Raw genomic sequence first — 56237 nt, 5'->3', positions numbered from 1 at the left:
AAGTCTCCATAAACGCAGTAGCGAGTTCATGGTGCATAGTGGATCCATGGACCAAACATCGCCATTGAGAACCTCAGCCCTAACCCTACAACCACCGCAGTATCTTAGGTATGGGCACCTCATACACGGTGAGCCGCCGTAATTTCTCTCCCTAAGCCTAACCACAAGCTCAGTGTTTACCTTGGGCCTAAGCCAAATCTCGGTTAATCTCTCCCTCCTAACATTACCCATTGGTTTATCATTGAAGAATTGGCATGGGTAAACATCGCCATTGGGGTAAATGGACATAACCTTCCTACCGGCACTGCACGCTCCCATCCTACTCACAAGCCTTAACTTATCCATGAACTCGCCCTCATCACTACTCGCCAGCAACGACGCAACAACTCCATCGGCTGGGTTATCCACAGTCAATACCTCGACATCAGGGTACTTCCTAGCAGTATCGATTAATCTCGTTAGGAACCTCAGTAATTGCTCGGGGCTTGGTAATAAATTAATGATGCCCCTACCCCTACCACTTGGTACTAAGTGATAGAAGGCCACCCTCGAAATGCCTAACCTATGCGCCAGCTCAACAACCTCAGGCGCATGGTCAATATTTAACTTGGTAACGGTTGTCCTGATACCGACGGGCATCCCAACCTCCATCACGTTCTTAATACCCCTAATTGCCAGGTCCCAGGCACCAGTGATGCCTCTTATTTTATCATGGATTTCAGGTACTGGCGAGTCAATGCTTATCCCTACGTATTGAACATTCAACTCCTTAAGCTTTAAAGCCCAATCCCTGGTGATTAACGTACCATTAGTGCTGAGGGAAACCTTTATACCATAATCACTAGCCCTCTTCATGACCTCAGTAATGTCCTCCCTAATTAGAGGCTCGCCACCACTGATAATGAGTAAGGGGGTCCTCAATTCATGGGCGTCATCAACGACCCTAAGAACCTCCTCAGTAGTTAATTCATCCCTTGATAGGCCTTGGATTGCATTTATGTAGCAATGAATGCACTTTAGGTTGCACCTGTACGTGATGTTCCAGAATATTAACGGCCTACTAATGTCCGTGAACTCCCTATCACTTCTCACGTAGTCATGACCCTTAATAGAGAGACTCACAGTGCCACTCCCCACCACTAAGTTCGTTATGTTAATCATCTAATCAATTGACAGGTACCTAACCAAGTATAAAATCTTGCTTGCCCATGTATGTAAAATAACACTAAGAAGTAAGTTATTAAATAAGGGGCTTGAACCCAACGCAATGCATAGATGGCCACTTGAGGAGAAACCATTACTGGTATTTTACGAGACAACGAAGGCATGCCCATTGGCATGTCGGCATTGCAGAGCCAACGCACTGCTTAAGCCATTACCCACTGAGTTAAGTACTAAGGAGGCTAAGAAATTCATAGAGGATTTGACAGGGTTCGGCAGACCATACCCTGTACTGATACTCACCGGTGGTGATCCATTAATGAGGGATGACATACTGGAGCTAATAGACCATGCAAGGTCGCTGGGAATCCCAGTGGCGCTGTCTCCCGCCGTGTCAACAAAACTACTTAATGATGAGTTACTCAAGGAGTTAAAGGGTCGTGTGAGCTCCGTATCAATAAGCCTGGACGGGGCCAGGCCTGAGACTCATAATTACATTAGAAGGACAGCGTTGGAGAGGATCGACGTCTTTAAGACAACGCTGGAGGTACTTAATAAGCTGAGGAGTTATGGTATTGAGTTCCAGGTCAATACGGCCGTTATGAAGCTTAACGTTCATGAATTACCCCAGGTATTTAAAATAGTTAAAGATAGCGGGGCCAATGCGTGGGAGGTCTTCTTCCTAATACGCGTGGGTAGGGGTATGGAACTCGAGCCCTTGGATCCCTGGGAGACCGAGGATGTTGTTCAATTCCTATACGACGCATCACTCTACGGGTTGCCAATAAGGACCGTGGAAGCACCCTTCTTCAGGAGGGTCATTATGCAGAGAAGCTCCGGCATTAAGTATGAGGGTGGTAAACTATACTGGGAATTAACAAAACAACTCAGGGAGTTAATGGGCGAGCCATCAGGCATTGCAAAGCCGCCGAGTTTCACGCCGGCTAGGGATGGTTATGGGATAATATTCGTGGCGAGCGACGGCTCGATATACCCAAGCGGCTTCTTACCGCTCACGCTGGGTAACGTGAGGAAGGATAACATAGTCAGAGTGTATAAGGAACACTCAGTATTGAGGACTATAAGGGAGGCTAGGTTCAACGGCAAATGCGGCATGTGCGAGTTCAAGAACGTATGCGGTGGCTCAAGGGCAAGGGCATTTACAGAGTTGGGGGATCCCCTAGCCTCAGACCCGGCCTGTATCTATGAACCTACTGCAAAATAATTTCGTTGAAAATCCTTGTAACGCCGAATCTACTAAGCACTTCATTAATCCACTCCCACCTCAGGCTATTCCTCACATTATTATTCCTCATTAATTCCCGGACTATGTCCACGTACCATGGTGTATCCCCATTAACAACTACGGACACAATTAAATCCTCAATAGATGCGTAGGGAATACCACCTATGAGAATTGCGCGTGAGAAAAGCCCCGGAACCAGAGACCTCTCAAGAACCACCGAGTTACCCAGTACTTGTTTAGCGGTTTCGTAGTTACCGTAAACCATGACATCAACCACATCCGGGATACTAAGAATACCTAGTCTCTCACCAATAACCTTCAATATGCTTGCTAATCCACATGCGTGATCCATATTCAACTCAACAAGCCTCCAATGAACCTCACTGCAGGTAATATTCATAGTAATTAGCCCTACTCACCGCACTCCTTAATTAACTCATTATCGCTAAAGCCAAGGCTTCTCAACACCCTTAATGGGCTTAGGTTTAGGAATAATACGTCATCATTATCCAAGTCAATGGCCGTTATAGACCCCGTACTAATACGCAACTTATAGATATTACTCAGGGGTAATCCCATGATCAGGGCCGCGATTGTAGCAATGGGGTGCCAATGGCTTACGGCAATCACGGACCTCTCATTAATGCCCTCGACGAAGTTTAGGAAGTCCATGACCCTATTAACCACAGACTCTATAGACTCACCACCAGGTGGATGGTACTTAACCGGGTCCCTCCTGTAGTCATCGAAGGGAACCTCACTTATCCTCTTAAGTTCCACTCACCCATGTCAATCTCCCTCAACTATCATCAACCCTGTAATTACGGTTAATACAGTTGGCAGTCTGGCGTGCGCGCAGTAATGGCGAGGTGAATACAGGGCCGCCAGCACCCATTCTATGTAGGAACAACGCGGCTGCGGCTGCTTCGAGCTTACCCCTGTCCGTTAATGGATTATCATCGTAATTCCTCGAATGAAGTATTCCAAGTGCATTCAATTGCGCCTCACCATGCCTAACAAGGTATAATATCACGTTAGTGACTACAGATGTGCTGGGTAATAAAGCATTACTAGACCCTGACAATAACCTCTGGCCAGTACCTATCGAGAACCTCAACCCCACCGTCAAGTTTAATCACAACGTTACTCTCAAGCCTAACACCAAACCTGCTGGGCAGGTATATGCCAGGCTCAATAGTGAATGCGCTACCCCTCGGTAATGCCTTATCATAGGACTGGCTTATGAATGGTTCCTCATGAACCTCAAGCCCAATCCCATGACCAGTCCTATGTATGAAGTACTCCCCATAACCACCCTCGGTTATGACCCTCCTGGCTATCGAATCAACATAAGCACCCGTAACGCCCTCCCTAACCCCGGCTATAGCTCGTCATGGGCTTTCCTAACTAGGTTGTAAATGTGCCAGAAATTGCCTGGCGGGTTGCCGATTACGAATGTCCTCGTTAAATCGCCATAGTAGTCATTGTAGGTTGCGGTAACGTCAATGACAACCACATCACCAACCTCAATCCTCCTACGGGAAGGCATCCAATGAGGTATGGCCGAGTTAGGGCCCGACTGAACAAGCACATCTCTAGGCTCAGCACCTGCATTACTAATGGCATCACTAATCACCTTAGCAACATCAAGCTCGGTCATTCCGGGCCTGATAGATTCACGCGCCGCCTTAATGCCATCCTCAATAGCTCTGACCGCCCGCTCAATATTATTTAGCTCATTATTATCCTTACTTATCCTCATTGATGCTAATAAACCATCAATGGAATAATCACTAAATTCACCAATTGCCCCACGTATAACCCACAAGTAGTTGAGTGCGGCCCTGCCCTCAAAACCAACCCTACCAACAGCGCCGCAGTTATCATTAATGAACGTCTTAATGACGCTTAATGGGCCCTCCTCATCCCCATAAACAATGTACGGCAAGCCAGTGGCCTTGGCCCTTCCCTCATCAAGCCTTGGCAATATTAAAGCGTATGTACCATTGCCTGAACAAACAATCAATGCGCCGAACCTCTCGAAGGTCTCGATATTAGAACCAACCAAATACCTAAAGTTAGGTCCTGGAACAATAACGGCCAACTCTATCTGCGACCTACGTAATTCATCAATTAATCTCCAAATCCTACTGACACTCGGCATGCGGCATTAGTCATAAAGTATCTAATAATAAGCTATTCCCACATCAGCAGAGGCCGCTTACATCATTGCTCAGATCCCGTAGAATCATCATTAGTTACCGATGTTTTTGACATAAAACCCAGGGCTTTGATTCATCATTTCATTGCCTTTGACTGAAATGTCTGTAGTGATGCCATGGCCCTTAGTTTCTCTATAATATTGAGGAGAAGGGGAGTCTTTTCCCTCTCCACCACTATGTATATGTCATTGTCATACCTAAGCACGTGCTTAGTTGTTATTTGATTAGACTTCATGACCTGCACCAGGAAAGTCACTATACCGACTGGCGCCTTCTCAGCAAACATTATCCTCACCATACCGTACTCCTCAATCCTAGTCTGCGTGCAAACACTGGCTATGTACATCAACGGTGCAATCACGTGCATTCTATTACCATCATTGAGTATTATGAACTGAACCTTAGCGGCCGCAAGCAAATCCCTAAGCTTAGCCACCTTCTCCATGTTCTCCTCAATCAACGGTATCTCAACCTCACCCATGCCACTGTATGTTATGATCTCCGCCATACTCAATGCCTTAACAATGTCAGGATACTCATTAACAAGTTTGTAATTCATGGAAATCCTCTCCAAGGCCTTGACTATCGTGAATACCTTAGTGTCCTTACCAATCATTGAGTCAACCAGTGGCTTAATGCTCCTTGCAAGTGCCGATAAATTAACGAGACCGCTCGACAGTAAGGTTACGTAAAGCGGGTTCTCCTCAATAATTATCCTGACGGCTTGTTGAATACTTAAGTTCCGAGACACAATTACTGGTTCTGGAAAAGTATTAATATTTCTTACTTAAAAATACATAATACGTCCAATACTAGACATTGCAGAAATTAGAGTTCAACCATTAAAATGGGTAAGCTCGAGTAAATGAGTAATAATGTTTATTAATTCCATAATTACGCCTCTTACGATGCTGTCCCTGAAACTACTGGAATTACTACTGGCAATAATAGTTCCAATTATAGGTCTAGCCCTGGCTGGATACAACGCATCATCAGTGCTCAGGATAAAGCCTGGGAAGAAGGAGCTTACGGAAATAAACATGCTCATTGCCGAGGGCGCCAAAACATTCCTAATGAGGGAATACAAGACAATATTACCCACAGGCATTGTACTAACTATATTAATATGGATAACGTATTACTTAATATTCCATAGCGGGTTGATGGCTGGGTTAGCCGCATTATCCTTCGCCCTAGGCGCCATAGGCAGTGCCGTAGCTGGTTACTTGGGGATGTACGTAACCACAAGAAGCGCGGCTAAAACTGCCTGGATGGCTAAGAATGGCATGGGGGCCGCCCTAAGCACCTCGTTTAAGGCAGGCACGGTAATGGGGTTATCATTAGCCAGTATTGCCCTATTAATAGTCACGGTACTATACAAGGCATACTCATCAGTGTTACCAAATCCATCATGGGCCGAGGCACTGGCGCCTGTGGCGTTTGGTGCCAGTTTAATATCGCTGTTCATTAGGGTCGCCGGTGGTATATACACGAAGGCCGCTGACTGGGGCGCGACATAGTCGGTAAGGTCGAGGCAGGGATACCGGAAGATGACCCTAGGAACCCAGGGGTCATCGCAGATAACGTGGGTGATAACGTGGGTGATTGCGCGGGCATGGCTAGTGATGTTTATGAGAGTTTCGTAGTCGTCCTTGCAGGAGCACTATTGCTGGCTGCCGTATTTGGGCTTTCAACTAAATTAATAATGCTATCAATAATGCTTGCCGCATTAACGCTTATTGGAACCTTAATCGGCATACAGGTAGTTAGGGGTGAGGTGAGGGGTAAGAACCTGGCGGCCGCCGCCATGGGTAAGCTCAACCTTGCGCTCTACACCACAATAATAGTCACCGCCATACTCGTCGCAATATACTCATTCCTAGCATTCCCATTAATGGAGGCGGTGGCGATCTTCGTGTCTGACTTACTCGGCATGATTACGGCGATCGTGGTTTTATTCGCCACGGAGTACTTCACCCACTACACATTCCCACCGGTCAGGAACATAGCCCGCCAGGCCGTGTTATCGGCATCAAACGTCATAGTTGCTGGTTACTCCTATGGATTATTAAGCGCCATACCGACGATACTCATGGTGGTTGCATCGCTCGGTATATCATTCATGCTAGGCTGGTTCTTCATACCAGTTAATGGTGTGGTGCACACGGTAGAGGGCGGGATCTTCGGCACTGCCGTGGCCTCCGTAGGCCTACTAAGCCTAGCCGGCATAGTCATCTCGCTGGACTCCTACGGACCAGTCAGTGATAATGCGGGTGGTCTTGTGGAGATGACGGGTATGGAAGACGTAAGGGAGATAACGGATTCCCTGGACGCCATTGGCAACACCTTCAAGGCCACCACGAAGGGTTACGCAATAGCGAGCGCAGGTTTAGCCGCCCTCATATTATTCATAGGCTTCATATACGAGGTTGTGGAGAGATTGGGGATTACACTAACGCAGGCCCTGGGTGAGTTGACGGTGATTGACCCAAGGATAATAATTGGAGCCCTAATCGGCGTAGCCCTCGTATACTTCTTCTCAAGCCAGACCCTAGCCTCCGTCGGTAAGGCGGCTGGCGAGCTCGTTGAGGAGATTAGGAGACAGTTCAGGACCAAGAGAATTCTTGAGCTTTGGCCTCAGGAGAAGCCCGATTATAATAGGGCCATCGACATAGTGACCAGGCACGCACTCAAGAACTTCCTGGTGCCTGGCTTATCAGCCGTTATCATACCAATAATTGTTGGATTGGCACTGGGTTGGATTGGCTTGGTCGGTACAATATTCGGCGTAATACTCGCAGGATTCCCAAGGGCGTTGCTAATGGCCAATGCAGGCGGCGCCTGGGACAACGCCAAGAAGTACATTGAGATCGAGGGCATTGAAGTAAATGGTCAGAAATTCGGCAAGAAGAGCGAACCACACAAAAACGCCGTGGTTGGTGATGTGGTTGGCGACCCATTCAAGGACACCACTGGGCCATCGCTAAACCCGCTCATTAAGGTCGTCAATACCGTCTCGATAGTATTCGCGCCAGTTATAGCGGCAGTGAGCCTAACCAACCCAGTGGCGCACATGACCATCACCTTAATAGGCCCATTACTAATGCACCTAATCCTAGCCCTGGCTATATGATCGTGTAGTTATTGGTAGTTCCTTATTGCTAAAAATAAACTATGTCATGATTATTTTTCGAGATTAAATTTACATATAAATCATTATTAATAGAATAATGACTCAGGTAATTGCTCGAGCTTGTTTATTCAGTATTTATAATTATTGTTAATAGTTAATCAATAGAAAAAGTATTAATAATGATCGATATAATAAAATTTATAAAAACTAGAGATCCATAAATACATAATGGGCTCTCTCGGCAAGTACGTGTTAACCTTCGAAGAGGCTGATCCAGACGATGTTAAGTTAATAGGTGGTAAAGCATCCAGTCTCGTCCTAATGACGAGACTTGGTTTGCCAGTTCCTCCAGGTATCATAATAACAACCAAGGCATGTAGGGAATACTACGACAAGGGTGAGAAGTTACCCGAGGGATTGATGGATGAGGTTACCAGGGGCATTAAGTACCTTGAGGAGAAGACAGGGTATAAGCTTGGGGATCCTGATAAGCCATTACTCGTTAGCGTGAGGTCTGGAGCTGCGGTTTCAATGCCTGGCATGATGGATACTGTCCTCAACGTAGGCCTTAATGATAGGACTGTCCATGGACTAGCCAAGAGGATCAATAATGAGCACGGCGCCTACGACGCATATAGGAGATTCCTGGCGATGTTTGGTAGGATAGTCCTTGGGATACCTGAGGAGGAGTTTAATAAGCCCTTGAGGAGATTAAGCGGAAGTACGGCGTTAAGGAGGACCCGGAAATACCGCTCGAGGGGCTTAAGGAACTCGTGGAAATCTACAAGCAGGTATACATTAAGAGGTTTGGTAAGGTGTTTGATGATCCATGGGAGCAGTTAAGGCTCTCAATAGAGGCCGTGTTCAAGTCATGGAACTCACCAAGGGCTAGGTTCTATAGGGAGGCCAATAAGATAACACCCGACATCGCCGACTGCACGGCCACAGCAATAGTGACCATGGTCTTCGGCAACGCGACTGGAGGTCAGCCACTGGCGTCGTCTTCTCAAGGGACCCAGCAACTGGTGAGAATAGCTTTACGGTGAGTACTTGCCATACGCCCAGGGTGAGGACGTGGTTGCGGGCATAAGGACTCCAAAGCCCATTGAGAAGCTTAAGGAGGAGATGCCCGAGGTCTATGAGCAGTTGTATAACGGTGTTAAGCTCATTGAGAAGACTAAGAAGGAGGTTCAAGATGTGGAGTTCACGATAGAGAAGGGCAAGCTTTGGTTCCTGCAGACAAGGAATGCTAAGATGAATCCATTGGCCGTTTTGAAGACGAGGGTCGACATGTATAAGGAGGGCATGATAACGAAGGAGGAGGCAATAATGGGTGTTAAGCCAGAGTACATACTGCAGATGCTTTACCCGAGGATTGACGAGTCCAAGGCAGGTAAGCCGTTGACCAAGGGTATACCCGCATCACCAGGTGCAGTGAGTGGGCAGGCCGTGTTCGACCCAGATAGGGCCGTGGAGTGGTCCAAGGCCGGCAAACAGGTTATACTGGTTAGGGAGGAGACGAAGCCGGACGACGTGCACGGCTTCTACGCATCGGTGGGCGTGTTAACAAGTAGGGGTGGTGCAACTAGCCACGCGGCGGTCGTTGCCAGGGCAATCGGTAGGCCGGCGGTAGTTGGTGCCGAGGCCCTGCAAATCGATTACAGCACTAGGACTGCGAGGGTTGGTGATGTGGTTGTTAAGGAGGGTGATTGGATAACGATTGATGGGTTCACGGGTAACGTATACGTCGGTAAGGTACCAACGATAGAGCCCAAACTACCGCCTGAGTTCTTCGAGTTCCTGGACATGGCTGACTCTGTGTCTGTCTTTGGGGTTAGGGCTAATGCAGATACGCCTGATGATGCCGCAATAGCCAGGAGGTTTGGTGCCAAGGGCATTGGCCTATTGAGGACCGAGAGGATGTTCAGGGCACCCGGTAGGCTGGACCTATTTAGGAAGGTAATACTCTCGGACAACCCAAGCGAGAGGAAGGAGCTGCTTGATCAATTGGCCGAGATGATGAAGAGGGACTTCCTGGAGATATTCGAGATAATGGAGGGCTACCCAATAACGGTTAGGTTATTCGACCCACCACTTCACGAGTTCCTACCAAACTTCGAGGAATTAGTCACTGAGGTAACCAGGGCCAGGACCTTGGGCAAGCCGGATCCTGAGAAGGAGAGGCTGCTCGCCAGGGTGAAGGCGTTGATGGAGGCTAACCCAATGATGGGGCACAGGGGCGTTAGGGTCGGCATTACATACCCAGAGATCTACGCGGCACAGGTTAAGGCAATAGTATCCGCAGCCCTAGAGCTAAAGAGGAAGGGTAAGCACGTTGATGTGCAGATAATGATACCGCAGGTCGCGGAGGTTAGGGAGCTCGAGATAATAATTAACAATGTCGTTAAGCCCACGGTAGAGGAGGTATTCAAGACATATGGTGATAGGATTGACTTTAAGATTGGCACAATGATGGAGACCGTCAGGTCATGCCTGACAGCCGATAAGATCGCCAAGGTGGTGGACTTCATGAGCTTTGGAACAAATGACCTAACACAAGCGGTCTTCAGCTTTAGTAGGGATGATGTGGAGAATAAGTTCATGAGTAAGTACCTGGAGCTCGGCGTACTGCCCTATGACCCATTCGTGACCATCGATGAGGATGGCGTTGCCAAGCTCATGAAGATAGCCATAGACGCGGCCAGGTCCGTGAAGCCAGACATAGAGATTGGCATATGTGGCGAGCATGGCGGTGACCCAGACTCAATAAAGATACTGGCTAAGGTTGTGGGCAGGGGACTCAACTACTTCAGCGCATCGCCTTACAGAGTACCAGTGGCTAGGCTCGTGGCTGCCCAGGAGTCCCTGAAGATATTGGGCAAGGCACCAAAGATACACATATACTAATACGCCGAACCACCATTAAAAGCATTTAAAGGTACCATTTTACAGAAACCTAACGATAGATAAATAAGGACAATAACGCTATATTCATTTATTGATTATCACTAAATGTCACTAAATTTAATGAATATGTCATATTTTTGAACTAAAAAAAACTTAAAAAAAAGGACTAATTTCTTAACGAGGGTGTATGACTGTAATGGTGACACTTATCCAATATGTGCTGTCAATAATATCGGGAATACTGGTTGGTTTCTCACTCGGTCTTATTGGGGGTGGTGGTAGTATCTTGGCTGTCCCATTGTTCCTATACTTCGTTGGCCTTGACACAATACCTGATGCCGCGCACATAGCCATTGGGACTACGGCATTGGCAGTAGGCTTAAACGCGTACATAAACTCCTACATGCACCTTAGGAAGAAGAACGTGGCGCCAAGGGTTGGAGGCATATTCGCCGGCGTAGGCCTCGTTGGTTCCTTAATAGGGGCCTACCTGGGCCACATAACGCCAGGTACTGACCTATTGACCTACTTCGCAATAGCAATGATTGTGCTTGGCATATACATGGCAATTAGGAAGGAATCAACGCAGGCCGGTACTGCCGATGAAGTTAATCATGTTGTAAATGCCTTTAAGAAGTGCCCAGGATTGACAACATCAACGGCAATTAAGGTTGCGATCTTCGGCTTCATAGTTGGCTTGGTCAGTGGTTACTTCGGTATTGGCGGTGGCTTCTTAATCGTGCCCAGCCTAATGTTCTCTGCTGGTCTATGCATAACGAGGGCCATTGGGACTAGCCTGTTAAGTGTTGGTACGTTTGGTGTGGCCAGTGGTGCCGAGTATTGGTTCTATGGCGACGTCCTCATACTCATAGCCCTACTATACGTGGCTGGCGGTGTGGCTGGTGGTTACGCAGGCACTAGCCTGGCTGTTAAGGTCCCAAAGAGGACTCTGAGGATTGCCTATGGAGCAATAATAGTGCTCGTAGGCATATATATGCTAATGAAAATATACCACATAATACCATGAATTACCCAAGTCACCCAATACCTATCTCACAGTCTTGATGGATTTTTACGAGGAACAAAGTATTTAATTACTCATAATTTTATTTACATGCGGTATGAAGGCAATTAACTATTATAAACTCATTAACTTCATTAGGGGTAATCCACTTTACGAGATCAGAGAGAGTGGGGATTCCGTTGAGCTATTATTTCATGCACCAAGTGAGGAGGAGGCTTCTGGAACCGAGGCGGAAATCAGTGATGAGCCTAGACCCATAGTGAGAATTGTATTTGCTAGGGTTGGTGATGAATTAATACCGAGGGAAGCATGGGTTGAGAGAGGTAATGCAATGCGTAGGATGAATATTGATGAAATTGACACGTGGCTTGAATTTGTCGACATGTATTCCTGAAGCATTGCGCAGAGAACTACTTAAATTAAGTTTTTAAGGGATCTCGTTCATTTTATACCTGTGAATTTAATAAGAGTGGGCATTTCGCTAATGATAATTGGAGTAGCAATACTATTAATATCCAATTCATTCTTGCCCAGAGTATATAACGTGATGATTAATACGGTAAACAATACCACGGTAAGTATGGACGTTAATTCGAAGTACCTAATGTCAATCTACATAAAAAGCCCCGCGTATATAGTGGTCATGCTTAATGATTCATACCCATTACCCATTTACGTATTTGACTCATTTGGGCATGTACTAACCCCACTGAACTATAAGCAGGAGGGAGGTATTTATCTAGTAATGTTTCCACTACTTGAACACGGTAATTACTCATTAGTACTACTTAATGATAACTCAACGCCACTTAATGTTTCACTTTTGGTGACCTCAATATCTCAATATATGGTAAGTAATGCGGTGATATTAAGTACAATGATGGATCTAGGCGTCGTATTATTCATCATCGGTGTGTTGTTCGTTACAATTAATATACTATATATAGTTAGGTCAAATCCTAAGAATGAAATAAAAACTTAAAAGATAGTGAATCAATCTCGTGATTAGTGTGAGTACTGATGAGCGTGGCATACCTGGTACTGGACGTCCTCGGTGTGGTGGCTCTGAATGAGAATGGTGATGTGATAGCCAAGGTTCTCTATGAGGGTAGTACGGATGAGATAGCCGACAAGATGAATAAACTAGAGACTGGCGAACCAATTAATGAAGTCATTAGGATAATAAATGAACTTAGGGGTAAGGGCATTACGAAGATCATTATTGAGAATAGGGAGTTGGCTAGGAATCTGGCAAACATGGTTGCTGGGGTTGAAATTAGGTCCGAGTTGCCGAGTAAGGCAGGTATGATTTATAGAGACAACATTGGTAGGTATGTCAAGGAGGTCTTTGGCTTAACTGAGGACGAGTACTTGGCAAGGGTTTATGAAATAACGACGGTACAGACAAGGCATAAGTTAAGGCAGGTTGCGGAGAAGAGAGACCTATTCATAGCCCAGGCGATTAGTTCCGTCGACGATCTCGACAAGATACTCAACCTAATAAGCTCGAGGGTTAGGGAGTGGTACGGCCTCCACTTCCCAGAGCTTGAGGACTTGGTTAAGGACCATAAGGAATACATGACATTGGTCACCGAGCTAGGGCATAGGAGCAATTTCACGCTAGATAACCTTACAAAGCTGGGACTTTCTCAGGATAGAGCCAAGAGAATTGCAGAGGCGGCGAGTAAAAGCGTCGGTGCTGAGATGGCTGATTGGGACCTAGAGCCCATAAGGACCTACGCAAGAATTTATGTGCAATTATCAGACCTGAGGAATAAGTTGTCTGAATACATAGATGAGGCCATGGTTGAGGTTGCGCCGAATATCAGGGAGTTGGTTGGTCCATTACTTGGCGCCAGGCTTTTAATGCTTGCGGGAGGCTTGATGAGGCTCGCATTATTACCAGCATCCACAATCCAGGTACTCGGTGCGGAGAAGGCGTTGTTTAGGGCTTTGAGGACTGGCGGTAAGCCGCCGAAGCACGGCGTCATATTCCAATTCCCGGAGATATTTAGGGCCCCAAGGTGGCAGCGCGGTAAGATAGCCAGAGCATTGGCTGCGAAGTTGGCAATAGCGGCTAAGGCTGACGCCTTCACGGGCAACTTCATCGCACCAAGGCTTAAGGAGGACTTAATGAAGAGGATCCAGGAGGTTAAGACACTATATGCCAAGCCACCAGCAAGGAAGCCTGAGGCCAAGGCTGCCAGGAAGGCCCCCGAGAAGAAAGGACCGGTTAAGAGAGCTGAGGAGAGGAGATCCCACGAAAAGAGAGGCCGTAGATAGTGAGATATTAAGATTTATAATCCCTTAAAAATACGCATCCCCCAATGTCTTCATTAATACAGGTTGTTGGTGTTAAGGAACATGAGAAATTCAAGGGTATCTACTGGGTGTCATTCGAGGATGGTACCGAGAGACTCGCCACAATTAATCTAACGCCAGGTAGGAGGGTTTATGGTGAACAATTAATCCAGTGGGAGGGTAGGGAATACAGGATTTGGAACCCATACAGGTCCAAACTCGCCGCGGCCATTATGAATGGGCTTAAGGTAATGCCAATAGGAGAGGGATCACGAATACTATACCTAGCGCGGCCAGTGGGACTACGGTAAGCCACATAAGCGACATAGTTGGTAATAACGGTATTATTTACTCCGTCGAGTTCTCACCGAGGGTTTTCAGGGAGTTCATGGAAAAGCTGGTTGACCAGGGCAGGAAGAACGTAATACCAATACTAGCTGATGCAAGGTATCCGGAGCAGTATGTGCACATTGTTAAGGCGGTTGACATAGCCTACATAGACATTGCACAGCCGTTCCAGGCAAAGATACTTGCTGACAATGCCGATGTCTACGTGAAGAGCCACGGCTATGTAATGCTGGTAATAAAGGCCATGAGCATCGACGTTACTAAGGAACCAAGCGAGACGTTTAAGAGGGAAATTGATGTGCTTAAGGACAGGGGCTATGAAATACTTGACATGGTTCACCTGGAGCCTTACGACACGGCCCACGCCATGGTTATAGGCAGGAAGTCATCGTAATTATTCATTATATTGGCAAAAAGGGATTTAAATAAAATAGTGCGTATGATTATAAAGGTAATGAGCAATGAACTCATAACGCATATGTTGAATTTGGCAGCAAGTAGAAGAGCTAAGGTGCTGCTTGTTGGTGATTCATCACTATCCTACGACGCTATAATTAGGGTACCTAATTATAGGGACCATGAGGAGGGCAAGTTCATTATTAAGGTTAAGGAGGACGCGGATAGAATGAGTAGAGAGTCTATAATAGACCTCATTGTATTATCCAGAGTTTCAAACTCAACACCGATAATCGTGGGTATTAATTACGGTGATGAGGAAATGGCTGATGGAGTGGCGTATAAGGTACATGGAATCTACGCGGTGGGTATTAGGACATTTAAGAGGATTTTGGACAATGAGGGGATTAAGTTTGTGAAGGATAAGGGTATTGTGAGGGCTAGTGTGAAGGGGCAATTGCTTAGGAGGTTGAGGGAAGATAGGGGTATGAGCTTGGCGACCTTGCGAAAATGCTTGGTGTTACCAGGAGGACTGTTTATGAGTATGAGAGGGAGTTTATGGAGGCTTCGGAGAGGACAGCTAGGATGCTCGTTAGCATATTCAACGAGGATGTACTGAGTGATGTCGACCTGAGACCTAGGGAGGAGGAAGTCGTTAATGAGGTTAGGGAGAGGGAGGAAATGGTTGATGAAGGCATTAAGGAATTACTATCATCATTTAGGCTATACTCGCTATTGAAGGCCCACACAAAGGTTGCGGCTCACTCATCAAGTGAGTCGTACCTAGTTGAGGATAGGAACAGGTTAAGCAATGAGGTTATTAGCGTTGCTAAGGTACTTGGCGTTGGGTTAGCTGTAATAGAGTCTGACAAGCGTGACGTTGAGTTCCTGGAATCCAGGAGTTAATTGCGAACACATATGAGTAGTTACCCAAGAATAGAGATTAGGGAGGGCTTGGTCTCGATAATTGCACCTGATTTGTCAAAGTACATTGTTGGCAATAGACCCGAGCCAGCCCATGCACCCGTGTTTTATAACCCCAGGATGGAGGTTAATAGGTCGTTGTCCATAGCCATAGTTAATGGCTACATAAGCTATACGGGTAAGGTGGGCATTACTATCTGCGAGCCGCTGTCAGGGACTGGGATTAGGGCTGTTAGGTACGCTAGAGAGGTCAATGGCATCTCTAGGGTCATAGCTAACGATATTTCTGAAAAGGCCTATGAGTTAATAAGGTTAAACATAGATAGGAACGGCCTAAACGATATAATTAACGTACACAGGGACGATGCAAATAACCTATTATTGAGGGCCGCCCGCGAGGGTGGCTGTGACGTAGTTGATATTGACCCTTCGGGTCTCCGCAACCATTCATAGAGAATAGCCTTAGGGCCATTAAGGACCAGGGGTTACTATGCGTAACGGCGACTGACGTGGGCGTTTTATCGGGTAAGTACCCAATTAAGTGCGTTAGGCGTTATGGGGCATTACCGCAGAAGTTCCCCTATAGGTTTGAGGTGGGCATTAGAATATTAATATCGTTAATTGCACGGTACGCCTTATCAATGGATTACGGGATACAACCACTGGCATCATTTCTCGACGGCCATTACTACAGGGTTTGCGCATTGATTCTTAAGGACCGGTCCTACGCCCTAGAAACACTAAAGAACCTCGGTTATGCATACTACAGGTCAGGCACATTACGGAGGGGCTTTATACCTGGATACCCAATACCTAGTATTACTAGGTATAGACTGGCGGGCCCGCTATGGATTGGTAATTTATGGGATGCTGAATTCCTAGTAAATTACTTCATGAGGAATATTAGGGATTACTTCAGTAGTAGGGCTAAGGAAATTGGCATGTTAATTACCGATGAGTCACTCGGACCTAACATACCCTATGCACTCACCACAGAGGTAGGCAAGGACTTGGGGCGTGAACTGCCCATTAATGACATCATAAATGTGATAAGGGGACTTGGTTACCAAGCCGTGAGGTCCCACTTCCACATTAAGGGATTTAGAACAAACGCTGACCTGCTTAGGATCAGGGAGATTATTATGGGTAAATAAAAATAAGCCTAGTAGCTCTGGTCATATGTGCTGGTGATAGTGATAACCGGCTTACCTGGCTCTGGGAAAACAATAGTTTCCGACGTGGCGAGGGAGCTGGGTCTCCCCGTGGTAACCATGGGCGATATAATTAGGGAGGAGGCTGTGAAGAGCGGTATCTCCTCATCCATGGCATCGGTAATCCTTAGGTTGAGAAATGGCACCAGGATAATTGCCTATAAGACTATTGATAAGATCCCAAAGTCATTGAATGCCATTGTTATTGATGGGGCTAGGAGTATTAGGGAGGTTGAAACCATTGAGGAGGTATTATCTACTAAGGCGGTATTAATCTACGTAGTAGCACCCTGGAGGTTAAGGTTCGAGAGGTTGCTAAGGAGGGGTAGGCCCGATGACCCGAAGACCCTTGAGGACTTCCTAATGAGGGACCTTAGGGAGTTGAGGTATGGACTCGGCGACTTAATAGCTAGGGCCGATTATATACTAGTTAATGACTCATCAATCGATGAGCTAAGGGAAAAAGTACGCAAGATCCTAACCTCACTAATTACGCAAGCAGGTAATTTCACCTAGTGACTATCCTCTGTCGCTCGGCCAGATTCCTTAAGGCTGCTAGTAATTCATCAATCGTATTATTAACAATAGCCAGGGGTATTCGTTCCCTCCTGGCAATCTCAATACCCAAGTAGTCAGGTCTATCAACGCCATGCATAATAATCACGCTGGTCTCAAGTTCGTGAATGCCATCATAGACTTTATGGCGATTAATGGGGACCTACCATACTTAACATTGGTGAACACGGCAGCCCTCTGCGTGGTACTTCCATAAAGCTTTAGGTACTCGTGGGATGGCACGTCAAGGACAAGCTTTAGGCTGTCGACCACCGTGTACCCGTGAATATCGACATAACCCTCAGGCCCTACCGCGATCGTGGCCCCTATCGCCTTAACGAACTCATTAATCTCGATTGGCATGTCGAAATCCCTCATGTCAAGAATCGCCTCCCAAAACCTCTCGCCACCAAGTTGCCTACTCAAGATGTATAACTTCTGACCACCTCTCTCAAGCTCGTAATCTACCAACGCCTTAACAACCCTCCTAATGAATTGAGAACCAGGTGACTTCCTACGCCCAGACTCATAATCACTGATCACGCTTGGCGATGTGCCAAGCCTAGCCGCCAACTCCGCCTGGGACATCTCGAAGAATTCGCGCCACTTTCTAATTCCCTTGCCAGGATTTTCTGAGAGTACTATGTCGCCGGCTATCCTAATCATAATGTCCGTTATAAAACCTTCATACTCAACCATTAAGAAATATACAAAGGTCTAGTATTTATGCGTTTTACCGTGATTGTAGACGCCACGAGAACGCCAAGTGGCAATTAACTATTCCATTTTATTCTTTTCCAAGGAAGAACTTATAAAGACATTATTATTCATAGTTAAGCGTGTCTTCTCAACAGACTGGCAGTGCATTACAGACGACTGTTGCTACGGGAAAGATAACCATAACCAAACCACCACTTGGTTCACCCATTAAGCGTACATACACATTTAGGGTTAAGAGGTATGACCCAGAAAAGAGGAGGTATTACTGGCGTGAGTATAAGGTTGAGCTCACAAATCACGAAACAGTGCTTGATGGACTACTGAAGATTAAGTGGAGCCAAGATGCCACATTGTCCTTCAGGTATAGTTGCAGGATGGGCATTTGCGGCTCCTGCGGCATGATAATTAATGGAACGCCAAGGCTGGCCTGCGAGACAAAGCCCTACGACCTAGGCACTGAGGTCGTAACAATAGAACCACTCAGTAATTTCGAACCAATAAAGGACTTGGCCGCGGACTTCTCGAACTTCTTTGAGAAGCATAGAAGTGTTAAGCCTTGGTTGATTAGGAAGGACGAGACGGAGCAATTCGAGAAGCTGGAGACCTATTACCCACAGACGGAGGAACAACTAAGTGATTACCTGGAATTTGCATACTGCATCAAATGCGGTCTTTGTTATTCGGCATGCCCAATGGTTTTTCTGAACAAGGACTACCTGGCCCACAAGCCCTCGCCCAGGCATATAGGTGGAGTGCGGATAGTAGGGATGAGGGGGCCGTGCTTAGGCTTAAGGTCGTTGATAGTGAGAACGGCGTGTGGTCATGCCACTACAGCGGCACTTGCAGTAAGGTATGCCCCAAGGATGTCGATCCAGCCTGGCGATAAACCTTTTGAAGAAGTGGTTATTAACAGGTAAGCGTAATAGGTGATGGTGAATGGCGCAGCAGAAACAGGTAAAGAGGGTTCCACCAAAGTGGTCCCTTTGGTTTAAGGGCCTTGATGAGTGGTTACTGATTTTCCAGAAGGTCAGTGGCGCAATCCTCATTCTTTACCTGATAGGCCATACCCTGGTAATATCCACGGCACTCGGCCTTGGCCATCCATCGCAGCTAACATGGAATGCAATAATAGGCACCATAGAGGGGCCGGCGATATATGGGCATGTGCATGTCGGTACAGTAATTGAGTACCTAATAGCGCTTTTGGCGGCTGTTCACGGAGCCAACGGCTTCAGGCTAATACTAACGCAGTACTTCGGTGTTGGCCTTCCAAGGCCCGAGAGACACACATTCCCAAGGGCAGTGCCTTCGGTTAGAAAGACTGGGCAGGCATGGCTTAAGTACATAGCCGTTATTGTAGTCATCATCTTCCTCATACTAGCAACACTAGTGGCCTTCATATGGTGATGGGCATGGTGAGCGCATCCACATTAAGAAAGTGGCAATACCTCCTTGGGATAGTGCTTATTGTGGTTGTTGGAATACACCTAGCCTTCAGGTGGCCGAGTTATGAACAATCAATAACATACTCAGCCGCAATAAGCCATATACAGGCCTGGGACTTTGCGTACGCAGCTGTCCTATACATACTCCTCTATGCCGCGTTAACGCATGGCCTCATAGGCCTCAGAACACTGCTGCTCGAGCTATGGCACTGGAAGTACGCCAGGATAACTGTGGACGCGGTATTAATAGTGATAGGGGTTGCCGTGGCCGTGATTGGAACGATAGCCCTAACAGGCACAATATTAGCCCTCATCCATTGAGAATTGCTGTGGCTCCCAGTAATTCAAAATCTCCTTAAAAACATCCATATTATTAATACTGCCGGTGCTATTCATGATCGATAATGCGGCCATTATGGACGAAACCAGGGTAAGCACATCCCTTCTTGTTAGGTAACCCATGTTACCAATCCTGAAGGCCTTACCCTTCACATCATCCATGGCATCCGATATCGACACACCGAGTCTATATACTGTTTTCCTGAACTCATCAGGGCTAATACCCTGTGAGTACTTAAATGAGAGTACTGTTGTTGATCTGTAGTAGTCATTCTTTATAAAGGGTTCCAGACCCATCTTATTAAGGGCGTTCACAATCGCTTTACCCCTCTCTACGTGCCACCTAATCCAGTTCTCAAGGCCAACCTCCCTAATTATGCCCAAGGCCTCCCTAATGGCGAATAGGTAATTAACGGAGGGCGTGAACGGTGTCTCAGACTTCTCTCCAAACTTCCTCATTAACTTAATGTCGAAGTAAATACTCGCATGATTCACGGAATCAGCCTTACGATAGGCCTCGTTAGAGGCTACAGCAATGAACGACATGACCGGCGGGGCAGCAAGGCATTTTTGGCTGCTAGATACAGCAACGTCAATCCCCCAGGAATCCACCTCAAAGTAATCACCGCCTAGGGCGGACACATTATCAACAAGTACCAAGGCGCCGTAGGACTTAATCCACCCAGCAACCTTTGGCAGGTCCCTAAACACAATGCCTGGGCTTGTGTCGTTATAGACCGTGGCGAATACATCAACCTGCTTGATACCCATTGACTCAACCCGAGCCCTTAAGTCATCATACGTGGGCGCCCTATCCCAACCATAATCAACCTCAATAACCTCAGCACCAACCCTCCTAAGGTGATTAACAAGCCTCCTACTGAAGCTTCCGAAGACTGGCACGAGAACGGTATCCCTGGGCCTGACGAAGTTGAGGACCATGGTCTCAACGGCGCCGGTACCACTCGCGGTTATTGGGAATACATCACCGTTTGTTCGAAAGACGTACCTTAAGCCCTCAACCACGTCCCTATATAACCTATGGAAGTGAGGAGACCTATGGTCAACAACCCTCATTAAGGCTCTCATCACCCTAGGTGGTATTTGTGATGGTCCAGGGACCACGAGAAGGGGGTCCGGCGCTAGGTCCAGGTTCACGCAATCGTAATTATTGAATTACTATTTAAGCTTTATTTATTAAATATATAAACTACACTGTATTCTAATATATTCCATATATCCATGATATACACAATACATGAACCTCAACTTTAATAAATGGTTCTTTAACATAATGATGTGTTAATAACAAGGTTGAACATCAAGGGGTTTAATGGAGTAAATGTCAACATTGAGACCGGGCCCTTAACCGTGATAACCGGTCCACCTGGTTCCGGCAAGTCAATGATCATTGAGTTATTATGGAGAGTTTTCAGGGGGATCAGGGATAGGGTAATTCTTGAGGATTTATCCAGGGTTGGTGAGGCTAGGGTTGAGATTACAATATCGCTTGATGATAGAGTTAAGAGGAAACTTGAGGAGGTTGGTTATTCGGGGGATAATATATCAATTAGTGTTGGTTTTGATGATGGTTATGTCAGCGCTGTGAGGGTTGGTGAAAGGGAGGTCATGGTTGTTGAACTTAGAAATGGCGTTAGTAGGGTTAAGTACCCACTGGATGTGGAGGTTGCCGATGCATCAGTATTATTAAATCCAGATGGATTAACGCCCAAGGGGCAGGCCCTGCAGCTCGTGAGCAGCGCCTCTGAGGATTATGACACGGCCTTAACGGTCATTAAGGTCCTTAGGGAGTACTTATCCTCAGTGGGTGTTTATAGGATGGGCCCGTACATAGACTTTAGGGGCCGTGTTAAAAATGTTAATGCCTCATACACGGACTTCATCGGCGAGCATGGCGAGCACGTCGTTGAGGTGCTCTCTCAATTATTTACTGATCCAAGGAGGGACCAGGACGTGAGGTTTTTGAGGAAGATCTTTAGCGAGCTTGGCTTTAGGAATTTCAGGGCTGGTTGGTACGGAGGTGATCTGGTGCTCTCTTACATAGATAGGAGGGGCCTTGTCCACATTGGTGATGAGTTACCATGCCACATGAAGACAATCCTGGCATTAACCACGCAGTTATTGGTGGCTAGGAAACCGTCATTAATACTCATTGAAAACGCCGATTTCTGCCTCGGTGAGGGTCTTGGTAACATAATCACTAAGTTATTGAGTAATTATATTGATGGTAAGCAATTAATAATGGAGGTTAGGAATAAGTGGTTCATCGATGAACTGAAGATGCCGCATGTGGTTCTCTATAGCGTTGCCTAACATTGAATACCGACTGCCTTAATGAGGTCCCTAAGGACACTCTTGATTTTATCCCTATCTGCCTCACTCAATACATCCCAGTTATCAATAATGTACTTGGCAAGTGATAGGAAGTCATTAACCGCTGCCGTAGTCTTGTCAATGCTTGGTAATCCAATGAAGGCCTTACCACTATCAGTGACCTCATAATACTTCTTAGTGCCCTCAACCCTCGCCACCTTAATCAAGCCATCAGCCTCAAGTTCCTCAAGGGCTGGGTAGACAGAGCCTGGGCTTGGTCTCCAGAAGCCCATTGACAACCTCTCGATCTCATCAATAATCTGCGCACCAGTCATTGGACCCCTACTGCTGAGTAGGTAAAGTATCAAGTACTTCAGACCCCTCCTCTTTATGAACCACTGCGGCGGTGGACCGAAGCGTCCATGCTCGTGATACATTAATTATCGAATTCAATAGTAGTGGGGATTTATTTAACTTATCTCACAAAATCCTAAACTGGATCATGAGTGCCAGGGGACATGGCGGGTATGGGTGGAGGTATGGGTTAATAGACATGAGCTCAAACATGAACCACTGGGTACTCCAAAGGAATTGATTGAACTAATTAAGGAGGGTGTGGATTATGGTCATTACTCGCACTACCCAACGGAGCTTGGCGATGAATTAAGGGATTCACTGGCGGATTTTGAAGGTATTGGGCCTGAGTTAACGTATGTTTTCAATGGAGCCACGGAGGCCCTGCAATTACTATTCATGCATTTAAGGCCTCGGCGAGTGATAATACCCATACCAAACTACGGTGATTACCTACGACTGGGTAATCTCGTAAATGCTGAAACTAGGTTAATCGAGTATTGGGGGCGTGGAGACCTAGTGAGCTCGCTGATCAATGATGTGACACCAAGCACTATCGTTGTCCTCTCAAACCCAAACTCACCAATGGGTTACTTAATTAGGCGTGAGCAATTGCTTGAGTTAGCCAAGGAGTTGGGTAGGCGCGGTGGTGCGTTAATCGTCGATGAATCCTTCATGGATTTCGTGAGAATTAGCGAGTCACTAATTAGGGATGCGTTGAACCATGACAATGTCTTTATCGTTAAGTCATACACCAAGTTCCTGGCAGTACCTGGACTCAGGGTTGGCGCGGTATTCACTAAAGCCGGCATTGAGGACTTGGTGCCCACGTGGCCCGTAAACTCAATAGCAGAGTATGCGGTGTCAAGGTACATGAAACATGCCCATGGGTTCAGGGAATTAACGATTAAATACGTTGAGGAGGAGAGGAGTAGGGTTTTGAGCTCATTAAGGGAGCTCGGCATTGATTATTATGAATCAATGACTCACTACTTCGTGATAAGGCATAAACCATGGCTCGGTGAAGAACTCCTCAAACACGGATTCCTAATACGTGACCTATCAAACATACCACCACTAACGAAGGGCTACTTCAGAATCAGCATTAAGAGTAAGGATATCAATAACGACTTCCTAAACGCATTGATGGAGGTAATGCAAATTAAGTATTGAGTCAAATATCGAATAATGAACGAAAGGGATCTAAGAGACAATATTCCAAACCTAGTATCTAGATTAATTCAGATGCCCAGTGTTAATCCTCCTGGTTATACCGTTAACATCGCTGGTTTTATTAGGGATTGGTTGGGTGATTTGGGGTTTAGAAGTGAGGTTAGGGAGTATATTAAGGATAAGCCTAACGTGATTGCTAGGGTTGGTAAGGGTAAGCCCGTGCTCATACTTAATGGCCACATGGACGTCGTTCCTCCCGGTGATGAGTCCAGGTGGGTTTACCCACCGTTTTCGGGGAAGGTCGTTGAGGGTAGGATCTACGGTAGGGGCGCCACGGACATGAAGGGCGGCTTAGCCGTGATAATGACCGTATTCGCGGAGTTAGCGCCATTAATTGAGAGACAAGGATCCGGTACGTTAATATTCTCGGCAACGGCTGATGAGGAGACCGGCGGACACCCAGGTGTCGAGGCCTTGGTTAGAGATGGTGTGTTAGTTGGTGATGCTGCGATAGTTGCCGAGCCGTCCGGCGGTTTTAGGTATTACATTGGGGAGAAAGGTCTTTGCCAGGTCAAGCTCGTGGCGAGGGGCAGGCCCGCCCACGGTAGTTTACCAGTACTTGGTGATAACGCTATCATGAAGCTCATTAGGGCAATTAGCAGGGCCGAGGAGTTGATTAATGAGTTTAACAGGGGTATTAAGCTACCCAGTGAATTGATGGAGGCTATTAAGAATTCGGCTGAGGTTTACCTGGAGGTCTCAAGGGGCTCCGGCCTTAACCTAACGCTTAGTGATTTCGAGAGGGTTGTTGGTACTGTGTCCTTTAATCCTGGGGTTATTAGGGGTGGTTCAAAGATAAACATGGTCCCTGACTACGCAGAGCTTGAGCTAGACATGAGGTTCCACCGGGAGTCTCACCGAACCAGGTAATTAACCACCTAAGGAACGGGTTGGGTGGAATAGCTGATGTTGAGGTCCTTGACACAAGCGAGCCAAACTACACGGGTCCTGGGGAGACCATTGTTAGGCTTATCCATGAGGGTATTGAGAAGGTGCTCAGTGCTACGCCTAAACCCATAATAGTTACTGGCGCCACTGACGGTAGGTACCTGAGGCTAGGGGCATTCCAACGGTTGTTTACGGCCCTGGCGAGTTGGCGCTGGCGCATGCGTATAATGAGTATGTTACAGTTGACGACTTATTAAAGACCCACGACGTAATGTCCTACGCAGTGAGGAGATTCTTTGGCCTTGAGAAGTAGCGCAATTGTTAAGTAATTACTTATGGGTTTAAAAGCAATGCCAACCAAATTCCTCTACTGGTGGGACTCATACAGGAGGGAATTTGATGCGACTGTGGTTAGGATAGATGGTAATAGGGTCTGGCTCGACCAAACGCTTTTCCACCCAAGGAGTGGTGGGGTTGCCAATGACACTGGCAAGCTTGTTTGGCAGGGTGAGGAGTACGTGGTCAGGGAGGTGGTTAAGGAGGGTGAGGATGCGGTGCACATCCTCGATAGAGAGCCCAGATTCAAGGCTGGTGATGCTATTCACGGCATAATCGATTGGGATAGGAGGTATAGGTTAATGAGCTTCACACGGCAACGCACATAATAGCCGCGCTGGCCTATAAGAAGTACAATGCCCTCGTGACCGGCGGCGACATAACCCCTGAGTATGCCAGGGATGATTACAACCTAACCCTGAGCGGTGATGCGCTTAGGAAGGCATTTCAGGACTTGATTGCGGAGGCCAACGATGTCGTTAAGAGAGGTATTCCAGTGAAGATTTACTTCCTCAGGAAGGAGGAGGCGATGAAGATACCGGGCATTGTTAAGTTGGCCGAGAGGGAGCCACCGCCTGGTGAGGAGTGGAGGATTGTGGAGATCGAGGGCATCGATGTTCAGGCTGACGGTGGACCACACGTGGCCAATACTAGGGAGATTGGGGAGATTGTCTTCCTGAAGTCGGAGAGTAGGGGTAAGGATAAGAAGAGGGTTTACTACACGGTGAAGCCCTAACCATTTTAGGTAAAAATTACCTTCTCCTCGACCTACTCCTCTTTAATTCCAGGGATGACCTAACGTAATCAACCAGTGAGTACACACCACTAACCTCCTCGGCAAACCCCTTACTGGCCCATAACCTGGCCGACACAATTATATCATCACTAACACCACTAAGCTCATCCATTAATCTAACCGTGGCAAGGCCCCTAGACCTAAACAAGTTACTAACCTTCTCCATTATCAAAGCCCTGGCGGCGTTAACCGTGTCCCTAAGAACCCTGGATAGGAAGGACCTATCCATAGGCTTAACAAAGTACGTAGCCGACCTGGCATCCCTGTATAGCATCGAATTCAATTCCCCAACTAACGAAACGTTGGGTAGTAGGTATGTGGAGTTGTCAATCCTTGGGCAAAGCATTAGCGTTGCTGTTTCCTTAATCATTGAGTATATGTGGGTCTCATAACCAGGTATATCAAAGGACCAAAGAACAAGGTCACCATCATTATTTGTGATTATGAAGCTGTGAAGTATGTGGTTAGTCCTAGGAACATCACTCACGTGGACATCTCTAATGTCACTGGGACCTTTATACCTACCCTCAAAGCCCCCTCAAAGACATCCCACTCGTTATTCCAAGAACCACATATATCAAAATTAGGATAAAACAGGGGTTTATAAGCTTTACTCTAATAAAAAATAGAAATAATACCAAGAATTATACCAAATCAACTAATTAAATATGAGAGACATAAGTACTAAATAAGGGATGCCGTGTTTTGGGCCTGGAGAGTCACCGTAATTATATAATCACGGTGGGTCTTCAAGTCCAAGTTATGACTTTACAAAATTCATTCAAGCCCCGGGAAGCAGTGCTTATTAATTAAGTGGTTTTTCGAGATATTGTATGAGGAAGGGCTTATTGATGGCCGGCGTGGTTTTAATCATGGTGGCTATTGTGATTTTTGCCTTTGGCATGTACATACTTGCCCGACAGGTAAGGCTCACCGTTATGACGGTGACTTTAAGCCTGGTGAGGAAATCGCAGTAGGCGTTGTAAGTCCAGGTAAGGTATTTACCATGTCCTATATGGACTCTATTAATAAATCCCTGGATTTTTACGTTACGGCACCTCCTAACGCATCTCAAAGATATATCATATTTCAAAGATATGTCTATGGCCTTTATGTTGTGACTTGCTCACCAATAGGCAATGGCACTGGTACTCTGTATTTAGTAAACAATTATACGGTGCCCGTGACCATCACGTACTATATTTATCATGGGCTTGCATCTGTCGGTTTATTTCTTCTTATGAGTATAGTAATTGGCATTATAGGTGTGGTATTGGCAATACTAGGTGCAGTACTGAAGCCAAGGAAGTGATTATTATTTAATAAATCTCCACAATATGGGTTAAGTGACTTAATAGTGCCTTTGCCGTATCACATATAGTTGGTATTGAAATTACCATAAAATATTCACTTTGCTCCACACTAAGTTAATAAGCTTACCTATAGGGTAAGTAACTGGTATATGCTATTTAATCTTGAGCCTAAGAGCAGGAGGGAGGATTTATACGACTTCGAGACTGAATAAAGGGTCTTGATTAATGGTATTATTAATGATAAGGTAATAATCATCAGGGGCTTGAGGAGGACTGGTAAGACATCGTTAATGAGGGTCGCGCTCAATGAGGTTAGTTACCCATACATTCACCTCGACATTAGGTTTACAAGAAGGCCTAGGCAGGTTGACCTTATTGGGTTGATTAGGCGTAGGCTTGAGGACTTCCAGGCAAGGAATAGGTCAATAATTAACAGGGTTGGGAATGCCCTATCCAGGGTTAGGTGAATTAGGGTTGGGGTATCGCCGATACATGTGGAAATTAGGTTGGGTGAATACCGTAGGATGAACATTGGTGAGTTACTCGATGCCCTTAACGACCTCGGCGCTGAATTGGTAAGGCCGTAGTAATCGCCATTGATGGGTCCTAGGAATTGAGTAAGGCGACTTGGGTAGACTTTAACATGTTACTTACGTATACATATGATAATTTGAGGTATGTGAAATTCCTGCTGTCGGGATCAGAGGTCGGGGTATTGGATAGGTTCCTCAGGGTTAATGATCCCGAGGCCCCATTATTCGGCAGGTACATACACTTCGTGAGCACCAGGAGACACAGCCCTGATGAATCCCTGGACTTCCTAAGAAGGGGCTGTTGGCCATCAATACGTGATTGAGGGTAAGCAATCCATTGAGGAGGTCCTCGAGTCAGCAACAGCACTGGCACTTAATGAACTCAGGAACTTCCTAGTCAACAGGAGTCCCAGGTATAGGGTATTGCTTAGGGAGTTATTCGTTAAAGGGGGTTGGAGGGAGTTAAAGGCGGCGCTTGAGGCTGCGGAGGATAAGTCAATCAATGATAAGTCACTCTACGTACTACTCAGGGAGTTGATGGATCACGGCATTGTGGAGAGACTTAATGAGGAGTACGTAATTGCAGACCCAATACTTAGAAAGGCCATGCTTAAACTATGAGTTTTAAATGCTGCTCATTTGTGTTACTGCTTTCATTCATAACGCAGGGTTTGAGCCGGTAGTATTCTCATGGCCCTTATTGCTGGTACTAGGGCTGCGATTATGTTTATGGCTATGGGCAGTATAAATATTGCGGCGTAGTCGAGTGGTGTTAGGGCTATGGGTAGCATTATTGATGATGTGGCGGTGGTAGTCCTCACGGCCCTGCCTGGTCCTCCAAAGGCCGGCCCCATCATTGATGATGGGCCTGGGAAGGCGCTGACTATGGCCATGAGCAGTGCCGTGCCGATTACGGAGCCTATTATGGCTATTATCGCGGCTCGATAATGAGGAGTAGTGGTATTGACCTGCCGCTGAAGCCCACAGCCCTCATTATCCCAAACTCCCTAGTCCTCTGAATAACGTTTATCATCATTGTGTCAAACATCCAGATGCCGATTATTACGAAGCTTATGCCGGCTATGAAGGCTAGGAAGAGCTCGAGCACCGTGAAGAACTGGTTAATGCTTGATAGTAGTGTTGATAGGTTTAGTACCTGGTCCATTGGGAATAGGGCCTTTAACTCGTTGGTAACGTAGTTGATGTTGCTTGGCGAGTCCACGTAAACGATTATTCCATCAACTATGCCGGACGGATCGAATTGAGAGAGGAACGTGTTCTCATCAATGAATATGGCATTATTCGGATTCAAGCCGATGACGCCAATACCGCTCTGCTGCATTATGGCGCCTACCGTGTAAGTCAACTCAGAACCACCTGGCGTTGTTATCACCATGACCTGCCCAGGATAGGCAATCTGCTGTCCGGTACTTGTGAAGGCGATGTCGTAACCAACCAAGGCCAGGCCAGGTGATAGTACCGGTGCGCCGGCCAGTATGGCGTTGCTCAGTGAGGTTACTCCGTAGAGCTGCATTATCTCCTGCTCCGTGGCTCCTATTATCGTGGCCGTGACCTCATGCCCATTAATATCTACCTTAGCCACCGTGGAGAGGATCGGTATGGCGTTAGTCACATGTGGTATATCCATGACCTCGTAAACGTCGGTGATCGTTAGCTGGGAATTCTGTCCTGGGAATAGGAACACGGTGTTTGTTCCGAAGACCCTCTCGAAGAAGCTCGTGGTTAATACTTTATACCCCTGCCCCATGCCTATGGCTAGACCAAGGGCCACTATGCTATTACTATGCTACAATGGCGCCTATGGTCCTACCCCTACGCTCCCACGCCGCACTCCACGCCAGTTTAAAGTAGTCACTAATCCTCATGAGGAACCACCGCGCCTCCTACGCAGGAGTAGAACTACGGTGATTATCATTATTACGGCTATTACGGCCAGCGTAATTATTACGTAAGTGAAGAAATTGACCCTATGATACCTATAGTAATACCCATAGTTGGTGCCTTGCGGTCCAGTCTGTGGAAATGCTGATTGCGTAATTAGTGTTGCGTTTTTAATCACGGTTATTGGCACGGTATAATACTGAGTATGTTGTTGCCCGAATTGGTCCGTGTACTGTATTTGGAAGGTTATGGTAGTATTCATGGTTCTCATAATGGTGAAACTGAAGGCCACAGCATTTAACTGCTGGGAGTTCAGCGTGCCCATGTAGGTGCTTGACTGACTAATCATCTCAATGCCGGGGCCCGGTATTGCGGTTATGTTTAGGTTATAGGCTGGTACCGGCCCCGTATTAACGAAGTTTAGGGACACGGAGCCCGTCTCGCCAATCGTCAATGGGGTTGGCGCTACTTGGTAACCGGTGATTAGTATTGATGGTTTATTCAACACCGAGAGGGTCATCGTGCCCTGGATACCTCCTGGGTATCCACCGGTGTATTGATAAGTTAGTGAGTATGTTATGGATACCGAGGACGAGGTTATTGGCACGGCGATGGGTACATAGACATAATCAGTGGATCCAGGTGGTATCTCGGTAATGTCATACGTGGTATTACCCGTTAAGCTTAATCCCTGGGTTGAGGTAATGACCAGGGTCACGTTATAAATAGGCACTGGGTTCACGTTTCTAATACCAATGGCTAATCTGCCAGAGCCAATACTTAACGAGGAATTGACTGGGTAAACAATGACTTGACTTGAGGATACCGTGGTAACGCTCATGCTTATTGAAATACTCCCGCTCACAGTATTGCCAACTTCGTCGAGGCCTGAGTAACTTATGGTAATCGTTACTGGGCCACTACCCGTTGGTAGTACGTACAGTATCGTTGTGTAGTTGCTTCCTGGGCTTAACGTCCCAATTATTAATGTGTTGGAGCCCGCAGCCAAGGTGGCGCCCTCGATCCCCACGTTGGCCTGTAGATCATAAATGGGGCCACTACCATTATTGCTTATCACGAGCTCCACCGGATTAGCAAGGTTACTGACTAGGTATTGCGTATTGGTCTGCGCCGTGATTATTGGGGAACCGTAAATAACCAGTGGGAAGTTTATGTTCATGGAGCCTGAGCCAGCCACCTCGATATACGTGGTTACCTGGGCCCTCGGTGATGTCTCGTACTCGGCACCCCAGCTTATGGTTAATGTCGATTGGCAGTTAATGGGTAGTGTTGAGTTTATTAGGTACGTGACCGTGACCTCCTGTCCGGGGTTTAACCAACCAATGAATACAGGGTTTTGAGAAACCACGGCGCCGCTGCAGGGTGTTAGGGAGAACTCCGTATTGTATAGGTAGTAGCCACCTGTGTATATTAGTGTTATTGAGACCTTGGAAACGCCCGTAATGGTTGGTGATGGTGTCGGTGATATGCTGACTATTGAGAAGGGTGGTGCAGTGTTTGAGTACTGCTGCGCCTGTGCCAGGGGTATTAAGGTCAGTAGTGTGATTAACGCCGTGATTATTATTAATGCGTACTCATTAGTTATCATTTTCGACATCGAACCTAAGGCCACGTATGTTCTTATAAACCATACTCTCTTTAAATACGCGCATTATTACTATCTCCACTATATGGGTATTTGGTGAGTATGTATTTTAAAGAGGTGTTGTAATAACTCGCCGTGTCGTTTATCGAGGCAGGGACGTGTGGAAGTATTATGGTGATTATCCAGCACTACGTGTTGAGTCTTGAGATTAAGGAGGGTGAGTTCAGGTGCATCGTCGGGCCAAGCGGCAGTGGCAAGACGACACTACTCAGCCTAATAGGCGGCTTGGACAGGGTTAGTAAGGGCTACCTGAGGGTCGGCCCCTATGAACTGCATAAACTCAGTAACGCGGAGCTCGATAGGTATAGGAATGAGTTCCTGGGCTTCGTATTCCAACTATACTACTTAATACCTAGGATGACGGTGCTCGAGAACGTTGAGTTACCGCTAATAGCCAGGGGTGTTGACCCAAGTCAAAGGAGAAAGCTGGCCCTTGAGGCTCTTGAAATGGTTGGCCTCAGAAACAAGGCCAGGAGGAGACCCAATGAGCTCAGTGGCGGTGAGCAGCAGAGGGTTGCGATTGCAAGGGCGATAGTGGCCAGGCCAAGGCTTTTGCTGGCTGATGAGCCACGGGTAACCTGGATAGTAAGACGACCATGGTGATAATGGATATCTTTAGGAAGTTGAATAAGGAGCTTGGGATGACGATTGTCATGGTTACTCATAACCTCGAGTTGATAGGTAATTGCCACAGGGTTTCCAGAATAAGTGATGGCGTGATAACGAGGACTTACGAGGTACCACAGGCACACGAGGGCATTGAACAGTTAATTAGGGAACTAACCACCATTTAAACCAAGGCGCAATTTATTTAAATAACATGGCGCCTAGTCCTCATCAATGAATAATAAGGCTTTTCTGAGAATTACCGGCCTCGTGGGCTTTGTGATGGCTGCTGTGGCCACATACCTCTACATGGCCTACATCCTTGTACCAACCATAATGCCAATACTTACTCAACAAATTGAGTCACAACTAAGCAGTGAGGGTGTTGCCGTAAACCAAAGCGATATTTCAGGGTTCACCTCATTCATGGCCACAATAATGCCCGTAACAGCCTTGTGGGCATGGTGATCGGCTGGTTAATAGAGGCTGCAATACTCATGGCACTACTCAGGGCATTCAAAATTAACACCGGCTTCACAGACACCTGGCTACTCAGTGGGAATTACTTCTACGTGAGTGTGGTGCAGACGGCAATCGTAATAACCACACCAATATTTGAATACTCAATTAACGCAGTGATAATGCATGGTAGCATCCTAAGCGAACCAGCAATACTGGCAGTTGGCCTGGCATTCACGATAATAGGTTCATTATTCCTGGCCTACATATTTGCCAGGATCTACGGAACAAGCATTACCAAGCATTAATACCAACACTAATAGCCCTAATAATCTTCTGGGCAATATCAACACTAACTTAAAGTTATACCCAAAACGAGATACAGCAAAAGTCGCACATTAATCCGTAGTAGTCTTTCATGCTTTGGGCCTGGAGAGTCACCGTAATTATTATAATTACGGTGGCTCTGTACATTCAAAGCATGGCAACCCTAATTAATGATGGTGCGACTAAACATAATGGGAAGGGTTATTAATCCCTGCGATGTTAGTAATTGGGTTGGCGTGGTTAGTAGGGATGAGTTGAGGAGGGTTGTGCTAGATTTGATTAGGAGTGATGAGGAGTTTCGGCTTGCCATAGCCGGTGCCCTGGGTCTTGAGACAATACGACCCTGGAAATACTGGGTTTAATGATAGACCAACAACGGGCACCCTCAGGGAAGCGCCATACCTACTGTATTGAATCATCACGCATTACCAGGTATAACTCATCAAGTGCCTCACTCATCAATGCCTCGTATAGGCCATCAACATCCTCAAGAATTATGAGGCCGTGCTCCATTATCGAAAGCCTAAATTCAGGGTCGACATTGATTAGTGGCACGACATCCACAGGCATGCCGAGTACCTCCTCAAGCCTTGTTCCAAGGCTTAATAACTCATTCAGGTCAAGATTCTTCCCGTAAACCGCAATGTCTATGTCCCTAAACTCATTAAGTCTACGAAACTACCGAATAATATCCCAAGGGAGATACCGTACTCCCTAAGTATATCTCTAATTCTTGAAATAATTAATTCCCTCTCCTCACGATCCATTGAGCGATAGACATACTCGCCACTAAATTCCATAACGATCCCTCAACCTACTTATGAAACTCACCAGGTTTTTAAAGTTCGACTTAATGCTTTGATATATTAAGTAATCATCGATTACCCAATACCTATGAACAAGCAGGTTCCTAAGTCTTATAAGTCTCGTTAAATCCTCGTACTCATTCACCATTAATAAGCCCTTATCCCTCAATATCATTAGTGCATTTATCGGCGTCCTAGGTCTTTCACTCAAGTCTCTACGTACTATATGCATTGCTAACGCCATTACCGCCTCTGCAATGACTATTAACTCATACCTAATGGCCATTTTATCTTCATCGCTTAATTCATTGTATGACTTATTCGTTATTCTTTCAATTTCATTTATCGCATCCTCAACATCCCTAATAAGGCCCCTAATGAATTCCTTAGAAACACCCACGTTGGTTTCTAACGCCCTGTTTATTTTAAGGTTGTTTTTAATACGTCACTGACTTATACCTAGTTCTCCCGAGGATAGTTCCAGGGGCTTACCCTTGGGTTCCTTTATGAATAGTGCTGTGAATATTATACCGATTATCGCCACGGCAACCAATACGAGTAATAGGTTCGACATCACCATGTACTTAGCCGTTGCGTTCAATGAATTGCTTGTTATTGGGAAGAGCAGTGGAATGAATAGTGCAGCGAGTGTTGCGCCCAACTTACCGCTGCCGGCGGCTATTCCGTGACCGGTCGTCCTGAACCTCGTTGGGAACACCTCGGTTGGCAGTATGAACGTCGTTACGTTAGGACCAACGTTGGTGAAGAACTGGGCTAAGCCGTACAGCGCTATTATGGCTACTGGATATATTGCACCACTCCTAAGCATGAGGGCGGCCGCTAGGTATGTGGCGGCTACGATTGAGAATCCCATTATCTGCATGGACTTCCTACCCATTTTATCCACTAGGAAGGCAGCCACGTAGTAGCCAGGGACTAGAAAGGCTAGCACAACGTATAACTGAACATAAATACCAGCCAGTGGATTCTTCGCTAGTCCCATTGCCGAGGTTACGAATGGGCCAAATATGTTCATACCGTAGAAGAACACGTCAAGTGCGAACCAGGGTATTGCCGTACCCAGTACCACCGGTAGGTATCTCAGGAAGTTATCGCGAAAACCATTGCTATAATTATTTATGCCGTTTATCTCCACGTCCTGCCTAAGCACGTCCCTAATGGCTCTCCTTGCGCTTCAACGTTGCCCTTAACGAAGTATTCAAATCTAGGTGTCTCATGGACCCTACGCCTAAAGTAAATAACAAGTGCTGGCATCACCGCGCCGAAACCAAGTATTACCCTCCAGGCTAGGTCTGGGTTTACCCTGGCATTTAATAGCCCCAGGCCCAATAGGGCAGCCGTTACTATGCCCCAGCCCTGCATTGAGAAGACGCCAGCTATGAATAAGCCCCTGCTCCTGGCCGGCGCGTATTCACTCATTAGCGTGGCGCTTATTGGGTAGTCACCGCCAACTCCGAGTCCAAGTATGAACCTCGTTATCCACAGCATTGTTGGGTTTACTGAGAAGGCGGAGACTATGGCACCAGCTGCTAGTAGTGCGGCCTCCACTCCGTATATGTACTTCCTACCAAATATGTCGCCTATCCTACCGAATATGAAGGGGCCTATTACCGCACCGAACAATGCGGCTGATGATATTAGGCTTATTTCTGAAGCCGTTAGCGACCAGACCTGCCTTAGGAATACTAGGGCTATTGATATTGCGAATAGGTCATAGGCATCGGCAAAGAAGCCCGCGCCGGATATGAATAATAGCTTTAAGTGCCTGGTGTTGGGTTCGACCAATCAAGTGGTTCAAAGGGCGTTTTACTCGACATCATGATCCGTGTGGCTGAAACCTTAATAGGGCTTTTGTTAGTAAAGTAATTATCATATTTATAAATAAATATGCATATATATCAACGCAACGCCCATGAGGCAAATTTTTATTAATGCTTATTCCCCACGCATAAACGATGCCTGCAATAGACCTAACGCAGGTGGACTTAAAGACATTAACACCGGATCAACTGGACTGGAGGAAGTTTGTATTGCCCGCTGATCATCCAATGAGGGTTATTAGGATTGAGAAGGTCGTTGCCAACATAGGTGTTGGGCAGAGCGGTGAAAGACTTGAGAAGGCTGCCAAGGTACTTGAGGAATTAACACAGCAGGAACCAAGCTATAGACTTGCCAAGAGGTCAATTAAGGACTGGAATATTAGGAAGGGGGAACCAATTGGTGTGGCGGTTACCCTAAGAAGGAATAAGGCCGTTTGGTTCCTGCTTAGGGCATTAGCTGCGGTGGACTTCACACTGAGGGAGAGTTCATTCGATGACTGGGGTAACGTGGCCTTCGGGATAAGGGAACACATAATGATACCAGGTACCAAGTACGACCCGGCAGTTGGTGTGTGGGGCTTAAATGTAGTCACGGTACTCACGAGACCGGGGTTAAGGGTCATGTATAGGAGGAGGGCTAGGAGCGAGGTTGGTAGGGATCAGAGGGTTAGTAGGACTGAGGCAATGAAGTTTTTCCAGGAGGTTCTCGGTGTAAAAATAATAAAGTAAAAGAGTAAAATTTTGAAATATAACTTTAATGATTTATTTTATCATGATGCATTGATCGGTATTTCATCATTATGTTCAATGACTTACGTATCAATGCTTCATGTTCCTGCACATATTATAATTGACCGATAGCACTGAGTATTGTAGATGGTAGTGCCATGTCCGTGTTAATCCATTAGTATATGGTCGTACCACCAGGTAGTTAGTGGGTCATGACATCATTTATAATTGCTTATCCTTAATTTGCTATGAATGATGCTGTTACTGTGTCACTATTAAATCATTAACCGCCGCATTGTTAAGCCAAGTCGTATTGCTGCGTAAATTTCATTCAACATATTAATCACTGGATATACCAATTAATATAGTGGACTGGATTAAGGAACTGACTATCCCAAGTCTACCATTAATGAAGCCATTTGCTGATTGGCAGGTATTGAGTTCAATCATTGTTACGTATGTTATTGGTATTAGTGGTATTAGTGTTTCTATTTGGCTTAGGTATTGGGTTATTATTTCGAACTACCCCCTTAACTAGTGGTGTAGCCTTTAGCCATTGGGCTACCACTAAGTAGTACTGTTGGTCTCACTTGCCATGAGTAAGTCATCTTCAACTTTATAGGTTACTTATCACTATTTACTTATCAGCACAACTTTGTTTAAATAGGCCTTCCCTCACCTATATTACGTGTCAGCATGGGATGAGTTGATTAAAATGGCTGGATCAATAAGTAGTGTTAGGGAGCTGTTTCTTAAGGCTAGATCTACTGGTCTTAACATTGCTGATTTAATGAACAATTACCTGCGTAATGAGCTTATTCAACTTCATTGGCCTTGAGTTCGTGGAGGTAAATGACGGCTATGTTAAGGCTGTCTTTCCCTATAAGCGTGAGATACTTAGGCAAGGGGGTATGGTTCACGGTGGCGTTGTTATGACCATAATCGATACCGTACTTGGCACCGCCGTCATGACCGTTAACGATGGTATTAATCAATACACTGCAGAGCTTAAGGTTCACTTCCTTGAGCCGTTGATAAATGGGCCATTCACCGTGGAGGGCAGGGTGATCAGGCTGGTAAGCACTTGGCCGTTGCTGAGGGTCATGTATACGATGCAAACAAGAAGCTGTGTGCAGTTGGGATAGGGACATGGTTCATGGTTAAGAACAACGGGCAGAGGAACAATGGCAATCCCTAAATCAAACACGTGTTAAACACTTATTAATTAAAACATGCAGCATACACAATGTTTAGGGTTTTAGATCTAACCAGACTTTATCCTGGTGGTGTTGCTACTAGAATGTTTGTTGATCTCGGCTTTGACGTTATTAAGGTTGAGGATACGGAGACCGGTGATTACCTAAGGGAGATCTCGCCAAAGCTTTTTGAATGGTTGAACACCGGTAAAAAGAGCGTAGCAATTAATCTGAAGACTGAGGAGGGCAGGGAATTATTCTATAAATTGGTCAGGAGCAGTCACGTGATTGTCGAGGGCTTTAGACCCGGTGTTGCTGAGAAGCTTGGCATTGATTATGGGAGACTCAGGGAAATTAATGACAGGGTTGTTTACTGCTCAATAAATGGTTATGGAGGGGGTGGCCCGTACTCAGGCTTCCAAACCACGACATTAATACAGTCAGCGTTGCGGGCCTACTAGACCCAGGTCTATTCAGCGATGGAGTGCCAAGGCCACTCACTGTGCAGGTTGCTGATGTCGGTTCAGCCCTGCTATGCGTGATTGGTGTCCTAAGCCTACTACTACGTGGTGTTGGTGGTAGGGTTGAGGTCTCCATGATGGAGGCCGCGTTACTCTTCAATACGCTGAACATGGCGATCACCTACGAGGGCGCAGACCCAAGCCTAACTGGTAAGTACCCGTTCTATAACGTTTACAAATGCAGGGATGGTTACATAACCATTGGCGCCATAGAGACCAAGTTCTGGCGAGGGTTATGCAGGGCCTTAAACCGTGAAGACCTAATCAATAGGCAGTTCGATAAGGAAGCCATTAATGAGCTAAGTAGGGAATTCGGTAAGTACACCGTTGCCGAGGCTCTTAAACTCCTTTGGAGCCACGACGTACCAGCAGCCCCCGTAAATTCTATAAAGGACCTTGAGAAAGACCCTCAATTAGTTGCGAGAGGTTTTAATGTAAATGAATTCCTCAACCCATTAGTAATAAATGACGCCAGACCTAGATCGCGGGGCAGGGCACCGAGGCTAGGTGAAAACACCGTGGAGATTTTAATGGAACTTGGCCTATCGCATGATGAAATAAGTAGACTAACCGAACTGGGTGTGGTGATTAAGTGACCTAGACGAATAATAATTGGGGTTCAGGCAGTAAACCATCTTCGTGACCCATTTCTAGTAATACCCTAATTGCCCTCTCGCCGTCAACCCCCATGTCCATGGTGTACTCATTCACGTACATCTTAACGAACCTATCAGTGTCAACCATGTTTAGGCCCCTCGAGAATTCCATGCATACGCCAGGGCCTCCTCCCTGTGAATCATTGCGTACCCGATAGACTCCAGTAGTGCCTCCTTAACGGCCTTGGCCACGTCAATTCCCAGGGAGGCCTTAACAACGTCCAGGCCAAGGGGTGTTGGCAGCTTCGTCTCCTCATACCACCACTCACCTAGGTCTATGATCTTCCTAAGCCCATACCTCTCATAAGTTATTTGCCCCTCATGTATTAATGCGCCTGCATCAACTACGCCGGCCTTTACCGCGTCCATGATCTTATCGAAAGGTACCTCTACGGTCTTTACATTGGGTATTGCGAGCTTAACCAATAGTGTTGCTGTGGTGTACGTGCCTGGTACCGCGACTAACTCAGGCTTTGCGGTATTACCCACGACGACGGGGCCGTACCTAAGCCCCATGGAAGCGCCGACCCTGAGTATGTAGTATTTACTTCCTATGTATGCCATGGCATGCGTGCTCACTGCCGTGACGTCAATCCTACCATGTATCGCCAACTTATTCAGCGTTTCAATATCGACTAAGAATTCCCTTACCGTGAATGACGCTTTAATTAAGCCCTTCTTCAGTGCGTAGAACATGAATGCGTCATCCGGGTCAGGACTATGCCCAATTAATAACTCCATCAGGCTGGGGCCTTACCCGTGGTATTAAGTTTTATTGCCTAGGAAACGTAGGCAATTATTTATACCGAATGTCCTCAGTTCCTCATTAATCCCTGAAATAACCCTATCATCGACCCTATACCTAATAGCCCTGAAGTACTGCCTAATTAACTCCCTGGATACACCAAGCCTGCCCGCGGTATACTGAATAACAGGTTCTGGATCCTCCTCAAAGAGATAGAGAGATTTCTCGATGGTATTTATAACCACGTTCAACTCCTCCTCATCATAATTCCTAGTCACGGCCATGACCGCATACACCAGAGGCAGGCCTACCCTCTCCCTCCATAGCTCACCCACGTCCAGTATATACGGATAACCAGCATCGACCATTCTTAAGGCATCATCACCAATAACGAGCACAGCGCCGAAATCCCTCAATGCCCTGTATGGATCATCAATGACCTTAAGGTCAATACCCAATAGTCTCCTCACGGCCATTGCATTAACGCTTGTGTCACTAACGGCCGCGTACCCAGTACCCAGGCCCCTGAATAACCTAGCGGATATAACTGGCCCGTCACTGTAAATAGCGAACCTAGGGACGACATATAACACATCACAGTTATGTGCGGCGTACGTTAGCGGTACAAAGCCGATGCTTGCCTTGCCCTCAAGAAGCAGCCTAATTGACTCATTATTGCTGGCCCATATTGGTTAAGCCCCGAGTAATAGAAGAGTGGGTCTGAGTGAGCATACTTTAGCCTGACTATGTTCATCATCACCATCTCTATGCAATGTCCACCCCAGTGAGTATTCTATGGAATGTATCTCTCAGGAACAGCCTTAACCCAGCCTCACGGGCTATGTGCGCCAACTCGCTGAGCGTTACCGACTCCCTAGAACCCGCCTGCTTAAGTACCTGTTCATTAATCATAGTGCCAACGAGGTCGTTGGCTCCGGCCATCAATAACGTCGAAGCCAATCTTTTACCCGTTGAAATCCAGTACGCGCCTATCCTCTTAATGGAATCACCAAGTATCAGCCTTGAAATGGCTACGACCTTTACATCATACTCTGTTGGTGCTGGCCCCTTAACTAAGCCATCCCTATACAATTTCGTGTTCCAGGGAACGAACTTTATTGGTATGAAGAGGAGTATTCCATGGGTCCTCTCCTGGACCTCCTTAATCGCGAATACATGTTCAACGATGTGCCTCGGCTTCTCGATATGGCCGTAGAGCATGGTTGCATTGCTCATAAGACCAACCCTATGGGCCTCCTCCTGGATCCTGAGCCAGGCCTCTGCATTGAACTTATACGGAGTTATCACTCTCCTAACCTCCTCATTCAGTATCTCCGCACCACCGCCGCTAAGCGCATCAAGACCAGCCTCCCTGAACCTCTCGAGGACCTCCCTCGTGCTCATCCTCCAAACCCTCGCGTAGAAGTCTATCTCCGCCGCCGTGGGCCCCTTAATAATTACGTCAGGCGCCGCCTTCTTAACTGATCTAAATACATTCTCGAAGTACTCAATGCCTAGGTCTGGGTTGAATCCGCCGTTTATGTGCAGTTCCGTCACGCCAAAGCGTGCCTTGGCCTCCAGCACGCCCTTTGTTATCTCCTCAGGGGTTCTAACATAGGCCTCAGGGTGACCCTTAGGCCTGTAGAAGGCGCATATTGGGCATTGGGCCACGCATATGTTTGAGTAATTGATGACGACGTTATTAACCACGGTCGCGGTATCCCCAGTTATCTTTCTCGTAAGTTCATTCGCGACGTGAGCCAGATCCTTAAAGTCACACTCCGTCATGAATTCCTCAGCATCAGCCTTAGTAATGCCGTTGATCACGGCATTACGTAAATCATCTATTGTGCACATAACACTACGTTGGTATTTGAATTCCTTTTAAGCATTGGTCTTTTGATTCTATTTACCTCAATTATTAAAAACATAACGTAATAACTTAAATAATGCCATAAATGCATAATGACGTGGGTAATAATTGGAGTCCAATTGTTGAGAAGGCCATTTATGAGGAGAAACTGGGCCCACGTGATATTGAGGAATTATTTAAGGCCGACCTATGGGAGCTTGGGTCCGCCGCCGAGTACCTGACCAGGAGGTACTTCGGTAACGTGGTTACCTTCATACCAAACATGATACTTAACTACACGAACGTGTGCGTAATAGCATGCAGGTTCTGCGCCTTTTACAGACCGCCGGGGCACCCCGAGACCTATACATTGAGTGTTGAGGAGGCTGTGCGGAGGGTTGTCGCCATTGATAGGGAGCTTGGTATTAGGCAGGTCCTGGTGCAGGGAGGTATAAACCCTGAGCTAGGCATTGAGTATTACGAGGAGTTATTCAAGGCATTAAAGGCTAGGTTGCCTCACGTCGCAATCCATGGGTTAAGCCCAATAGAAATCGATTACCTAGCGAGGAAACATAGGATGAGCTATTCGGAGGTCCTAGATAGGCTTAGGAACGTCGGTATGGACACGCTGGCTGGCGGTGGCGGTGAAATACTGGTTGATAATGTGAGGAAAGCCATTGCACCTCACAAGATCGACACCGAGACCTGGCTAGGCATAATGGAGACGGCGCACAGGATGGGTATAATGAGCAATGCAACCATGATGTACGGACACGTGGAGACTGTGAGTGATTGGGCGGAGCACCTATATAGGATAATTGAGCTTCAGAGGAGGACACATGGATTCCTATCATTCACCGCCTGGAACTTTGAGCCAGGCAATAGTGAGTTGACTAGGGAGGTTCCGTACCCACTGACCTCAGCCACCCTCCTGAGGGTCATTGCCGTGGCCAGGCTCGTGTTTAAGAATGAACTGCCCAATATACAGTCGAGTTGGTTAACGAATGGGCTTGAGGTTGCGCAGCTGGCCCTTAAGTTCGGCGCCAATGACTTTGGCGGTACACTTTATGAGGAAAGGGTTATACCGGCCACGGGGCTTAAGATGCCCGTACTAACAAGGGATACCGTCACAAACTTAATTAGGGGTTTAGGTTTAACACCTGCCGAGAGAGATAATTGGTACAGGATCATCAAAATATATAACTAAGCGCTATGGTGGACATTATTGATACATTATGGGCCTGGTCTATGTTGATGCCGTGGTTAAGCATGGGGACAAGTCCGTACCAGTTAAGCTACTTGTCGATTCAGGGGCTATATACACGGTCTTAAGAAGAGATGTTTGGGAGTACCTCGGGCTTAGGCCTATGCAGGGAATGGAGTTTGTCCTTGCTGACGGTACCGTAATTAAACGATGGGTTTCGGAGGCTGTAATCGAATTGAGGGGTTATGGTGAGAGGCACACGCCTGTTGTGCTTGGTGAGACAGAGGATGAGAACCTACTTGGTACAGTCACGCTTGAGATATTCGGGCTCGTCTTGGACCCATTCAGGAGGGAGTTACGCCCAGCCAGGATGTTAATGAAGTGAAGGGTTTAAATTTGTATTACATTATTGTATTACTAATGTGCGGTAATGTTGTAATTACGGTAAGGGTGCCAAAGGAATTGAAAGAAATTATGGACAAGTATTCAGGCGTAATTAATTGGAGTGAGGAAATTAGGAACTTCATAATTAGGCGAATCACCGAAATTAGGCAGGAGGAAGCATTGAATAGGCTAAATAGTATTATCGAGAAACTTCCCGAGTCACCTACTGGTTCTATCGTGTCTCTCGTGAGAGAGGATCGTGATAGTCATTGATGCGTCGACCCTGGCTAAGTACGTGTTAAAGGAAGTGGGATGGAGGGATATTTCTGAATTTATACGTGTTAATAAACCAATTTATTCAGTTGACCTCATAATTAAGGAGGTAGCCAATGCATTATGGAAATACGTTAAAAGACAAATAATTGCCGATTATATTGCCCAGGAATTAATTAATGCAGTGATCGAATTAGTCGATACCGGCGTTATAATACTGGAGCCTGAAGAACAATACATATCTGATGCTTTTACGATCGCGTTACATAACGGCATTACTGTGTATGACTCCCTATACATAGCTCAGGCATTGAAGAGAGGAACCCTTCTAACGAGCGATAAGGAGCAGGCTAGCGTTGCCAGGAAATTAGGCATATCAGTAATACTCATGTAGGGCTTCCCATTAGTTATTTTAGCTCGTGCCTGTGCAATAAACTTAATTAGCAGGTGACTATGCCCTGGGTCTTGTTATGTGGAGGAGGGTTTCCATACTGGTCAAGGTTTTTGAGAAGAGGAACTCCGTGATTACCTGGGTTGACAATAAGCCAATACTCGTGGTTAAATACGGCGATAACTACTACGGAACGCTCGCCATATGCGCCCACATGGGGTGTGCCCTATTAACGGATGTCAATGGTTACGTAGCCACATGCCCAGCACACCAGGCCAAGTACGACGTTAGAACTGGCGAGATGATTGAGAAGCCGCAGGTTAGGCCTGAGGTTAAGTGTGAGTACGCCGATGTCAAGGCGCCACTACCAACCTACAAGGTCAGAGTCACCCAGGATGGATTTCTCGAGATTGATGTTTAAGAAATGGCACTAAAAATGATAAATAAAAAGTTCATTTAAGTGATGAGGCAATACCTCAGACCTGAATCCTCATTATAGAATTCAGAATCAGTGAATAAATCGAAAAATATAACATTAGTATCGATTATCGCCTCCACAATCTATCTCCCTAATGCCCGCGGGTATCGTAACCTGAAAAATCCTAGTAACCTTAACCCTTTCCGTATTAGGTTACCCATTTAATTTACTAGATCGATTTAAATCTCACTATTGAGACTAATATGATTTAGTTAGGGAAGACATGCCTTTCCTTACGTTCAATATCCCCTTACTATCCAGTGCTGCCTTTATTGATCTTAAAACATCAAGTGCATTACCGAGCTCGTGCCTTAACCATCTTGAACGCACAATGCCAATGCCGTGGTGATGGCTTATGGATCCGCCATTCCTTAACGTAGCCTCCATGGCCCTATTCCACATCTCCCAATAGGTATTTTCGTCGGGCTTAAATAGTACTGTGAAGTAGATGCATGCACCGTTAATATATAAATGTGATATGTGAGCCATTACACCCACAACGCCACTAACCCTCAACAGGGACTCCCTGAAGTCTCTATATAGTTGATTAATCTTTGACCAGGTTGTTGAGACCTCTATTGTGTCGAACCAAAGCCCATACCTCTTAACCATCTCTATCTCCTCCTCGACGTTGAACCTGGTCCTCAGCCAATCCTCGAAGTACTTACTCCCCGCGTACTCACCACCGTGACCCCTAATAATCTCATCAGCCCTCCTCCACAGCGCTTGAACTAAGTCGTCATAGTAGCCCTCAAAATCAATTATTAGTAATGGTTTATTAACACCAAACCTAATCGATGCCTCCTGCTCGTCATAAAGCCTGGCAACTGCTGGAACGACCCTTTTCATCATTAATTCCCTAAGAGTCTCCACGCCCTGCTCAAGGGTGTTAAATCTGTATGCACCATAAATGTTGGATGTTGGTAATGGTACGATTCTAAGCACGGCCTTCGTAATCACGCCCAGCATGCCCTCTGAACCAATAAACAAGTACTTGAGGGATGGCCCTGTTGATGCGCGGGGAACATTATTACTCCTCAACCAAGTGACTTCACCATTCGGTAGGACAACCTCGAGGTTTATTACCATATCCTCAATATTGCCGTATAACGTACTGTACTGGCCTGAGCTCATTGTCGCTATTAAACCTCCTATCGTTGCGTAATTGAATGACTGCGGAATATGCCTAAGGCTATACCCCACCTCATTTAGCCTAGTCTCAACATCCCTCAACCTGGCGCCGGCCTCGACGGTCACTAATGAGTCATAGGTATTAATGTCCATGACCCTATTCAACTTGGACATGTCGATGATTATTGACCCAGCGCCGTATGAGGCGCCAGTGACGCTTGAACCACCGCCATAAACAACCACAGGCACTACATCACTGCTCTCATTAATTACTCTTAGGGCCAGTGATACATCATTTACGCTCTCGGGCACAATAACCGCAAAAGGCCTCGGTAATTCCTCATTAAGCACTTGCTCACGCATTATTAATAACGGCCAGAAATCCCTGGAATACCTCCTTAATACCTCGTCACTTATTATTACCTTATTATGACCCAAGGCATTGATCAATTCCTCAATTACGCTCTGCATCTCATCCCCTCAATAATCCTCTTAACAATATCCCTATTTAACGATAGCCTCTCCTCGCCAGGTTCAACTCGTAACTCCACGTTAACATGTACGCCCTTAATAACATCATTTAATGACCAATCACCCTTAAATACCTTCAATAACGCCGCAACACCCCTAGCCGTAGTCTCCACATCCCTCTGCCTCTCAACGATGGTACCCAACGCCGTAGCCAATAACCTAAGGAATAGGGTGCTCCTTGACAGGCCTCCATCAACCCTAACAACACTGGCCCTCGAATAAATCTTAATCTTATCGAAGATCAGGCCTATCAATTGAACAATACCTTCAATAACGGCCCTCACAAAGGCTCCCTAGTAGTGCTTAGTGTTAAGCCATCGATCAAGCCCCTTGCACATGGCCTAGGCGGCACATTAACACCAGCCAGTGCTGGTATAACCACTATACCTTGGGTATCGACATGGGCCAAGCCATCCAGCTCCTGCGGCGAAGATAACAACCCAAGCCTAACTAACCAATCAATTACTGAACCAGTCGCAGGCAGGAAACCCTCAACTCCATAAAACACATTACCACCATACTTAAGTATGAGGAGCGGTAATAAGCCGCCACCAACGAGTTTAAATTCGTCAACAACGGCGTCCATGAAGGAGCCCGTGCCATTCGTAACCTTACCGCAACCAACACTTAAGCAACCCTCACCAACCATCGCCGCCTGTTGGTCCGCTATTAAAACCCCAACCTTCATTCCATCGACCTCACCAAGCTCATGTACATTATCAATAACCTCAGGCCCCACCTCTCTGGGTATGCCCAACAGCTCGTAAACCAGGTCAATCCTCCTTAAATTACCCGGATGCCAAAGACCCGTTAACGCCTCATTACTTGCATCGTTAATGTACCTATTGCTAACGAGGTATGCCAAGTATGAACTTAACGTGCCAATGAAAGCCTCACCTTTCCTTATACGTTGAGCCAGGTCCTGCCTATTCCCTAACAACCATAGTATTTGGGCGACGGGCGATGTGGGTATTAGGATACTGCCCAGCAGCGGTAAACGTCTCATTATTGAGTATGGAAATTTATTAATGATCTCAAGACCCCTTCTATCGAGCCACGTGATTATGTTAGTGAGGGGGTTACCTGACCTATCCCATGTAATTATTGATGCCCTATAGGTTGAGATGCCAGGTATTTAACGCCCTTTTCTTTGGCTGTGCTTATTAAACGATTGAAGGCAGACCTAAGTGCATTTGCGTCCTGCTCAACGTAGTAACTGCTGGGGAATAGCATCGGCACATTTATTGTTTCCAAATACCTCTGGTTAAGTTCCTCGTCATATATTATTAGCTTAACGTTCGTGGTCCCGACATCAATAACCCCAAGACTCATGAAACCACCCTCCTAATACTAACCTTATCAGTATCTGGTAATTCAATAACGGCGGCATCACCGTTGATCACGTACTCCCTATCATTTACCATGACCCTACATCCACTGCAGGGGATTATCACCCTACGTGTATCCCTACTGACTTTATTACCTGGGTAAATGGGTAATTCACTATTTATTACTATGAAGTCATTGGATTTACTTACTAATTCCCTGGCCATTATCCTACCGCTCTCAATAACGATACTTGGGTCATAGGTTTCAATGGCCGCCTGCCCAACAGCCTTAAACTCAGGGAATGGGTTGAATGACTTAAACATGGATATTACCAGGGTATCCGCGGCAATCCATTCATTATCCACTAGGATTTTCTCAACCCTGCCCATGCCCCTAACGTACTTAACCCTGCCAATGATGACCTCAGGACCTGAGTAAGCCTCAACACTTGGTTTCCTCGGCGATACGACCCTGGCAGTAACACCACGTCTCATTAATTCCCTAGCCAGTGATAGTGCATATTGGTTATCCCCATAAATTACCACGTTTTTACCAGGTAGTAAGTCGTAGTGTAGCATGTCCAGTACTGCATGATGTGGGTAAATACCCGCGGGCCTCTCTCCATAGATGCCCAGCTCGGGCATTGTCATAACCCTAAATCCTGTAGCCACTAATACATTATTATCGAGTTTCCTATACCCACCCCTCCAAACCACGTATATTGCACCGCCGACCCTAATGGCCGTTGTGTCTAATCGAACATCAACCTCACTAATCATGCCACTAATTATACCCCTAACCTCGGGAACCATGGCATGGATACCGCCCACGTAATCTCTATACTCGATGTCCTCAACCTCAACACCAAGTCTGCGCAGCTCCGTCGCCAACGAGAGCCCGGCCAGCCCTGCGCCAATTACCGTGTAGCCAACCATGAATCACCACCTGACTTGGTCAACTCCCTCGGATCAATACCAAGCTCCTCAGAAATAACCTTGATGGCCTTGCGAGGCACATGCCCTGGCAGATACCCATGCCAAGCCCAGTCCTGAAGGCCACGCCGTCTAGTGTCCTTGCACCACGCCTAATAGCTTCACGAATATCCGCCCTGGTAACCCCCATGCAGGGACAGACGACATCGCCTTGCTCATCATTAATGGGTCCTCCCCCCTCCACTATATCCCTGGTCATTACCATGGGGTTAACCTCCTTAACCTCATCCTTAGGCATGAGTACGGCCCCTGCCTCCCTAAGCATCTCCACGACCCTCCCAACTATTGCTGGCGCCGACGTTAATCCAGGCGATTCGATACCCACCAGGTGAATTACGTGCCTGCTCAATTTGCTATATGTTATTATGAAGTCATCACCCTCGGGTATAGGCCTAACTCCCGCATAGGCCTTTATCGGCGTGAAACCCTCACTCCTCAACAAGTTACTGAACTTCTTAATTAAGACATCGATGTCCTCCTCATTAACTGACCTATCACCCTCTCACCCATTGACAGACTTGGTCCCCATATCGTCGTGCCAAATACGGTGGGTATTACCGCGCCGCCCTTGGTCTTTGGGTTAGGTATTAATTGCAGCGGTGCAATTATGTTCCTTGTCTGTTCACCCCAGAAAACAAGCATAACCCCCTTACCAAACTCAAGCCTATACTCATCACCAAACAACCTAGCAACATCCGCCGAGTAAAGACCCGCCGCGTTAACTACGTACTTGGCCCTGTACTCACCCCTGTTCGTGAGTATGACAACTTCATCATCCAATACCTTGGCACCCCTAACCTCTGTGCCTAGGGCGAAGTCAACACCATTTAATTTACAGAAGTTGTATAACTGCGATACTAATTCGAAGGAGTTTATTACTCCGTAGCCCTCAACCTCCACTGCACCCAAGCCATTAACATTAGGCTCACGTCTACGTAATTCCCGCGGCCCAATTATCCTAACCCTAAAGCCGTGTTTGCCATACACGCGATTAAGGATTAACCACACGGCGGGTAGCACAATTAGGTGACCTAAGTTCCTAGCCACTAATAATGCGCTTAACCTTCTAATCCTGACGTGAAGCCTCTTGGCAATGCCATCATATAGCCTATTGCCCTCAACGGCCAGTTTACTCCTTAGTGAGTTAAATGGTGGCTGGACTACGTGGATAACCCCAGCATGGCCCTTTGAAACACCAAAACCTGGCTCAACCTCCCTATCAATAACGAGGACCCTAATCCTATAATGCGCAAGTTCATAGGCAATAAACAAACCAACAACGCCAGAGCCTATTATGGCGATGTCATAACTCACGAAGAATCACCCCGACTAGGGCTTCTCGTTAACGTTACAAACCAAGCAATAGCCAACGAGAGACCCAGTAGTTCCGTTGGTAGTAACAGTGTTGATAATCCAGGTTGGTATAGCCTTATGTATACAAGGGCAATTACTAGTATTAATAAGTATGAAAGCAGCCCCAGCGAAAGTACATAAACAGAGCCCTTGACCCACCTACCACTACTTATGTAATTCCTAAGAAACAATAGTGTGATTAACATGGCGGGCGCCGTGGATAATAGACCGTAAATCAACAATGGTTCATCACTCATTAGGAAGGACTGAATGGCTTGAACATAGATCAGTAGGTAAAGAAGTACTGGGACAATGATTGAAAGAAGAACAATAATGTATGCGCCACCCTGATGCGTGTAAGTGCCATGCCAATCATCGGAAAGATAACCAGGCCAATGAGGTACCCCAGCAGCAGTGGTGGTGCCTCACCGGTATTGCCCAGGTAATTAAGGAAGCCCGTTGTCAGGGTTATTAAGCCAGTTACTGATGCGGCGATTACTGAACCATTAACAATACCAAGCACCTTAATGTGTAACGCACTAAGCTTTCCCTTGCCTATGGGTAATAGTGATACTGATGCCAGGTCTATGGTTAGGGCTATGATTAACCATAGGACCAGTGGCGTGTAGACCACAGGTACGTACGCAAAATCCTCACTCACATAAACAGTGGATCCTAGTTCGGCCAACGTTATGTTGCTATAGCCATACCTTGGATATGGGAGTTCATTGAGCGGTATCTGTGGTGTTAATGGGTATAGGGTTGATAGGCCCTCGTAATTGGATACGTTAGGTAATAAATATACATTGCCTATTAATGGGAACCCCCGACTAAATATTATTGGCTCCCTGCTCATGTTGAAGTAGAAGAAGTCGAGGGGTATGTTGCTCTCCAGCACGTACTTGTTCAGAGCGGGTAATCCCCAATTGTAATCAATGAAGGCTATAAGCGATGCGTGGGTTAACAAGGTATGCGACACATAATCCTCCTTGGCATAGGGCGAAATTACTATCAGGGGGACCCTAACACCCAGTGGTTTGCCATTTATTATCGGTGGTAGTACATGGTCATAATAACCACCGAACTCATCCCATGTTATGAAGATTACTGTCGAGTTCCATATTGGGCTTTCCTCAACCGTATTTATTATGTAAAGAAGCCAAGCCTCACCATACAGTATATTGCCTGGAGGCCCCATGTCTGTTAATGGGTCTGGCATAACCCAGGAGACCGCCGGTAATGAACCATTCATGACCTCACTTATGAAGTCACTCCACGTCTGTATGTACGATGAGTACTTACTAATGCCGTAGAAGTACTTAATGTCAAGGAGACTCGGAGACTCCCTAGGATCTACGTAGTAGCCCCAACTCACATGGTATTGGCATAACTCCGCGAATATGCTCTCCTGAACCGGTATATAGGGCGGTGGGCCGTAATCATCAATAACCGGCGCATAGGCTGCGTATAGGAAGAGGTGGTTTGGCGCGCTTTCTGAGAGGTATGGCGTGAAGTAATTATCGGCGAGTCCATACTCCTCAGCCAAGTCCCAAAGAGGCGCCATCTGATCAACCGTGTAGTAATAAAGTGATTGCGGTCCTGAGCCCCATACCCAACCATCCATTTTCCCATAGTCCCAATCGGCATGGTACGGTATGTACCCCTCATTAGGATCCCTTGTATAGTATATACCCATGGGCACAGGCCGTAGGTAATTAGGTATCTTACTCATCGTGAGTAGGTTATTGGGAAATGTTAATTGGCTAACTAATGAATTGATCAAGGTGCCGTTGTTGGGTATACGCCAAAGAGATTATCGAACTATGGTTCTCAAGGAATATTATGACCACGTGCTTAATAGGAGTTCTGGTATTTAATTGATAGGCAGGTAGGGTTTGGCACTGCGGTACTGAGGAAACCAGAAGGCCCTCCTGGTATATATCATATATAAATAGGCCGAGTAACACCAGAGATAGTGCAACAGCCACTGCTATTATTATAGTAAGTTGTAGACCATACTTATTAGCTAGCACAATATCGTTATTTGCTAACAATTATTTAAACACCAGTAATAATTATTTTATGCATAAATGCACGTGCTATATTTAAATCACGTACTCCGTGGTTTCCAATCATACAGGTATCCACCACTTATTATTGAAAGCACGGAACCCCAGGTTAAGCCACCAGCAACTATTAACCACATTAATATACCCAGGAAAATCATCACAAGCCTAGTACCTTACAAATAAAGGGCTTGGGATAAAATAGCGGTATTAGGGAAAGAATGGTTACCACACCACCCATTATGAAGGAATCCACCAGCGACACACTGACGAAAAGCACCCTAAAGTACATTATGGGCAGTAGCAATAGGATCAAAGCCGACAACAAACCCAGGTAAATGCCCCAGAAGGGTATTCTACCCCTGAGGGATCGCCACCTTGCCTTCATAAAGTAACCCACGAGCGGCGGTACTAACACGGCCAGTACCACGAAGGGCGTCAGGGGTAGCGCAAAGAGGAGAGCCATCATTACTATGAGGAGCGGCGGTGGCTTAATAACAGCCATTAGGATTAAACTGACATAAATAAACAGGGCATAAATCACAATAAGCGAGACAAAGGAGTTAAGTCCCATGCTTCTGACAACATCGACCCTGTAATTATTCTCCTCAATAATAGCCACAGGTATTACACCGATAAAGATCACGGTTAGGAAAATAGCTAGGGTGAGGATAATCAACGCAAAACCAAGTAATGACGGCCTAATCCAAAAGTATATCCAGGAAAGTAAATTTAATCCAAAAAGTATTGGTAAGACAAGTACCTTACGTTTCCATAGGTTAATTAAGATAAAGCCAAACTTTGTAAAGAAATCCACAATAATTAACCCAATACCTTCCTTAAAAGCTTAATCTATATATAGCCTTTTTAGGTAAATATATTAGATATGGAAAATAGAAATAATATTTTGAATAATATCAAATAAATAAATAACTTATGACCCAGAAACGGTATTACTTGTTGATACACCAGAGGAGCTGCATGTAATAAGGGCTGGGGTAACCGTAACGCTTAAACCATTGTACGACATACTACCAACACTAACATAGTACGCATTAACAGTTAATCCATTCATTGTGGCACTACCAATTGTTTGGTTAACAACATATGGTAGGCTAGAGGATACTATTACAACATTATTAAGTGTACCTGACGTGGTTGTAATACCTGCAGCATACACAAGTATGTTATTTAGGGTTGCAGAATTCATGCTCAGTGATGCATTTATTGTCACTGTGGAGGTTGGGCAATTCTGCATGAACGGGTTAGGTAGTTGCACCGTTATTGACTTACTAATGGTTTGACCATCGGGTGCATTTATTGAGCTAATGCTCTGGGCTATTACGGGAGCGTATTGATTAGGTGCCGTTGCTGTTGAGTAAATCCAACCATACATAGTGATTCCGCTTAATGTTGCTGTTGGATAGTAAATCGTTACAGGACCAGGTATATTGGCATCACTTGATATACCAAATACTGAGGCTGCCACAAGCAGCGCTATTACAAATCCCAGACCTATTACTGTTAGCTTCCAGTTCATACAATTTGGAGTGCTTTGGATTATTTTTAAAATATATCTCATAAATATGGTATATATTCCTCATTATAAATTTAATCTTTGTAAAATAATACATGCAAAAATTCATTCTTTGTTAAAAATTTTACATTTATCCGGTGTATACCTTAATTGAGGAGTACGAGATAGACGCTGAGCTTATGTAATACGCGTAAATCTTTACATTATAGAGCGGTAGCAATTCTGAGGCTATTGTCGAGAGTATGGATAGTAAGTTCACATTCTGCGGAGTTATTGTTATGGTAATTGGTACTATAATGTAGACCGTTGCGGTTATGTTCGCGGCATATATGGTTATGTCACTTATCTCGGCAGAGCTCATGCTGAGTGTTATGTTGTAGTTGGGGCTTATGCCTATCATAATCTGCCTGAGGGCATATAAAGGCCTCCAGCCTTGTAAACCACAACGGGTATACCATCATAATTACCTGCGGCGAATGATACGAAACCGGAGGCCTTAACCATGGGTGAGGATATGTATATTATTGGATCACCATTAAGTGATGAGTCTTTTTGCGCCATTTTATGCCCATTGCTTGGGTGTAATGTCAAGGTTTCATACATGAGCAATGCCACTAACATAATCCCAAGAATAAATGTTAATGCACTTCTTATTTGCATGGTCTTAATATTAGTTATTTGAAAATAGTTAAAAGTCTTTATAATCTATATGCTATATAATGCATTCTAATAATTTTATATGCTATATAAATCATCCCCAGACCAATTTCCATTCCTTAACCCTCCCAATTATGCCTAGTTCCATATCACCCTCGATGTAAAAACCCGCAACTACCCCAGTCACCTTAATATCATCGAGCGGATCAAAGGGAGTACCGCCTAGTTTAACCCTGGCCTCTCCACTCCATATCTGTGGGCTTTCCCTTGGAGTGAAGGTAAATCTTGCGTACCACTGTATTAACTGGGCAATGCCGGGTGTGCCGTCAGGTAGCGGCGGTAATGTCCTTACTGAGAGTAGGGGTAGCGTGACCGTGTTATCCATCCTAGGCATCAACGACCTGAAGGCATCCAACTGCTCAAGGCCCAACCTACCACTTATTGCAACCTCAACCCTCATTAATTCACCGCCCCTATCCAACATACCTATCGCTAAACCGTAATCATTGACGGTAAGCCTAATATCACCAAGCTTCTTAGGCGCACCAGCCAACTCCCTACCTGCGGCCATGGCTGCGTCATTGGTTACGTAAATATACGGTATGTAATAGGCGAGTTCAACACCCTCGGTCCTCACGGGCAGCGCTATCAATGCCTCCCTGTAGACCCCAACTGTCGATATTCCATAATCACCAACCCAGAAGGCAGCCACCTCAAGGGCCAGGTCAACACCCTCAGGTAATAGTGGGTCTACGGACTTGGAATCAATATTAGCAAGCACCAGGGCAACCCTAACTTTGCTATAGCTAATCTTTGTTACAGCGGTTGATGATGGGTACAATGGTGCGTTTAGCGGTATTCCGAAGCCCTTTTCGCCGCCCTTTAGAACCATATACTTGAAGTATGTAAATTTCATTTTAAGCATTGTTGCTATTTATAATTTATTGCAATTTATAAACTATAGTTTTGTATAACGTCATCAGCAGCATCAAGGCTTAGCGCCTCCACTGTACCATCCTCAATGAGCAATGCCCTGGCATCCCTAAACAACTTCTCTATAATGAACTCCCTACTGAGCCCGTATGCGCCAAATATTTGCAATGCATCATGGGCAACCTCAAAAGCAACCTTCTTAGCGTAAATCTGGGCAGCCCTTGCGTACCTGGGCGGTATAGTGAATGACTGCTCAACAAAGAACCTGGTGTATACGTAGTCCATGGCCTTCCTAACGTAGTACCTAGCCGTCTCCACCCTCTCAAACATTTCATAAATCTTCAACTTAATGTTCTTATGCTCAATTAGCGGCTTACCACCCTGCACACGGGTCTTGGCGTACCTCAAGGCCTCCTCGAAGGCAGCCCTGGCGAGACCCACGGAGAATGCGCCCATGTTGACGCTTGTTAAGTTAAGCAGTTGATCTGAGAATAGCTCGTAAAATGGTGGCTGGGCTATCACGTAATCGTCAGGTACACGTACATTGTCAAAGAACACGGGCCCCTGCGGGCAATCCCTATTACCAAGCATGTCCACCGGTTCACCCTTCCTAACGCCCTTCAGGTTGAGCGGCACTACTACAAATGCGCCATCCCTAAGGCTCTTCCCATCCCTTAACTGGGCGTGGAGACCCATGTGGGTGCATACTGGCGCTGCCGATACCCAGGCAGACTTCTGCCCATTTATGACCCACTCATCACCATCACGCTCAATAACCACGTTACCCACGCCAAAGGACTCAACTTCCCTATCCCTAAACGCCAGTATGTAGTCACTACCATGCTCGGGCTCCGTGACACCCCAACAACCGATATATTTACCCTCAGTATCCTCAAGCCATGGCTTAACAAGCTCATCCCTAATCCTCTCTGAACCGAACAACGCGGCTATTGTGAAGGGTATCGCATCAACACCAATGAGCGTCGCAAAGCCCAGGCTAGCCCAACCAAGCTCCTCATCAATTATGTACCTCTGTAGGTTCGTTAATCCAAGACCACCACGATCCTTAGGCAAGTGAATTCTGTGCAGGCCCATCCTCTTCATCTCCCTGACTGCGTCATATAACGGCGAACCGGGCGCAGCCCTGTCCCCCGGGTCCATCCTATCAACCTTGATAGACAATGGCCTAAGCACTTCCTCGGCAAGCTTATGCACATTACGTCTAATTACCTCATCCTCCCCTGTTAGTCTGTCAAGATCTAAATAACTCATTGGTACTAATTATATGTAGATACTTTAAACGTAATTACTATTTATTATATATTAATTTATTAATTATAATATATAGCATTTATATTAATAATTCTTTAATGCCAAAAGGTATGTATTTAATATGTATGTCAAGCGAGGGCTTTATATATCCAAGTCCACAATGGGCCGAGGCATTTTGTAAGGCCATAAATGAAAACCAGGAGTACAGGGAAGCAGCCAAGGACTGGAGGTGGGACGTGGCCTTTGTCGCGACAAGCATACCGGAGAACGTGGTTGATAAGTTATCAGAAATCCTTGGATTACCTAAGCCAAAGGACCTTGGCATTAAGGTTGACTCAGGCGCAATAAAATTGGTGCTCAGGAACGGTACATGCCAAGGCAGTGAGTTCTACATAGACTTACCAGTCAATTTACCGCCAGAAATAAAGTTACCGGGTAATATAAGGATTGGTAAGGTGGATGCGGACTTTGTGCTAGAGGCCACATACTCACTTTGGAAGGACCTAATCCTAGGAAAGGCTGATGCAGTTTCCGCATTACTATCAAGGAAGATCAAGGTCAAGAAGGGTAGCTTCCTAACCCTAATGCAGTACTCATCAGCTGCCGTAAAGCTTGCAAACACGACAAGGAATGTGCCGACGAAGTTCATAGACTAATCAAATAATTAAAGCATCAAAAATA

69 protein-coding genes and 9 pseudogenes (1 of these 78 running past the window's edge) are annotated in these 56237 nt (G+C 46.1%); 41 read left to right on the top strand and 37 right to left on the bottom strand.

Translation table 11 applies throughout. The annotated features are described in order from the left end of the window. Positions 1-1161 carry the 5' portion of a radical SAM protein gene (locus tag JCM16159_RS06130; protein WP_054857272.1) on the bottom strand. 78 nt of this gene lie to the left of the window's left edge, so the window shows 1161 of its 1239 coding nt (coding positions 1-1161); it begins with the start codon at positions 1159-1161; the stop codon falls past the left edge of the window. A 106-nt stretch (positions 1162-1267) separates the two neighbouring features. On the opposite strand from JCM16159_RS06130, the gene JCM16159_RS06125 reads away from it, so the two are divergent. Further along, entirely contained in the window at positions 1268-2386 is a 1119-nt protein-coding gene (locus JCM16159_RS06125; protein ID WP_054857271.1) for a TIGR04053 family radical SAM/SPASM domain-containing protein, read from the top strand. Here JCM16159_RS06125 and JCM16159_RS06120 read toward each other — a convergent pair. The 5 genes and pseudogenes from JCM16159_RS06120 to JCM16159_RS06105 form a co-directional block, all read right to left on the bottom strand. Beyond that, entirely contained in the window at positions 2373-2807 is a 435-nt protein-coding gene (locus JCM16159_RS06120; protein WP_054857270.1) for a hypothetical protein, read from the bottom strand. The two genes, JCM16159_RS06125 and JCM16159_RS06120, sit on opposite strands and share 14 nt — an antisense overlap. Before the next feature lie 11 nt (positions 2808-2818). Then, a complete protein-coding gene (locus JCM16159_RS18850; RefSeq protein WP_367834341.1) occupies positions 2819-3187 on the bottom strand; it encodes a histidine phosphatase family protein in 369 nt (122 codons plus the stop codon). Between the two features lie 19 nt (positions 3188-3206). Continuing rightward, positions 3207-3440 carry a phosphoglycerate mutase family protein gene (locus JCM16159_RS18845; protein ID WP_367834340.1) on the bottom strand — a complete coding sequence of 78 codons (234 nt, stop codon included), beginning with the start codon at positions 3438-3440 and terminating at the stop codon, positions 3207-3209. 37 nt (positions 3441-3477) lie between these two features. Then, positions 3478-4571 (bottom strand): annotated as a pseudogene (locus JCM16159_RS06110) (M24 family metallopeptidase). Positions 4572-4705: 134 nt separating this feature from the next. Beyond that, positions 4706-5380, bottom strand: a complete 675-nt coding sequence (locus tag JCM16159_RS06105; protein WP_054857269.1) for a hypothetical protein — start codon at positions 5378-5380, stop codon at positions 4706-4708. Positions 5381-5504: 124 nt separating this feature from the next. On the opposite strand from JCM16159_RS06105, the pseudogene JCM16159_RS06100 reads away from it, so the two are divergent. The 13 genes and pseudogenes from JCM16159_RS06100 to JCM16159_RS06055 all read left to right on the top strand — a co-directional run bounded on the left by JCM16159_RS06100 (position 5505) and on the right by JCM16159_RS06055 (position 17389). Further along, positions 5505-7762: pseudogene (locus tag JCM16159_RS06100) on the top strand (sodium-translocating pyrophosphatase). Between the two features lie 228 nt (positions 7763-7990). Next, positions 7991-8605 carry a PEP/pyruvate-binding domain-containing protein gene (locus JCM16159_RS18840; RefSeq protein WP_367834339.1) on the top strand — a complete coding sequence of 205 codons (615 nt, stop codon included), beginning with the start codon at positions 7991-7993 and terminating at the stop codon, positions 8603-8605. Beyond that, the gene (locus tag JCM16159_RS18835) at positions 8578-8808 is read left to right on the top strand and encodes a hypothetical protein (protein ID WP_367834338.1); all 231 of its coding nucleotides are present in this window, start codon (positions 8578-8580) and stop codon (positions 8806-8808) included. The genes JCM16159_RS18840 and JCM16159_RS18835 overlap by 28 nt, the downstream gene beginning before the upstream one ends. A 4-nt stretch (positions 8809-8812) precedes the next feature. Beyond that, on the top strand, positions 8813-10669 hold the full coding sequence (locus JCM16159_RS06095; protein ID WP_367834337.1) for a putative PEP-binding protein: 1857 nt from the start codon (positions 8813-8815) through the stop codon (positions 10667-10669). Between the two features lie 187 nt (positions 10670-10856). Next, positions 10857-11696 carry a sulfite exporter TauE/SafE family protein gene (locus JCM16159_RS06090; RefSeq protein WP_054857268.1) on the top strand — a complete coding sequence of 280 codons (840 nt, stop codon included), beginning with the start codon at positions 10857-10859 and terminating at the stop codon, positions 11694-11696. A 94-nt stretch (positions 11697-11790) separates the two neighbouring features. Next, the gene (locus JCM16159_RS06085; RefSeq protein WP_054857267.1) at positions 11791-12087 is read left to right on the top strand and encodes a hypothetical protein; all 297 of its coding nucleotides are present in this window, start codon (positions 11791-11793) and stop codon (positions 12085-12087) included. Positions 12088-12147: 60 nt separating this feature from the next. Continuing rightward, positions 12148-12675, top strand: a complete 528-nt coding sequence (locus JCM16159_RS06080; protein ID WP_054857266.1) for a hypothetical protein — start codon at positions 12148-12150, stop codon at positions 12673-12675. Positions 12676-12713: 38 nt separating this feature from the next. Further along, on the top strand, positions 12714-13976 hold the full coding sequence (locus JCM16159_RS06075; RefSeq protein WP_054857265.1) for a C/D box methylation guide ribonucleoprotein complex aNOP56 subunit: 1263 nt from the start codon (positions 12714-12716) through the stop codon (positions 13974-13976). Between the two features lie 44 nt (positions 13977-14020). After that, a pseudogene (locus tag JCM16159_RS06070) lies at positions 14021-14736 on the top strand (fibrillarin-like rRNA/tRNA 2'-O-methyltransferase). A 60-nt stretch (positions 14737-14796) separates the two neighbouring features. Next, entirely contained in the window at positions 14797-15357 is a 561-nt protein-coding gene (locus JCM16159_RS15370) for a hypothetical protein (protein WP_243666101.1), read from the top strand. Then, positions 15324-15644, top strand: coding sequence for a hypothetical protein (locus JCM16159_RS15365; protein ID WP_243666100.1), 321 nt, complete (start codon positions 15324-15326; stop codon positions 15642-15644). Before JCM16159_RS15370 ends, JCM16159_RS15365 begins: the two co-directional genes overlap by 34 nt. 12 nt (positions 15645-15656) lie before the next feature. Continuing rightward, a pseudogene (locus tag JCM16159_RS18830) lies at positions 15657-16816 on the top strand (tRNA (guanine-N1)-methyltransferase). Positions 16817-16855: 39 nt separating this feature from the next. Beyond that, on the top strand, positions 16856-17389 hold the full coding sequence (locus JCM16159_RS06055; protein ID WP_243666098.1) for an AAA family ATPase: 534 nt from the start codon (positions 16856-16858) through the stop codon (positions 17387-17389). Here JCM16159_RS06055 and JCM16159_RS06050 read toward each other — a convergent pair. Beyond that, positions 17382-18127, bottom strand: a pseudogene (locus JCM16159_RS06050) (helix-turn-helix domain-containing protein). The gene JCM16159_RS06055 and the pseudogene JCM16159_RS06050 overlap by 8 nt on opposite strands. A gap of 140 nt (positions 18128-18267) precedes the next feature. Here JCM16159_RS06050 and JCM16159_RS06045 point away from each other — a divergent pair. From JCM16159_RS06045 to JCM16159_RS06035, 3 genes are read left to right on the top strand one after another with little or no spacing between them, the layout of a single operon-like run. Beyond that, entirely contained in the window at positions 18268-19065 is a 798-nt protein-coding gene (locus JCM16159_RS06045) for a succinate dehydrogenase/fumarate reductase iron-sulfur subunit (protein ID WP_367834336.1), read from the top strand. Positions 19066-19084: 19 nt separating this feature from the next. Next, complete coding sequence (locus JCM16159_RS06040) at positions 19085-19555, top strand: succinate dehydrogenase (RefSeq protein ID WP_054857263.1); 471 nt, start codon at positions 19085-19087, stop codon at positions 19553-19555. Between the two features lie 5 nt (positions 19556-19560). Continuing rightward, on the top strand, positions 19561-19914 hold the full coding sequence (locus JCM16159_RS06035) for a hypothetical protein (protein WP_243666097.1): 354 nt from the start codon (positions 19561-19563) through the stop codon (positions 19912-19914). Here JCM16159_RS06035 and JCM16159_RS06030 read toward each other — a convergent pair. Continuing rightward, positions 19897-21090 (bottom strand): alanine--glyoxylate aminotransferase family protein, encoded by a 1194-nt coding sequence (locus JCM16159_RS06030; RefSeq protein WP_054857261.1) that lies wholly within the window; start codon positions 21088-21090, stop codon positions 19897-19899. The genes JCM16159_RS06035 and JCM16159_RS06030 overlap by 18 nt on opposite strands. Positions 21091-21231: 141 nt before the next feature. On the opposite strand from JCM16159_RS06030, the gene JCM16159_RS06025 reads away from it, so the two are divergent. Next, positions 21232-22266 carry an ATP-binding cassette domain-containing protein gene (locus JCM16159_RS06025; RefSeq protein ID WP_054857260.1) on the top strand — a complete coding sequence of 345 codons (1035 nt, stop codon included), beginning with the start codon at positions 21232-21234 and terminating at the stop codon, positions 22264-22266. Here JCM16159_RS06025 and JCM16159_RS06020 read toward each other — a convergent pair. Continuing rightward, positions 22263-22703 (bottom strand): PadR family transcriptional regulator, encoded by a 441-nt coding sequence (locus tag JCM16159_RS06020; RefSeq protein WP_054857259.1) that lies wholly within the window; start codon positions 22701-22703, stop codon positions 22263-22265. The genes JCM16159_RS06025 and JCM16159_RS06020 overlap by 4 nt on opposite strands. 94 nt (positions 22704-22797) lie before the next feature. On the opposite strand from JCM16159_RS06020, the gene JCM16159_RS06015 reads away from it, so the two are divergent. From JCM16159_RS06015 to alaXM, 4 genes and pseudogenes are all read left to right on the top strand, one after another. Then, a complete protein-coding gene (locus JCM16159_RS06015) occupies positions 22798-23793 on the top strand; it encodes a histidinol-phosphate transaminase (RefSeq protein WP_243666096.1) in 996 nt (331 codons plus the stop codon). Positions 23794-23808: 15 nt separating this feature from the next. Beyond that, positions 23809-24723, top strand: coding sequence for an ArgE/DapE family deacylase (locus tag JCM16159_RS06010; protein WP_243666095.1), 915 nt, complete (start codon positions 23809-23811; stop codon positions 24721-24723). 20 nt (positions 24724-24743) lie between these two features. Next, positions 24744-24998 carry a hypothetical protein gene (locus JCM16159_RS15350; protein ID WP_243666094.1) on the top strand — a complete coding sequence of 85 codons (255 nt, stop codon included), beginning with the start codon at positions 24744-24746 and terminating at the stop codon, positions 24996-24998. A gap of 93 nt (positions 24999-25091) precedes the next feature. Continuing rightward, positions 25092-25813: pseudogene (gene alaXM, locus JCM16159_RS06005) on the top strand (alanyl-tRNA editing protein AlaXM). A gap of 16 nt (positions 25814-25829) precedes the next feature. On the opposite strand, the gene JCM16159_RS06000 reads toward alaXM, so the two are convergent. Continuing rightward, on the bottom strand, positions 25830-26360 hold the full coding sequence (locus JCM16159_RS06000) for a hypothetical protein (RefSeq protein ID WP_054857258.1): 531 nt from the start codon (positions 26358-26360) through the stop codon (positions 25830-25832). 346 nt (positions 26361-26706) lie between these two features. Between JCM16159_RS06000 and JCM16159_RS15345 the strand changes: the two genes are divergently transcribed. The 4 genes from JCM16159_RS15345 to JCM16159_RS15330 all read left to right on the top strand — a co-directional run bounded on the left by JCM16159_RS15345 (position 26707) and on the right by JCM16159_RS15330 (position 28340). After that, on the top strand, positions 26707-26850 hold the full coding sequence (locus JCM16159_RS15345; protein WP_243666093.1) for a hypothetical protein: 144 nt from the start codon (positions 26707-26709) through the stop codon (positions 26848-26850). Positions 26851-27404: 554 nt separating this feature from the next. Next, positions 27405-27653 (top strand): hypothetical protein, encoded by a 249-nt coding sequence (locus JCM16159_RS15340; RefSeq protein WP_243666092.1) that lies wholly within the window; start codon positions 27405-27407, stop codon positions 27651-27653. A 146-nt stretch (positions 27654-27799) separates the two neighbouring features. After that, complete coding sequence (locus tag JCM16159_RS15335) at positions 27800-28042, top strand: hypothetical protein (RefSeq protein WP_243666091.1); 243 nt, start codon at positions 27800-27802, stop codon at positions 28040-28042. Continuing rightward, positions 28035-28340, top strand: coding sequence for a hypothetical protein (locus JCM16159_RS15330; RefSeq protein ID WP_243666090.1), 306 nt, complete (start codon positions 28035-28037; stop codon positions 28338-28340). Before JCM16159_RS15335 ends, JCM16159_RS15330 begins: the two co-directional genes overlap by 8 nt. 32 nt (positions 28341-28372) lie before the next feature. On the opposite strand, the gene JCM16159_RS15325 is transcribed toward JCM16159_RS15330, so the two are convergent. The 3 genes from JCM16159_RS15325 to JCM16159_RS05980 form a co-directional block, all read right to left on the bottom strand. Next, on the bottom strand, positions 28373-28612 hold the full coding sequence (locus JCM16159_RS15325; protein WP_243666089.1) for a hypothetical protein: 240 nt from the start codon (positions 28610-28612) through the stop codon (positions 28373-28375). A 38-nt stretch (positions 28613-28650) separates the two neighbouring features. Next, positions 28651-29511 carry an ABC transporter permease gene (locus tag JCM16159_RS05985; RefSeq protein ID WP_243666088.1) on the bottom strand — a complete coding sequence of 287 codons (861 nt, stop codon included), beginning with the start codon at positions 29509-29511 and terminating at the stop codon, positions 28651-28653. Between the two features lie 90 nt (positions 29512-29601). Then, entirely contained in the window at positions 29602-31239 is a 1638-nt protein-coding gene (locus tag JCM16159_RS05980; RefSeq protein ID WP_054857309.1) for a COG1361 S-layer family protein, read from the bottom strand. 113 nt (positions 31240-31352) lie between these two features. Here JCM16159_RS05980 and JCM16159_RS05975 point away from each other — a divergent pair. The 4 genes and pseudogenes from JCM16159_RS05975 (at position 31353) to JCM16159_RS15310 (ending at position 33041) form a co-directional block, all read left to right on the top strand. Further along, positions 31353-32081: pseudogene (locus tag JCM16159_RS05975) on the top strand (ABC transporter ATP-binding protein). A 46-nt stretch (positions 32082-32127) separates the two neighbouring features. Continuing rightward, the gene (locus tag JCM16159_RS15320; RefSeq protein ID WP_243666087.1) at positions 32128-32361 is read left to right on the top strand and encodes a hypothetical protein; all 234 of its coding nucleotides are present in this window, start codon (positions 32128-32130) and stop codon (positions 32359-32361) included. Next, positions 32349-32660: a hypothetical protein gene (locus JCM16159_RS15315; protein WP_243666086.1), complete on the top strand. Its 312-nt coding sequence runs from the start codon at positions 32349-32351 to the stop codon at positions 32658-32660. The genes JCM16159_RS15320 and JCM16159_RS15315 overlap by 13 nt, the downstream gene beginning before the upstream one ends. A gap of 210 nt (positions 32661-32870) precedes the next feature. After that, positions 32871-33041, top strand: coding sequence for a hypothetical protein (locus JCM16159_RS15310; RefSeq protein WP_243666085.1), 171 nt, complete (start codon positions 32871-32873; stop codon positions 33039-33041). Positions 33042-33081: 40 nt separating this feature from the next. On the opposite strand, the gene JCM16159_RS15305 is transcribed toward JCM16159_RS15310, so the two are convergent. The 5 genes from JCM16159_RS15305 to JCM16159_RS15290 are packed head-to-tail and all read right to left on the bottom strand — an operon-like array spanning position 33082 to position 35291. Beyond that, positions 33082-33297 (bottom strand): hypothetical protein, encoded by a 216-nt coding sequence (locus JCM16159_RS15305; protein ID WP_243666169.1) that lies wholly within the window; start codon positions 33295-33297, stop codon positions 33082-33084. 29 nt (positions 33298-33326) lie between these two features. After that, positions 33327-33479 (bottom strand): H-NS histone family protein, encoded by a 153-nt coding sequence (locus tag JCM16159_RS15300; RefSeq protein ID WP_243666084.1) that lies wholly within the window; start codon positions 33477-33479, stop codon positions 33327-33329. Next, the gene (locus JCM16159_RS05965; RefSeq protein ID WP_054857257.1) at positions 33469-33885 is read right to left on the bottom strand and encodes a DUF86 domain-containing protein; all 417 of its coding nucleotides are present in this window, start codon (positions 33883-33885) and stop codon (positions 33469-33471) included. Before JCM16159_RS05965 ends, JCM16159_RS15300 begins: the two co-directional genes overlap by 11 nt. 45 nt (positions 33886-33930) lie before the next feature. Next, entirely contained in the window at positions 33931-34656 is a 726-nt protein-coding gene (locus JCM16159_RS15295) for an MFS transporter (RefSeq protein WP_243666083.1), read from the bottom strand. Next, complete coding sequence (locus JCM16159_RS15290; protein WP_243666082.1) at positions 34632-35291, bottom strand: MFS transporter; 660 nt, start codon at positions 35289-35291, stop codon at positions 34632-34634. The genes JCM16159_RS15295 and JCM16159_RS15290 overlap by 25 nt, the downstream gene beginning before the upstream one ends. Positions 35292-35461: 170 nt before the next feature. Here JCM16159_RS15290 and JCM16159_RS05955 point away from each other — a divergent pair, with 170 nt between their 5' ends. The 5 genes and pseudogenes from JCM16159_RS05955 (at position 35462) to JCM16159_RS18825 (ending at position 38368) form a co-directional block, all read left to right on the top strand. After that, a complete protein-coding gene (locus JCM16159_RS05955) occupies positions 35462-36055 on the top strand; it encodes a 50S ribosomal protein L5 (RefSeq protein WP_054857256.1) in 594 nt (197 codons plus the stop codon). A gap of 367 nt (positions 36056-36422) precedes the next feature. After that, positions 36423-36593, top strand: coding sequence for a hypothetical protein (locus JCM16159_RS15285; protein WP_243666081.1), 171 nt, complete (start codon positions 36423-36425; stop codon positions 36591-36593). Positions 36594-36743: 150 nt separating this feature from the next. Further along, the gene (locus JCM16159_RS15280) at positions 36744-36893 is read left to right on the top strand and encodes a hypothetical protein (protein WP_243666080.1); all 150 of its coding nucleotides are present in this window, start codon (positions 36744-36746) and stop codon (positions 36891-36893) included. Beyond that, a complete protein-coding gene (locus tag JCM16159_RS05950; protein ID WP_243666079.1) occupies positions 36865-37200 on the top strand; it encodes a PaaI family thioesterase in 336 nt (111 codons plus the stop codon). Before JCM16159_RS15280 ends, JCM16159_RS05950 begins: the two co-directional genes overlap by 29 nt. Positions 37201-37301: 101 nt before the next feature. Next, a pseudogene (locus JCM16159_RS18825) lies at positions 37302-38368 on the top strand (CaiB/BaiF CoA transferase family protein). 1 nt (position 38369) lies between these two features. On the opposite strand, the pseudogene JCM16159_RS05940 reads toward JCM16159_RS18825, so the two are convergent. From JCM16159_RS05940 to JCM16159_RS05930, 3 genes and pseudogenes are all read right to left on the bottom strand, one after another. Next, positions 38370-39169 (bottom strand): annotated as a pseudogene (locus tag JCM16159_RS05940) (menaquinone biosynthesis family protein). A 24-nt stretch (positions 39170-39193) separates the two neighbouring features. Continuing rightward, positions 39194-39808 carry an MqnA/MqnD/SBP family protein gene (locus JCM16159_RS05935; RefSeq protein WP_243666167.1) on the bottom strand — a complete coding sequence of 205 codons (615 nt, stop codon included), beginning with the start codon at positions 39806-39808 and terminating at the stop codon, positions 39194-39196. Positions 39809-39938: 130 nt separating this feature from the next. Beyond that, positions 39939-41030 (bottom strand): CofH family radical SAM protein, encoded by a 1092-nt coding sequence (locus JCM16159_RS05930; RefSeq protein WP_054857255.1) that lies wholly within the window; start codon positions 41028-41030, stop codon positions 39939-39941. A gap of 101 nt (positions 41031-41131) precedes the next feature. On the opposite strand from JCM16159_RS05930, the gene mqnC reads away from it, so the two are divergent. From mqnC to JCM16159_RS05905, 5 genes are all read left to right on the top strand, one after another. After that, positions 41132-42232, top strand: a complete 1101-nt coding sequence (gene mqnC, locus JCM16159_RS05925) for a cyclic dehypoxanthinyl futalosine synthase (protein WP_054857254.1) — start codon at positions 41132-41134, stop codon at positions 42230-42232. Between the two features lie 28 nt (positions 42233-42260). After that, entirely contained in the window at positions 42261-42614 is a 354-nt protein-coding gene (locus tag JCM16159_RS05920) for a retroviral-like aspartic protease family protein (protein WP_054857253.1), read from the top strand. A gap of 35 nt (positions 42615-42649) precedes the next feature. Beyond that, positions 42650-42886 (top strand): hypothetical protein, encoded by a 237-nt coding sequence (locus JCM16159_RS05915; protein WP_054857308.1) that lies wholly within the window; start codon positions 42650-42652, stop codon positions 42884-42886. Further along, on the top strand, positions 42873-43280 hold the full coding sequence (locus JCM16159_RS05910) for a type II toxin-antitoxin system VapC family toxin (protein WP_054857252.1): 408 nt from the start codon (positions 42873-42875) through the stop codon (positions 43278-43280). The genes JCM16159_RS05915 and JCM16159_RS05910 overlap by 14 nt, the downstream gene beginning before the upstream one ends. A gap of 76 nt (positions 43281-43356) precedes the next feature. Next, complete coding sequence (locus tag JCM16159_RS05905; protein WP_054857251.1) at positions 43357-43698, top strand: Rieske (2Fe-2S) protein; 342 nt, start codon at positions 43357-43359, stop codon at positions 43696-43698. A 255-nt stretch (positions 43699-43953) separates the two neighbouring features. Here JCM16159_RS05905 and JCM16159_RS05900 read toward each other — a convergent pair whose 3' ends face one another. The 16 genes from JCM16159_RS05900 to JCM16159_RS05855 form a co-directional block, all read right to left on the bottom strand. After that, a complete protein-coding gene (locus tag JCM16159_RS05900; RefSeq protein ID WP_054857250.1) occupies positions 43954-45357 on the bottom strand; it encodes an FAD-binding oxidoreductase in 1404 nt (467 codons plus the stop codon). Next, positions 45345-45701, bottom strand: a complete 357-nt coding sequence (locus JCM16159_RS18820) for an FGGY-family carbohydrate kinase (RefSeq protein WP_367834333.1) — start codon at positions 45699-45701, stop codon at positions 45345-45347. The genes JCM16159_RS05900 and JCM16159_RS18820 overlap by 13 nt, the downstream gene beginning before the upstream one ends. Then, positions 45698-46519, bottom strand: a complete 822-nt coding sequence (locus tag JCM16159_RS05895) for an FGGY family carbohydrate kinase (protein WP_367834351.1) — start codon at positions 46517-46519, stop codon at positions 45698-45700. Before JCM16159_RS05895 ends, JCM16159_RS18820 begins: the two co-directional genes overlap by 4 nt. Beyond that, on the bottom strand, positions 46519-46749 hold the full coding sequence (locus JCM16159_RS15265) for a hypothetical protein (RefSeq protein WP_243666077.1): 231 nt from the start codon (positions 46747-46749) through the stop codon (positions 46519-46521). Before JCM16159_RS15265 ends, JCM16159_RS05895 begins: the two co-directional genes overlap by 1 nt. Continuing rightward, entirely contained in the window at positions 46746-47681 is a 936-nt protein-coding gene (locus JCM16159_RS05890) for an FAD-dependent oxidoreductase (protein ID WP_054857249.1), read from the bottom strand. The genes JCM16159_RS15265 and JCM16159_RS05890 overlap by 4 nt, the downstream gene beginning before the upstream one ends. Before the next feature lie 19 nt (positions 47682-47700). After that, positions 47701-48177 carry a (2Fe-2S)-binding protein gene (locus JCM16159_RS18815; protein ID WP_367834332.1) on the bottom strand — a complete coding sequence of 159 codons (477 nt, stop codon included), beginning with the start codon at positions 48175-48177 and terminating at the stop codon, positions 47701-47703. A gap of 20 nt (positions 48178-48197) precedes the next feature. Then, complete coding sequence (locus JCM16159_RS05885) at positions 48198-49052, bottom strand: NAD(P)/FAD-dependent oxidoreductase (RefSeq protein WP_367834331.1); 855 nt, start codon at positions 49050-49052, stop codon at positions 48198-48200. Continuing rightward, positions 49049-49348, bottom strand: coding sequence for a hypothetical protein (locus JCM16159_RS15255; protein WP_243666076.1), 300 nt, complete (start codon positions 49346-49348; stop codon positions 49049-49051). Before JCM16159_RS15255 ends, JCM16159_RS05885 begins: the two co-directional genes overlap by 4 nt. A 29-nt stretch (positions 49349-49377) precedes the next feature. After that, positions 49378-50823, bottom strand: a complete 1446-nt coding sequence (locus JCM16159_RS05880) for an alkaline phosphatase family protein (RefSeq protein WP_243666075.1) — start codon at positions 50821-50823, stop codon at positions 49378-49380. Between the two features lie 31 nt (positions 50824-50854). Beyond that, complete coding sequence (locus JCM16159_RS15250) at positions 50855-51124, bottom strand: hypothetical protein (protein ID WP_243666074.1); 270 nt, start codon at positions 51122-51124, stop codon at positions 50855-50857. Positions 51125-51317: 193 nt separating this feature from the next. Continuing rightward, on the bottom strand, positions 51318-51974 hold the full coding sequence (locus JCM16159_RS05875) for a hypothetical protein (protein WP_054857248.1): 657 nt from the start codon (positions 51972-51974) through the stop codon (positions 51318-51320). Positions 51975-52091: 117 nt separating this feature from the next. After that, a complete protein-coding gene (locus JCM16159_RS05870) occupies positions 52092-52697 on the bottom strand; it encodes a hypothetical protein (protein WP_054857247.1) in 606 nt (201 codons plus the stop codon). A 127-nt stretch (positions 52698-52824) separates the two neighbouring features. Then, the gene (locus JCM16159_RS15245; protein ID WP_243666073.1) at positions 52825-53094 is read right to left on the bottom strand and encodes a hypothetical protein; all 270 of its coding nucleotides are present in this window, start codon (positions 53092-53094) and stop codon (positions 52825-52827) included. Continuing rightward, positions 53091-53354: a hypothetical protein gene (locus JCM16159_RS15240; protein ID WP_243666072.1), complete on the bottom strand. Its 264-nt coding sequence runs from the start codon at positions 53352-53354 to the stop codon at positions 53091-53093. Before JCM16159_RS15240 ends, JCM16159_RS15245 begins: the two co-directional genes overlap by 4 nt. A 91-nt stretch (positions 53355-53445) precedes the next feature. Beyond that, positions 53446-54243 (bottom strand): acetoacetate decarboxylase family protein, encoded by a 798-nt coding sequence (locus tag JCM16159_RS05860; protein WP_054857246.1) that lies wholly within the window; start codon positions 54241-54243, stop codon positions 53446-53448. Positions 54244-54302: 59 nt separating this feature from the next. Next, positions 54303-55556 carry an acyl-CoA dehydrogenase family protein gene (locus JCM16159_RS05855; protein WP_054857245.1) on the bottom strand — a complete coding sequence of 418 codons (1254 nt, stop codon included), beginning with the start codon at positions 55554-55556 and terminating at the stop codon, positions 54303-54305. Between the two features lie 125 nt (positions 55557-55681). Here JCM16159_RS05855 and JCM16159_RS05850 point away from each other — a divergent pair, with 125 nt between their 5' ends. Beyond that, entirely contained in the window at positions 55682-56212 is a 531-nt protein-coding gene (locus JCM16159_RS05850; RefSeq protein ID WP_243666071.1) for an SCP2 sterol-binding domain-containing protein, read from the top strand. Positions 56213-56237 lie beyond the last annotated feature (25 nt).

It is taken from the genome of Vulcanisaeta sp. JCM 16159, from assembly GCF_001316265.1.
In the GTDB taxonomy this organism is placed as follows: Archaea; Thermoproteota; Thermoprotei; order Thermoproteales; family Thermocladiaceae; genus Vulcanisaeta.
This window is presented reverse-complemented; position numbering and strand designations above follow the sequence as displayed.

Excerpts from the sequence above, each read along its gene's own strand:
- JCM16159_RS05855 (WP_054857245.1), bottom strand. The coding sequence starts at position 55,556 with ATGAGTTATTTAGATCTTGACAGACTAACAGGGGAGGATGAGGTAATT.
- JCM16159_RS05920 (WP_054857253.1), top strand. The coding sequence starts at position 42,261 with ATGGGCCTGGTCTATGTTGATGCCGTGGTTAAGCATGGGGACAAGTCC.
- JCM16159_RS05870 (WP_054857247.1), bottom strand. The coding sequence starts at position 52,697 with ATGAACTGGAAGCTAACAGTAATAGGTCTGGGATTTGTAATAGCGCTG.
- JCM16159_RS06075 (WP_054857265.1), top strand. The coding sequence starts at position 12,714 with ATGAGCGTGGCATACCTGGTACTGGACGTCCTCGGTGTGGTGGCTCTG.
- JCM16159_RS05930 (WP_054857255.1), bottom strand. The coding sequence starts at position 41,030 with ATGTGCACAATAGATGATTTACGTAATGCCGTGATCAACGGCATTACT.
- JCM16159_RS05905 (WP_054857251.1), top strand. The coding sequence starts at position 43,357 with ATGTGGAGGAGGGTTTCCATACTGGTCAAGGTTTTTGAGAAGAGGAAC.
- JCM16159_RS05900 (WP_054857250.1), bottom strand. The coding sequence starts at position 45,357 with ATGCAGAGCGTAATTGAGGAATTGATCAATGCCTTGGGTCATAATAAG.
- JCM16159_RS06090 (WP_054857268.1), top strand. The coding sequence starts at position 10,857 with ATGACTGTAATGGTGACACTTATCCAATATGTGCTGTCAATAATATCG.
- JCM16159_RS06035 (WP_243666097.1), top strand. The coding sequence starts at position 19,561 with ATGGTGAGCGCATCCACATTAAGAAAGTGGCAATACCTCCTTGGGATA.
- JCM16159_RS15240 (WP_243666072.1), bottom strand. The coding sequence starts at position 53,354 with ATGCAAATAAGAAGTGCATTAACATTTATTCTTGGGATTATGTTAGTG.
- JCM16159_RS15255 (WP_243666076.1), bottom strand. The coding sequence starts at position 49,348 with ATGAGTGATGAACCATTGTTGATTTACGGTCTATTATCCACGGCGCCC.
- JCM16159_RS05860 (WP_054857246.1), bottom strand. The coding sequence starts at position 54,243 with ATGGTTCTAAAGGGCGGCGAAAAGGGCTTCGGAATACCGCTAAACGCA.
- mqnC (WP_054857254.1), top strand. The coding sequence starts at position 41,132 with ATGCATAATGACGTGGGTAATAATTGGAGTCCAATTGTTGAGAAGGCC.
- JCM16159_RS15245 (WP_243666073.1), bottom strand. The coding sequence starts at position 53,094 with ATGATAGGCATAAGCCCCAACTACAACATAACACTCAGCATGAGCTCT.
- JCM16159_RS15365 (WP_243666100.1), top strand. The coding sequence starts at position 15,324 with ATGCTCGTTAGCATATTCAACGAGGATGTACTGAGTGATGTCGACCTG.
- JCM16159_RS05850 (WP_243666071.1), top strand. The coding sequence starts at position 55,682 with ATGTCAAGCGAGGGCTTTATATATCCAAGTCCACAATGGGCCGAGGCA.
- JCM16159_RS15265 (WP_243666077.1), bottom strand. The coding sequence starts at position 46,749 with ATGAGTCTTGGGGTTATTGATGTCGGGACCACGAACGTTAAGCTAATA.
- JCM16159_RS05950 (WP_243666079.1), top strand. The coding sequence starts at position 36,865 with ATGAGCTTATTCAACTTCATTGGCCTTGAGTTCGTGGAGGTAAATGAC.
- JCM16159_RS06020 (WP_054857259.1), bottom strand. The coding sequence starts at position 22,703 with ATGTATCACGAGCATGGACGCTTCGGTCCACCGCCGCAGTGGTTCATA.
- JCM16159_RS06120 (WP_054857270.1), bottom strand. The coding sequence starts at position 2,807 with ATGAATATTACCTGCAGTGAGGTTCATTGGAGGCTTGTTGAGTTGAAT.
- JCM16159_RS05890 (WP_054857249.1), bottom strand. The coding sequence starts at position 47,681 with ATGGTTGGCTACACGGTAATTGGCGCAGGGCTGGCCGGGCTCTCGTTG.
- JCM16159_RS06125 (WP_054857271.1), top strand. The coding sequence starts at position 1,268 with ATGCATAGATGGCCACTTGAGGAGAAACCATTACTGGTATTTTACGAG.
- JCM16159_RS15325 (WP_243666089.1), bottom strand. The coding sequence starts at position 28,612 with ATGGCCATAGTCAGCGCCTTCCCAGGCCCATCATCAATGATGGGGCCG.
- JCM16159_RS05980 (WP_054857309.1), bottom strand. The coding sequence starts at position 31,239 with ATGTCGAAAATGATAACTAATGAGTACGCATTAATAATAATCACGGCG.
- JCM16159_RS06040 (WP_054857263.1), top strand. The coding sequence starts at position 19,085 with ATGGCGCAGCAGAAACAGGTAAAGAGGGTTCCACCAAAGTGGTCCCTT.
- JCM16159_RS15320 (WP_243666087.1), top strand. The coding sequence starts at position 32,128 with ATGAATAATAAGGCTTTTCTGAGAATTACCGGCCTCGTGGGCTTTGTG.
- JCM16159_RS06010 (WP_243666095.1), top strand. The coding sequence starts at position 23,809 with ATGAACGAAAGGGATCTAAGAGACAATATTCCAAACCTAGTATCTAGA.
- JCM16159_RS15300 (WP_243666084.1), bottom strand. The coding sequence starts at position 33,479 with ATGGAATTTAGTGGCGAGTATGTCTATCGCTCAATGGATCGTGAGGAG.
- JCM16159_RS15310 (WP_243666085.1), top strand. The coding sequence starts at position 32,871 with ATGGGAAGGGTTATTAATCCCTGCGATGTTAGTAATTGGGTTGGCGTG.
- JCM16159_RS05955 (WP_054857256.1), top strand. The coding sequence starts at position 35,462 with ATGCCTGCAATAGACCTAACGCAGGTGGACTTAAAGACATTAACACCG.
- JCM16159_RS05915 (WP_054857308.1), top strand. The coding sequence starts at position 42,650 with ATGTGCGGTAATGTTGTAATTACGGTAAGGGTGCCAAAGGAATTGAAA.
- JCM16159_RS15345 (WP_243666093.1), top strand. The coding sequence starts at position 26,707 with ATGAGGAAGGGCTTATTGATGGCCGGCGTGGTTTTAATCATGGTGGCT.
- JCM16159_RS15370 (WP_243666101.1), top strand. The coding sequence starts at position 14,797 with ATGAGCAATGAACTCATAACGCATATGTTGAATTTGGCAGCAAGTAGA.
- JCM16159_RS05880 (WP_243666075.1), bottom strand. The coding sequence starts at position 50,823 with ATGAGTAAGATACCTAATTACCTACGGCCTGTGCCCATGGGTATATAC.
- JCM16159_RS18840 (WP_367834339.1), top strand. The coding sequence starts at position 7,991 with ATGGGCTCTCTCGGCAAGTACGTGTTAACCTTCGAAGAGGCTGATCCA.
- JCM16159_RS06085 (WP_054857267.1), top strand. The coding sequence starts at position 11,791 with ATGAAGGCAATTAACTATTATAAACTCATTAACTTCATTAGGGGTAAT.